At 66.3% G+C, this 56,228-nt stretch carries 53 protein-coding genes and 1 tRNA gene (2 of these 54 only partly in view); 26 read left to right on the top strand and 28 right to left on the bottom strand.

What is annotated here, in order from left to right:
* The 5 genes from dnaQ to HWY37_RS26965 all read right to left on the bottom strand — a co-directional run.
* Window positions 1-375, bottom strand: partial view of a DNA polymerase III subunit epsilon gene (gene dnaQ, locus HWY37_RS26985; RefSeq protein ID WP_175210680.1) — the 5' portion only. Its footprint begins 348 nt before the window's first position; only the first 375 of its 723 coding nucleotides appear in the window; its start codon is at window positions 373-375; its stop codon lies beyond the left edge, outside the window.
* Window positions 376-378: 3 nt separating this feature from the next.
* Window positions 379-3,495, bottom strand: coding sequence for an efflux RND transporter permease subunit (locus HWY37_RS26980; RefSeq protein ID WP_176090253.1), 3,117 nt, complete (start codon window positions 3,493-3,495; stop codon window positions 379-381).
* A gap of 33 nt (window positions 3,496-3,528) precedes the next feature.
* On the bottom strand, window positions 3,529-4,617 hold the full coding sequence (locus HWY37_RS26975) for an efflux RND transporter periplasmic adaptor subunit (RefSeq protein ID WP_176090252.1): 1,089 nt from the start codon (window positions 4,615-4,617) through the stop codon (window positions 3,529-3,531).
* Window positions 4,618-4,797: 180 nt separating this feature from the next.
* Window positions 4,798-5,259 (bottom strand): ribonuclease HI, encoded by a 462-nt coding sequence (rnhA, locus tag HWY37_RS26970; protein WP_175210685.1) that lies wholly within the window; start codon window positions 5,257-5,259, stop codon window positions 4,798-4,800.
* A 59-nt stretch (window positions 5,260-5,318) separates the two neighbouring features.
* On the bottom strand, window positions 5,319-6,092 hold the full coding sequence (locus HWY37_RS26965) for a class I SAM-dependent methyltransferase (protein ID WP_175210686.1): 774 nt from the start codon (window positions 6,090-6,092) through the stop codon (window positions 5,319-5,321).
* A 20-nt stretch (window positions 6,093-6,112) separates the two neighbouring features.
* Here HWY37_RS26965 and gloB point away from each other — a divergent pair, with 20 nt between their 5' ends.
* Together gloB and HWY37_RS26955 are read left to right on the top strand one after the other, a co-directional pair.
* Window positions 6,113-6,934 carry a hydroxyacylglutathione hydrolase gene (gene gloB, locus HWY37_RS26960; RefSeq protein WP_175210687.1) on the top strand — a complete coding sequence of 274 codons (822 nt, stop codon included), beginning with the start codon at window positions 6,113-6,115 and terminating at the stop codon, window positions 6,932-6,934.
* Window positions 6,935-6,941: 7 nt separating this feature from the next.
* Window positions 6,942-8,360 carry a transglycosylase SLT domain-containing protein gene (locus HWY37_RS26955; protein ID WP_176090251.1) on the top strand — a complete coding sequence of 473 codons (1,419 nt, stop codon included), beginning with the start codon at window positions 6,942-6,944 and terminating at the stop codon, window positions 8,358-8,360.
* A gap of 64 nt (window positions 8,361-8,424) precedes the next feature.
* Here HWY37_RS26955 and HWY37_RS26950 read toward each other — a convergent pair whose 3' ends face one another.
* Complete coding sequence (locus HWY37_RS26950; protein WP_175207809.1) at window positions 8,425-9,357, bottom strand: pyridoxal-phosphate dependent enzyme; 933 nt, start codon at window positions 9,355-9,357, stop codon at window positions 8,425-8,427.
* A 23-nt stretch (window positions 9,358-9,380) separates the two neighbouring features.
* The gene (locus HWY37_RS26945; protein ID WP_175207808.1) at window positions 9,381-10,454 is read right to left on the bottom strand and encodes a succinylglutamate desuccinylase/aspartoacylase family protein; all 1,074 of its coding nucleotides are present in this window, start codon (window positions 10,452-10,454) and stop codon (window positions 9,381-9,383) included.
* 106 nt (window positions 10,455-10,560) lie between these two features.
* On the opposite strand from HWY37_RS26945, the gene HWY37_RS26940 reads away from it, so the two are divergent.
* Window positions 10,561-11,481: a LysR family transcriptional regulator gene (locus HWY37_RS26940; protein ID WP_175207807.1), complete on the top strand. Its 921-nt coding sequence runs from the start codon at window positions 10,561-10,563 to the stop codon at window positions 11,479-11,481.
* 36 nt (window positions 11,482-11,517) lie between these two features.
* Entirely contained in the window at window positions 11,518-12,303 is a 786-nt protein-coding gene (gene fabI / locus HWY37_RS26935) for an enoyl-ACP reductase FabI (RefSeq protein ID WP_175207806.1), read from the top strand.
* Between the two features lie 47 nt (window positions 12,304-12,350).
* Here fabI and HWY37_RS26930 read toward each other — a convergent pair whose 3' ends face one another.
* Window positions 12,351-12,749, bottom strand: a complete 399-nt coding sequence (locus HWY37_RS26930) for an OsmC family protein (RefSeq protein ID WP_175207805.1) — start codon at window positions 12,747-12,749, stop codon at window positions 12,351-12,353.
* 189 nt (window positions 12,750-12,938) lie between these two features.
* On the opposite strand from HWY37_RS26930, the gene HWY37_RS26925 reads away from it, so the two are divergent.
* The gene (locus tag HWY37_RS26925) at window positions 12,939-13,619 is read left to right on the top strand and encodes a tellurite resistance TerB family protein (RefSeq protein ID WP_175207804.1); all 681 of its coding nucleotides are present in this window, start codon (window positions 12,939-12,941) and stop codon (window positions 13,617-13,619) included.
* Window positions 13,620-13,646: 27 nt separating this feature from the next.
* Here the strand turns inward: HWY37_RS26925 and HWY37_RS26920 are convergent, their stop codons facing one another.
* The 3 genes from HWY37_RS26920 to HWY37_RS26910 all read right to left on the bottom strand — a co-directional run bounded on the left by HWY37_RS26920 (window position 13,647) and on the right by HWY37_RS26910 (window position 16,610).
* Window positions 13,647-14,633: a tripartite tricarboxylate transporter substrate binding protein gene (locus HWY37_RS26920; protein ID WP_175207803.1), complete on the bottom strand. Its 987-nt coding sequence runs from the start codon at window positions 14,631-14,633 to the stop codon at window positions 13,647-13,649.
* An 80-nt stretch (window positions 14,634-14,713) separates the two neighbouring features.
* The gene (gene nadC, locus HWY37_RS26915; RefSeq protein ID WP_175207802.1) at window positions 14,714-15,598 is read right to left on the bottom strand and encodes a carboxylating nicotinate-nucleotide diphosphorylase; all 885 of its coding nucleotides are present in this window, start codon (window positions 15,596-15,598) and stop codon (window positions 14,714-14,716) included.
* An 82-nt stretch (window positions 15,599-15,680) separates the two neighbouring features.
* Window positions 15,681-16,610: an NUDIX hydrolase gene (locus tag HWY37_RS26910; RefSeq protein WP_175207801.1), complete on the bottom strand. Its 930-nt coding sequence runs from the start codon at window positions 16,608-16,610 to the stop codon at window positions 15,681-15,683.
* Window positions 16,611-16,795: 185 nt separating this feature from the next.
* On the opposite strand from HWY37_RS26910, the gene HWY37_RS26905 reads away from it, so the two are divergent.
* Complete coding sequence (locus tag HWY37_RS26905; RefSeq protein WP_175207800.1) at window positions 16,796-17,023, top strand: hypothetical protein; 228 nt, start codon at window positions 16,796-16,798, stop codon at window positions 17,021-17,023.
* 59 nt (window positions 17,024-17,082) lie between these two features.
* Here the strand turns inward: HWY37_RS26905 and HWY37_RS26900 are convergent, their stop codons facing one another.
* Window positions 17,083-17,988 carry a LysR substrate-binding domain-containing protein gene (locus HWY37_RS26900; RefSeq protein ID WP_175207799.1) on the bottom strand — a complete coding sequence of 302 codons (906 nt, stop codon included), beginning with the start codon at window positions 17,986-17,988 and terminating at the stop codon, window positions 17,083-17,085.
* A gap of 141 nt (window positions 17,989-18,129) precedes the next feature.
* Between HWY37_RS26900 and HWY37_RS26895 the strand changes: the two genes are divergently transcribed.
* From HWY37_RS26895 to HWY37_RS26880, 4 genes are all read left to right on the top strand, one after another.
* Window positions 18,130-19,119 carry a Bug family tripartite tricarboxylate transporter substrate binding protein gene (locus HWY37_RS26895; protein WP_175207798.1) on the top strand — a complete coding sequence of 330 codons (990 nt, stop codon included), beginning with the start codon at window positions 18,130-18,132 and terminating at the stop codon, window positions 19,117-19,119.
* Between the two features lie 62 nt (window positions 19,120-19,181).
* On the top strand, window positions 19,182-20,462 hold the full coding sequence (locus HWY37_RS26890) for a TolB-like translocation protein (protein ID WP_176090250.1): 1,281 nt from the start codon (window positions 19,182-19,184) through the stop codon (window positions 20,460-20,462).
* 184 nt (window positions 20,463-20,646) lie between these two features.
* Window positions 20,647-22,533 carry a PhoX family protein gene (locus HWY37_RS26885; protein WP_176090249.1) on the top strand — a complete coding sequence of 629 codons (1,887 nt, stop codon included), beginning with the start codon at window positions 20,647-20,649 and terminating at the stop codon, window positions 22,531-22,533.
* Window positions 22,534-22,641: 108 nt separating this feature from the next.
* Entirely contained in the window at window positions 22,642-23,169 is a 528-nt protein-coding gene (locus HWY37_RS26880) for a DoxX family protein (RefSeq protein ID WP_246302410.1), read from the top strand.
* A gap of 204 nt (window positions 23,170-23,373) precedes the next feature.
* Here the strand turns inward: HWY37_RS26880 and HWY37_RS26875 are convergent, their stop codons facing one another.
* Window positions 23,374-24,516 carry a porin gene (locus HWY37_RS26875; protein WP_425485038.1) on the bottom strand — a complete coding sequence of 381 codons (1,143 nt, stop codon included), beginning with the start codon at window positions 24,514-24,516 and terminating at the stop codon, window positions 23,374-23,376.
* A gap of 272 nt (window positions 24,517-24,788) precedes the next feature.
* Here HWY37_RS26875 and HWY37_RS26870 point away from each other — a divergent pair, with 272 nt between their 5' ends.
* Together HWY37_RS26870 and HWY37_RS26865 are read left to right on the top strand one after the other, a co-directional pair.
* Window positions 24,789-25,736 (top strand): LysR family transcriptional regulator, encoded by a 948-nt coding sequence (locus HWY37_RS26870; protein WP_175207795.1) that lies wholly within the window; start codon window positions 24,789-24,791, stop codon window positions 25,734-25,736.
* A gap of 101 nt (window positions 25,737-25,837) precedes the next feature.
* Window positions 25,838-26,125: a DUF4148 domain-containing protein gene (locus HWY37_RS26865; protein WP_175207794.1), complete on the top strand. Its 288-nt coding sequence runs from the start codon at window positions 25,838-25,840 to the stop codon at window positions 26,123-26,125.
* A 38-nt stretch (window positions 26,126-26,163) separates the two neighbouring features.
* Here the strand turns inward: HWY37_RS26865 and HWY37_RS26860 are convergent, their stop codons facing one another.
* The 3 genes from HWY37_RS26860 to HWY37_RS26850 all read right to left on the bottom strand — a co-directional run bounded on the left by HWY37_RS26860 (window position 26,164) and on the right by HWY37_RS26850 (window position 29,285).
* A complete protein-coding gene (locus HWY37_RS26860; protein WP_175207793.1) occupies window positions 26,164-27,369 on the bottom strand; it encodes a porin in 1,206 nt (401 codons plus the stop codon).
* A gap of 132 nt (window positions 27,370-27,501) precedes the next feature.
* Window positions 27,502-29,007, bottom strand: a complete 1,506-nt coding sequence (locus tag HWY37_RS26855) for a sodium:solute symporter family protein (RefSeq protein ID WP_175207792.1) — start codon at window positions 29,005-29,007, stop codon at window positions 27,502-27,504.
* Window positions 29,004-29,285, bottom strand: coding sequence for a DUF3311 domain-containing protein (locus HWY37_RS26850; protein ID WP_175207791.1), 282 nt, complete (start codon window positions 29,283-29,285; stop codon window positions 29,004-29,006). Before HWY37_RS26850 ends, HWY37_RS26855 begins: the two co-directional genes overlap by 4 nt.
* Before the next feature lie 235 nt (window positions 29,286-29,520).
* Here HWY37_RS26850 and HWY37_RS26845 point away from each other — a divergent pair, with 235 nt between their 5' ends.
* The 7 genes from HWY37_RS26845 (at window position 29,521) to HWY37_RS26815 (ending at window position 34,998) form a co-directional block, all read left to right on the top strand.
* Entirely contained in the window at window positions 29,521-30,057 is a 537-nt protein-coding gene (locus HWY37_RS26845; protein ID WP_175207790.1) for a helix-turn-helix domain-containing protein, read from the top strand.
* 81 nt (window positions 30,058-30,138) lie between these two features.
* A complete protein-coding gene (locus HWY37_RS26840) occupies window positions 30,139-30,636 on the top strand; it encodes a VOC family protein (RefSeq protein ID WP_175207789.1) in 498 nt (165 codons plus the stop codon).
* 45 nt (window positions 30,637-30,681) lie between these two features.
* Window positions 30,682-31,101 carry a RidA family protein gene (locus tag HWY37_RS26835; RefSeq protein ID WP_175207788.1) on the top strand — a complete coding sequence of 140 codons (420 nt, stop codon included), beginning with the start codon at window positions 30,682-30,684 and terminating at the stop codon, window positions 31,099-31,101.
* Window positions 31,098-32,036, top strand: a complete 939-nt coding sequence (locus tag HWY37_RS26830; RefSeq protein ID WP_175207787.1) for a dihydrodipicolinate synthase family protein — start codon at window positions 31,098-31,100, stop codon at window positions 32,034-32,036. The genes HWY37_RS26835 and HWY37_RS26830 overlap by 4 nt, the downstream gene beginning before the upstream one ends.
* The gene (locus HWY37_RS26825) at window positions 32,033-33,238 is read left to right on the top strand and encodes an NAD(P)/FAD-dependent oxidoreductase (RefSeq protein ID WP_176090248.1); all 1,206 of its coding nucleotides are present in this window, start codon (window positions 32,033-32,035) and stop codon (window positions 33,236-33,238) included. Before HWY37_RS26830 ends, HWY37_RS26825 begins: the two co-directional genes overlap by 4 nt.
* Complete coding sequence (locus HWY37_RS26820; protein WP_175207785.1) at window positions 33,231-33,524, top strand: (2Fe-2S)-binding protein; 294 nt, start codon at window positions 33,231-33,233, stop codon at window positions 33,522-33,524. The genes HWY37_RS26825 and HWY37_RS26820 overlap by 8 nt, the downstream gene beginning before the upstream one ends.
* Entirely contained in the window at window positions 33,514-34,998 is a 1,485-nt protein-coding gene (locus HWY37_RS26815; protein WP_176090247.1) for an FAD-dependent oxidoreductase, read from the top strand. Before HWY37_RS26820 ends, HWY37_RS26815 begins: the two co-directional genes overlap by 11 nt.
* A gap of 113 nt (window positions 34,999-35,111) precedes the next feature.
* On the opposite strand, the gene HWY37_RS26810 is transcribed toward HWY37_RS26815, so the two are convergent.
* The 5 genes from HWY37_RS26810 to HWY37_RS26790 form a co-directional block, all read right to left on the bottom strand.
* A tRNA-Ser gene (locus HWY37_RS26810) sits at window positions 35,112-35,202 on the bottom strand.
* Between the two features lie 131 nt (window positions 35,203-35,333).
* The gene (locus HWY37_RS26805; protein WP_175207783.1) at window positions 35,334-36,887 is read right to left on the bottom strand and encodes a SpoVR family protein; all 1,554 of its coding nucleotides are present in this window, start codon (window positions 36,885-36,887) and stop codon (window positions 35,334-35,336) included.
* Window positions 36,884-38,143 (bottom strand): YeaH/YhbH family protein, encoded by a 1,260-nt coding sequence (locus HWY37_RS26800; protein ID WP_175207782.1) that lies wholly within the window; start codon window positions 38,141-38,143, stop codon window positions 36,884-36,886. The genes HWY37_RS26805 and HWY37_RS26800 overlap by 4 nt, the downstream gene beginning before the upstream one ends.
* Window positions 38,144-38,155: 12 nt before the next feature.
* Window positions 38,156-40,072: a PrkA family serine protein kinase gene (locus HWY37_RS26795; protein ID WP_373418256.1), complete on the bottom strand. Its 1,917-nt coding sequence runs from the start codon at window positions 40,070-40,072 to the stop codon at window positions 38,156-38,158.
* A 531-nt stretch (window positions 40,073-40,603) separates the two neighbouring features.
* Entirely contained in the window at window positions 40,604-40,756 is a 153-nt protein-coding gene (locus tag HWY37_RS26790; protein WP_176090246.1) for a hypothetical protein, read from the bottom strand.
* 242 nt (window positions 40,757-40,998) lie between these two features.
* On the opposite strand from HWY37_RS26790, the gene HWY37_RS26785 reads away from it, so the two are divergent.
* Together HWY37_RS26785 and HWY37_RS26780 are read left to right on the top strand one after the other, a co-directional pair.
* Complete coding sequence (locus HWY37_RS26785) at window positions 40,999-42,162, top strand: DUF3142 domain-containing protein (RefSeq protein WP_246302409.1); 1,164 nt, start codon at window positions 40,999-41,001, stop codon at window positions 42,160-42,162.
* Window positions 42,149-44,626, top strand: a complete 2,478-nt coding sequence (locus tag HWY37_RS26780) for a hypothetical protein (protein WP_176090245.1) — start codon at window positions 42,149-42,151, stop codon at window positions 44,624-44,626. Before HWY37_RS26785 ends, HWY37_RS26780 begins: the two co-directional genes overlap by 14 nt.
* Window positions 44,627-44,742: 116 nt before the next feature.
* Here HWY37_RS26780 and ribD read toward each other — a convergent pair whose 3' ends face one another.
* Complete coding sequence (ribD, locus tag HWY37_RS26775; RefSeq protein WP_281372293.1) at window positions 44,743-45,894, bottom strand: bifunctional diaminohydroxyphosphoribosylaminopyrimidine deaminase/5-amino-6-(5-phosphoribosylamino)uracil reductase RibD; 1,152 nt, start codon at window positions 45,892-45,894, stop codon at window positions 44,743-44,745.
* Window positions 45,895-46,069: 175 nt separating this feature from the next.
* Here ribD and HWY37_RS26770 point away from each other — a divergent pair, with 175 nt between their 5' ends.
* Together HWY37_RS26770 and HWY37_RS26765 are read left to right on the top strand one after the other, a co-directional pair.
* The gene (locus HWY37_RS26770; protein WP_175207777.1) at window positions 46,070-46,633 is read left to right on the top strand and encodes a cysteine hydrolase family protein; all 564 of its coding nucleotides are present in this window, start codon (window positions 46,070-46,072) and stop codon (window positions 46,631-46,633) included.
* A 17-nt stretch (window positions 46,634-46,650) separates the two neighbouring features.
* On the top strand, window positions 46,651-47,616 hold the full coding sequence (locus tag HWY37_RS26765) for a GlxA family transcriptional regulator (RefSeq protein ID WP_176090244.1): 966 nt from the start codon (window positions 46,651-46,653) through the stop codon (window positions 47,614-47,616).
* Between the two features lie 72 nt (window positions 47,617-47,688).
* Here HWY37_RS26765 and nrdR read toward each other — a convergent pair whose 3' ends face one another.
* Together nrdR and glyA are read right to left on the bottom strand one after the other, a co-directional pair.
* Window positions 47,689-48,168 (bottom strand): transcriptional regulator NrdR, encoded by a 480-nt coding sequence (gene nrdR / locus HWY37_RS26760; RefSeq protein ID WP_013391422.1) that lies wholly within the window; start codon window positions 48,166-48,168, stop codon window positions 47,689-47,691.
* A gap of 200 nt (window positions 48,169-48,368) precedes the next feature.
* Window positions 48,369-49,619, bottom strand: coding sequence for a serine hydroxymethyltransferase (gene glyA / locus HWY37_RS26755; protein WP_176090243.1), 1,251 nt, complete (start codon window positions 49,617-49,619; stop codon window positions 48,369-48,371).
* A gap of 205 nt (window positions 49,620-49,824) precedes the next feature.
* On the opposite strand from glyA, the gene HWY37_RS26750 reads away from it, so the two are divergent.
* Window positions 49,825-50,463, top strand: a complete 639-nt coding sequence (locus HWY37_RS26750; protein WP_175207774.1) for a LysE family translocator — start codon at window positions 49,825-49,827, stop codon at window positions 50,461-50,463.
* Between the two features lie 59 nt (window positions 50,464-50,522).
* Here the strand turns inward: HWY37_RS26750 and HWY37_RS26745 are convergent, their stop codons facing one another.
* Together HWY37_RS26745 and tyrS are read right to left on the bottom strand one after the other, a co-directional pair.
* Window positions 50,523-51,176 carry a YbhB/YbcL family Raf kinase inhibitor-like protein gene (locus HWY37_RS26745; protein WP_175207773.1) on the bottom strand — a complete coding sequence of 218 codons (654 nt, stop codon included), beginning with the start codon at window positions 51,174-51,176 and terminating at the stop codon, window positions 50,523-50,525.
* 72 nt (window positions 51,177-51,248) lie between these two features.
* Window positions 51,249-52,478 (bottom strand): tyrosine--tRNA ligase, encoded by a 1,230-nt coding sequence (gene tyrS, locus HWY37_RS26740; protein WP_175207772.1) that lies wholly within the window; start codon window positions 52,476-52,478, stop codon window positions 51,249-51,251.
* Window positions 52,479-52,733: 255 nt separating this feature from the next.
* Here tyrS and HWY37_RS26735 point away from each other — a divergent pair, with 255 nt between their 5' ends.
* Together HWY37_RS26735 and HWY37_RS26730 are read left to right on the top strand one after the other, a co-directional pair.
* Window positions 52,734-54,143, top strand: coding sequence for a M23 family metallopeptidase (locus HWY37_RS26735; protein WP_175207771.1), 1,410 nt, complete (start codon window positions 52,734-52,736; stop codon window positions 54,141-54,143).
* 76 nt (window positions 54,144-54,219) lie between these two features.
* Window positions 54,220-55,353 carry an anhydro-N-acetylmuramic acid kinase gene (locus HWY37_RS26730; RefSeq protein WP_176090242.1) on the top strand — a complete coding sequence of 378 codons (1,134 nt, stop codon included), beginning with the start codon at window positions 54,220-54,222 and terminating at the stop codon, window positions 55,351-55,353.
* Window positions 55,354-55,421: 68 nt separating this feature from the next.
* Here the strand turns inward: HWY37_RS26730 and erpA are convergent, their stop codons facing one another.
* Complete coding sequence (gene erpA / locus HWY37_RS26725; protein WP_013391415.1) at window positions 55,422-55,793, bottom strand: iron-sulfur cluster insertion protein ErpA; 372 nt, start codon at window positions 55,791-55,793, stop codon at window positions 55,422-55,424.
* 86 nt (window positions 55,794-55,879) lie between these two features.
* On the bottom strand, window positions 55,880-56,228 hold the final stretch of the coding sequence (locus tag HWY37_RS26720) for a DUF6776 family protein (RefSeq protein WP_176090241.1). The gene runs 398 nt beyond the window's last position; 349 of the gene's 747 nt are visible here — the last part of the coding sequence; its start codon lies beyond the right edge, outside the window; the stop codon is at window positions 55,880-55,882.

Below are 56,228 nucleotides of genomic sequence, written 5' to 3'. Positions count from 1 at the left end.
ACGCGCATGCAGCAGCGAATCGGTGACCGTCTCGCAGTATTCGGTCACGGGACCGCGGCCGGTCTTGGCCAGTTCGGCGTTGAAGAACTTGACGTCGAACGCCGCGTTGTGGGCGATGAGCTCGGCGCCCTGGATGAACTTGACGAACTCGTCCGCGACATCGGCGAAGCGGGGCTTGTCGGACAGGAACTCCGTGGTCAGGCCGTGCACCGCCAGCGCCTCTGGGTCGCTGTCGCGGTCCGGGTTCAGGTAGATGTGCAGGTTGTTGCCGGTGGTCATCCGGTTGACCATTTCCACGCAGCCGATTTCGACGATGCGATGGCCCTGGGCAGGGTCCAGTCCGGTGGTTTCCGTGTCAAAGATGATCTGGCGCATAACTTATTCCGACGCTTGGGCGGGCGCGGCCGGCTGCGCGTGCGGCGCCGGAGCGGGGTCCGGATGATGCGTTGCGCTGCCGGCCAGGCCGGGTTTCTTGCGTACCGTGGCGATCAAGGTATAGGCCACCGGCACGACGAACAAGGTCAGTAGTGTACCCAGCATCAGCCCGCCCACCAGGACCCAGCCGATCTGCTGGCGCGATTCCGCCCCCGCGCCCGTGGACAGCGCCAGCGGCACGGTGCCCAGCACCATGGCGCCCGTCGTCATCAGGATGGGGCGCAGGCGCAGCACGCTGGCCTCGACCACGGCCTCGAACAGTTCCTTGCCTTCGTCGCGCAGCTGATTGGTGAATTCCACGATCAGGATGCCGTGCTTGGTGATCAGCCCCACCAGCGTGATCAGGCCGATCTGGCTGTAGATGGACAGCGTGCCTCCGCTGAGCCACAGCGCCAGCAGCGCGCCGGTCATCGACAGCGGCACCGACAGCATGATGATGAAGGGGTTGCGCCAGCTTTCGAACTGCGCGGCCAGCACCAGGTAGATGAAGGCCAGCGCCATGGCGAAGACCAGGTAGATGCTGCCCGAGGAATCGCGGAACTCGCGCGATTGGCCGTCCAGGTCGGTCACGATGGTGTTGGGCAGGACCTCGCGCGCCACCTGGTGCATGTGCGCCAGGACCTCGCCCAGCGCGTAGCCCGGCGCCACGGCGCCGTCGATCTTCACGGCGCGCAGGCGGTTGAAGTGGTTCAGCGATTGCGGCGACACCCCTTCGTGCACGCCCAGCAGGTTGTCCAGCTGCACCATGCTGCCGTCGCGCGCGCGGACGTAGATGCCGGAGATATCGGTGGGATTGGCGCGGTCGCGCGGCGTCACCTGCACGATCACGTCGTATTGTTCGCCTTCGTCCTTGTAGCGCGTGACCTGGCGGCCGCCCAGCATGGACTCCAGGGTGCGGCCCACGGTATCCACGTTGGCGCCCACGTCGGCCATCTTGTCGCGGTCCACGCGCACGCGCAGCTCGGGCGTGTTCAGGCGCAGGTCGGTGTCCAGGTTCATCAGGCCCGGATACTTGCGCAGTTCGGCCAGGAACACGTCCGTCAGGCGCGACAGTTCGGCATACGACGCCTGGCTCATGATGATGAATTCCACCGGCTTGGAACGCGCGGACTGGCCCAGCGACGGCGGATTGGTCGGGAACGCCCGCACCCCGGGCAGCGAGGCGAACTGCGGCTGCAGCTGCTGCGTGATGGCCTGCTGCTTGCGGCTGCGCTCTTCCCAGGGTTTCAAGCGCAGGATGGCGGTGCCGTCCGTCACGGTGGGGAAGCCCACGGTCACCTGGCTGCCGCTGGCCTCCGCGATGTCCGCGTAGAACTTTTCGATGCCCAGCATGCTGTCCAGCGTGTAGTTCAGCGTGGCGCCTTCCGGCGAGCTGACGATGCCGAACACCACGCCGCGGTCCTCGATGGGCGCCAGCTCGCTCTTGACCACCTTGAACAGCACGCCGCTGCCGGCCGCGACCGCCAGGCCGATCACCACCACCAGCCAGCGGTGGCGCAAGGCCAGCGCCAGCGCGCGGCGGTAGCCGTTGCTCATGGCGTTGAGCCAGCCTTCGATCAGGTTGTACCAGCGGCTGTGGCTGCTCTGGTGGCGCAGCAGCACCGAGCACATCATGGGCGTGAGCGTCAGCGCCACGAAGCCCGACACCAGCACCGCGCCGGCCAGCGCCAGCGCGAATTCGATGAACAGCCGTCCGGTGCGGCCGGTGGCGAAGGCCAGCGGCGCGTACACGGTGACCAGGGTCATTGTCATGGCGACCACCGCGAAGCCGATCTCGCGCGACCCGCGCAGCGCGGCCTCCTTGCGCGGCATGCCCTCTTCGATGTGGCGGAAGATGTTCTCCAGCACCACGATCGCGTCGTCCACCACCAGGCCGATGGCCAGCACCATGGCCAGCAGGGTCAGCGTGTTGATGGAAAAGCCGAACAGGTACATCAGCGCGCAGGCGCCCACCAGCGACACCGGGATGGTGACGATGGGGATGATGCTGGCGCGCAGGTTGCGCAGGAAGAAGAAGATCACCAGCACCACCAGCACGATGGCTTCGCCGATGGTGTGGAACACGGAGTCGATGGAGCGCTCGATGAACACCGACGAGTCGTAAGCGATGTTCAGCTTCATGCCGGCCGGCAGGTTCTCGTTCAGGCGCGCCACTTCCTCGCGCGCGGCCTTGGACAGTTCCAGCGGGTTGGCGGTGGACTGCCGCGTGACGCCGATGTTGATCGCGGGCTTGCCGTTGAAGCGCGACAGGATACGGTCGCTGGCGGCGGCGATCTCCACCTTGGACACGTCGCGCAGCCGCACCGGGTAGCCCTTGACGTTGGCCACCACCACGTTCTCGAACTGCGCCGGGGTCTGCAGGTCGGTCGAGGACACCACCGAGAACTCGCGCGCGCGCGATTCGATGCGGCCGGCCGGGATCTCCACGTTCTGGCTGCGCAGCGCGGCCTCCACGTCCTGCACCGTCAGGCCGTAGGCGGCCAGCTTGTCGCGGTCCACATAGATGCGCATGGACGGCAGGCGTTCGCCGAAGACGCGCACCTCGGCCGCGCCGGGCAGCACCGACAGCCGGGTCTTGATATAGCGGTTGATGTAGTCGGAGGTCTGGATGGCGGAGTACGTACCGGACTCCACCGCGATGTAGATGATGGGCTGGGAGTCCGCCTCGACCTTGCCGATGATGGGCTCGTCGATCTCGTCCGGCAGGAAGCGGCGGGCGCGCGACACCTTGTCGCGGACTTCCGCGGCCGCGGCGTCGGGGTTGCGCGTCAGGTTGAACTTGATGTTGATGAGGCTGCGCTCCGAGCGGCTGCGCGAGGTCATCACGTCCACGCCCTCGATGCCGGCCAGCTGGTCTTCCAGCGGCTTGGTCACCTGCGACTCGATCACCTCGGGCGAGGCGCCCTTGTAGGTGGTGTCCACCGAGACGATGGGCTCGTCGATCTTGGGATATTCGCGCACGGTCAGGCGCGAATACGAAATCAGGCCGATCAGCACGATGATCAGCGACAGGACCGATGCGAACACCGGCCGCTTGATGCAGGTTTCCGAGATACGCATTGCGCTACCGCCAGATAAAGAAAAAGACCGGCGTCACGCGCCGTTGGCCAGGACGTTCACGGCCGCGCCGTCCGTCACGCGCTGCAAGCCCGACACCACCAGCTGGTCGCCCGCCGCCACCCCGGTCAGGATCTCGACGCGGCCCTCGCGGCGCTCTCCGATGGTGACTTCGCGCCGCTCGGCCACGCCGTTGTTGACCCGGTAGACGTACTGCGTCGCGCCCGAGGGCGAGAGCGCGGCTTCCGGCGCGACCAGCGCCTTGTCCTGGCTGAACTGCAACTGCACGCGGGCGAACATGCCCGGACGCAGCACCGCGTCCTTGTTGGCGACCGTGGCGCGCAGCAGGATCGAGCGGCCGCCGGCGTCTACCAGCGGGCTGACTGCATAGACCACGCCCGGACGTTCCTGGCCCGGCAGCGCATCCATGCGCAGCGTCAGCTGCTGGCCCACGCCCACCTTGCTCAGATACATCTCGGGCACGCGGAAGTCGACCTTCAGCGGATCGATCGCTTCCAGCGGGGCCAGGTCCTGCCCCTGGTTGACGTAGTCGCCCACGGACACGCTGCGCAGGCCGGCGATGCCGCCGAACGGCGCCGTGATCGTCATCTTGTCCAGGCGCGCCTGCGCCAGGGCCACGGCGGCCTCCTGCACCTTCAGCGTGCTGGCGGACTCGTCGCGGGCCTGCTGGCTGACGAAGCCCTTGCCCTGCAGCTCCACCGAGCGCCGGTAGTGGCTTTGCGCCAGGGTCAGGTTGGCGCGCGCCTGGGCCAGCTCGGCCCGCGGCACGGAATCGTCCAGGCGGATCAGCACGTCGCCGCGCTTGACCGGCTGGCCTTCCTTGAAGTCGATGGACTGGATCCGCCCCGCCACTTCCGGCCGCAGCACGACCGATTCATCGGAACGCAGGCTGCCCACGGCCGAGATGCCGCGCGCGAAGGGAATTTCCTGGACGGCGGCCACTTCGACCCGGACAGGCGCGACGCGCGTGACCAGGGGCGCCTCGACGGCGCCGGGTTGTGGACTGACGGTTCCGAACGCGAGCCAGCGCGGCACCAAGACACCGAGCGCGGCCCCCGCGGCCAACCCTGCCGCGACGGCGGCCAGCAGTACTGCTTTTTTCATGCGCGAATGTGGCGGTATTGCGGCGCGGGCCAGGCATGCCCCCACGCGGACTGCGCCGCAGGAACTGGAATGAGGGTTGGCACTTTAGCACCCGAATTTACATACTGGAACAATCCAGAAGCCGGATGAAAGAACTAAATCCGCCCCGGAGAGCGGATTTGAGGGTATTTCCCGATGCCGTCAGCCCCGCCGGGCCGATTCCACGCCCAGATTGGCCAGCTGGTCGGCCCGCTCGTTGCCCGGATCGCCGGCATGTCCGCGGACCCAGCGCCAGGACACCGTATGGCGCTGGACCTGTTCGTCCAGCAGCTGCCACAGCTCGGCGTTCTTGACCGGCTTCTTGTCGGCCGTCATCCAGCCGCGCCGCTTCCAGTTGGCCAGCCACTCGGTCATGCCCTTCATCACGTACTGGGAGTCCGTATGGATGATGACCGTGCAAGGGCGCTTGAGCGCCCGCAGGCCCTGGATCACGGCCAGCAGCTCCATCCGGTTGTTGGTGGTCTGGAGCTCGCCGCCATGCAGCGTTTTTTCATGGCTGCCCGCGCGCATGAGCACGCCCCAGCCGCCCGGACCGGGATTGCCCTTGCAGGCGCCGTCGGTCCACATTTCCACTTTCTGCTCGTTCGTTTTGTCGTCCTGCATGGTGCTGCCTGGTATTCCTTTCTAAAACAAATGGCCCCGCGGCGCGGGGCTGGGGCCTTCTAGTAGCGGTCGTCCGCCTGGCGGTTGACCGCCACCGACGCGGCGCGCGCGCGCTTGGGCTTGGCCTTCTTCCAGGCCGGGCCGATGATACGCATGCCGGCCACGCGCTTGACCGCCGACACCAGATAGACCGCCCCGCCCACGCTCCACCAGCGGGCGCCGGCCGACTCCATGAAGGACCAGCGCTGCAGCCACTTTTCGCTGCGGCATGCCGGCGCGTAGCAGCCGAAATGGCTGGCCTCGACTTCCAGCGACAGCAGCTTGAACCAGTCCTTCAGGCGCGGCAAAGACACCTGGGACGAGGGTGGCTGGGGCAGCCAGGGCTCCATGCCGGGCATGCGGGTGCGCGCGCCCCACATGCTCCAGGGGTTGAAGCCCGAAATCACGACCCGCCCTTCCGGCACCAGCACGCGTTCGACCTCGCGCAACACGTTGTGGGGATCCTCCGCGCACTCGAAGGCGTGCGGCAGGATCAGCAGGTCCACGCTCTGGGACTCGAACGGCAGGGCCTCGGGCTCGGCCAGCACCACCCGCGACTGCCAGCCGGCCGCGCTTTCGGCGGACGGGGCCTCGGTGCCCACGTAGCCCTTGAAGGGCATGCGGTTGGCGCGCAGCAGATTCATGTCCGCCAGGCCGACCTGCCAGGCGTAATATCCGAACACGTCCGCGACAGCCGCGTCGAACTGCGCCCGTTCCCATGCCAGGACGTACTGCCCCGGCGGCGTCTGGAACCATTCGGCCAGTTCTACAATCGGCGGAGTATCTTCTGCCACGTTCTATTCCTTCGAATCCCATGCAAGCCATGACCGCCCCCACAGGCGGCCGCGATCGCAACGCCGCGGTCTTGCCTATACCCGCCTTCAACGACAACTACATCTGGGCCATCGTCCGCGGCGGCGATGCCGCCGTGGTGGATCCCGGCGACGCCGGTCCGGTTCTGCAGATGCTCGACCGGCAAGGCCTGAGACTGCGCGCCATTCTACTCACGCACCATCATGGCGACCACGTGGGCGGCGTACTGGAATTGTCCCGCATCGAGGGCATTACCGTATACGGCCCCGCGCGCGAACGGCTGCCGCGCTGCGACGTGCCCCTGGCGGAAGGCGACCGCGTGGCCATACCGGAACTGGACCTGGACCTGGGCGTGCTGGACGTGCCCGGACACACCGCCGGCCACATCGCCTACTTCGGCCGCGCGGCCGGCCAAGAGCCCGTTCTGTTCTGTGGCGACACCCTGTTTGCGGGGGGCTGCGGCCGTCTTTTCGAAGGAACGCCGGCGCAAATGCATGATTCTTTAGGGAAATTTGCTGTTTTACCGCCGGATACACAGGTTTTTTGCGCACACGAGTACACTCTAGCGAACTTGCGCTGGGCCTTGGCAGTCGATCCGGCCAACCGCAGCCTGCAACAGTGGCACCAGCAGGCCCAGCAATTACGAGCAGAAGGTCTTCCCACGCTTCCGTCCACCATAGGGCAGGAACGCGCGGCCAATCCGTTTTTGCGCACGCAACAAGTTGAGGTCGTCCGCGCCGCCGAGCGCTGGGCAGGCCACAGCCACGCTACGCCGGTAGAGGTTTTTGCCTCCCTTCGTGAATGGAAGAACGATTTCAAGTGACAGCCCGATGAATCTATCCCGACTCCTTCTGCCGCTCATGCTGGCAGTCCTCGCCGGTTGCGCAGGAACCAAAGCTCCCGATAGCAAAAATCTCACCACCAATTCCCAAGGGCGATACATCGCCCGCGACACGTCCCGGACGGTGGACCTGACCAACCCGCCCGCCGACGCCTGGGACCGCATCCGCCGCGGTTTCGCCATCCCCAACCTGAACACCGACCTCTCGCAGCAGTGGACCGACTACTACGCGTCCCACCCCGAGGCGGTGCAGCGCATGGCGGAACGCGCCGGCAAGTACCTGTACTTCATCGTCGACGAAATCAACCGTCGCGGCCTGCCGACCGAGCTGGCCCTGCTACCCTTCGTCGAAAGCGCCTACAACCCGACCGCGCTGTCGCGCGCCCAGGCCTCCGGCCTGTGGCAGTTCGTGCCGGCCACGGGCCAGCACTTCAACCTGAAGCAGGACTGGTGGCGCGACGAGCGCCGCGACCCCATCGCCTCGACCAACGCGGCGCTGGACTACCTGGAAAAGCTGTTTGAAATGCAGGGCGACTGGTACCTGGCCCTGGCCTCGTACAACTGGGGCGAAGGCTCGGTGCAGCGCGCCATGGCCAAGAACGAAGCGGCTGGCCAGGCGACGGACTACCTGTCGCTGAACATGCCCGACGAGACCCGCAACTACGTGCCCAAGCTGCAGGCCATCAAGAACATCATCGCCGACCCGCAGCGCTACGCGGTGGCCCTGCCGCCGGTGGGCAACACGCCCTACTTCGTCACGGTCCGCAAGAACAGCGACATCGACCTGGAAATCGCCGCCAAGCTGGCCGAAATGCCGCTGGACGAATTCAAGGCGCTGAATCCCTCGTTCAACCGCCCCGTCATCCGCGGCGATCACGGCCCCACCCTGCTGCTGCCGGCCGACCGCGTCGAAATCTTCAACGCCAACCTGACCAACTACAAGGGCGACCTGAGCGCCTGGAAGATCTACCACTCGCGCCGCGGCGAATCCTATGCCTCGATCGCCAAGCGTTTCGGCGTGAGCGAAGCCACCCTGCGCCAGACCAACGACATCGGCTCGCGCCAGAAGTCCGCTTCGGGCCAATCGCTGCTGGTGCCGGGCGAACCCGGCTCGGGCGGCGTGCAGCTGGCCTCGCTGGCGCCGCCGGTGGGCGCGCTGGATTCGGCCCCGTCGGACAACAAGGCCGCCGCGCCGCGCGGCCGCGTCACGCAGGCGCCGGCCGCCCGCGTCGCCAGCGCCCGCCCCAACGTCCGCACCCACAAGGTGCGCCAGGGCGATACGTTGTTCTCGCTGGCCAAGCAGTACGGCACCTCGGTGGACGCGCTGCGCTCGCTCAACAACATCAAGGGCAACGGCCTGAAGGTGGGTTCGCAGCTGCGCGTGCCGGGCACCAACGCCCGCGGCTGATCGCGGCTGGAAAGAAAAAGGCGCGTCCCGCGGGACGCGCCTTTTTTATGCCTGCACGGTTCTTCTATCGTGCAGCGGCCGCGAACTGCGCGCTCCATTGCGCCAGCTGGCCCGCGGTGACGCCCACGCCACCGCACAGTATGACCATCACCGAGCGCGCCTCCCGCAACAGGGCCGAGTCGCTGCGCAGCGCCGCCACCGAGGCGCCGCAGGCGGGTTCGACCAGGATGCGGTGCTCCAGCAGCACGTCCTCGCAGGCGGCTAGCGCGGCGGCGTCCGACACCACGACGCTCTCAATAGGATGTTCCTGCGCCAGCTCGAACGCGCGGCCGCAGACCTGCCGCGCGCCCAGCGAGGTGGCGATGGACGATATCTGCGGCAGCAGGACCGGCGCGCCCTCGCGCAGGGCCTGGGCGTATGAATCCGCCCCCGCCGTTTCGGCCGCGATCACCGGCACGCCGCCCCAGCCATTGCGCCGCAAGCCTTCGACCACGCCGCACAGCAGCCCGCCGCCACCGACCGAGCAAATCACCAGATCGGGGCGTCCGCCCTGCCCGGCCAGCTCGTCGATCATGGTTGCATGCCCGTCCCACAGCAGCGGATCGTCGAAGGGATGCAGGAAAGCGTCCTCCGGCGTCATGAGTTCCAAGGCCTTGGCGTTGGCCTCCATCCAGGATTCGCCGTGCACGATGACGTCGGCGCCTTCGGAGCGGATCAGGTTCTTGGCGCGTTCCGAGGTCGTGGCGGGCACCACCACCGTCACCGGCGTGGCCAGCATGCGGCCGGCGTAGGCCACCGCATAGCCGGCATTGCCGCCGGACGAGGAAACGAAGCGCCGGGCGCCGCGGGATTTGTAGATCTGGCAGGCATGGCCGATGCCGCGCGCCTTGAACGAGCCGCTGGGCTGCAGCGCCTCCAGCTTCAGGCGCACGTCCTTGCCGCTGCTCAGGGAAAAAGCGCGGGAGGCCAGCGCCGGGGTTTCGATATGGATTGCCATGTTGGGTTTTCTTGAATGGAGAATCAGGCCGGCTCGGCCAACACGCAGCAGACATTGCCGGGTACGACGATGCCGGGATGGCGCTTGGCGTACACCACGCCGCCCGCGGCGTAGACCAGTTCCACCGGTTCGCGCCGCGGATCGAAGGTCTGGTGGATGCGGCCCGCCGGCTGGCCCGCCTCGACGGACTCGCCATGCCGATGGTACGCCTCGAAGACGCCGCGTTCCGAAGCGATGACATAGGACTTCGCGCCGGCCACCCTGAACAGAGGCGCGGCTTCGCCCGCGAGGGGCTGGGCATGCGCGGCGTCCAGCACGCCCCAATGCGCCAGCACGCGCCGGGCGCCCTCGCGGCACAGATCGAGCGCGCTGTCCGTCACGGTGCCGCGCCCCGCCATCTCGGTGCTCACGCAAGTAAGCCCCGCCGCCACGGCCGTGGCGACGCTGGTGCGCGTGTCGCCCAGCGTGTTCAACAGCACGTTGAACGGCGCGCCGAAGGCCATCACGGCGTCGATGTTGCGCTGGGTCTGCTCCGCGTCCTGAGAGGGCTGGACCAGCGCGCTGGGCATGATGTCCAGGGACGAACCGCCGGAATGCAGGCTCAGGAAGGCATCGCCGCGCGAGAACAATTCATCGCTGACGTAGGCCGCAATCTGTTCCGTGATGCTGCCGGCATGGTCGCCGGGAAACGTGCGGTTCAGGTTCTTGCCGTCCAGCGGCGACGTGCGCCGGCCGGCCTCGGCGGCCGGCGCGTTCAGCGACGGCATGATGATCAGCCGCCCGCGGATGCGGTCCAGCGGCAGGCTGCGGATGATCTCGCCCAGCACGATCTGCCCTTCGTACTCGTCCCCATGGTTCCCGCCTTCCAGGATGACGGTGGGCCCGTCGCCGTTCGCCAGCACCGCCATGGGGATGCGCACGGTGCCCCAGGCGTCGTCGTGAGGCGACTGCGGAATGTGCAGAAAGCCTGCCTGGCGACCTTGCGCGTCGAGGTCGATGTCGGTGAACACCGTCGCGCATTGCGGGTTGCGCGCAGGCAGATGCGCGACCCGCCGGTCACGCAGGAAAGGCGGCTCGCGGAATGTCGCTTTCGTCATAGACCTTTTGGGTATACGTTATTGAAATCTGCTTGGAAATATAGGTACTTGCCTTGCCTGGAACAAATACTTTTGATGCACGCAATCTATGCCTTGAGGGCATGGCATGGAGCTGAGACAGTTGCGCTATTTCGTCGCCGTCTGCGAGGCCGGCAGCGTGGCGGGCGCGGCCAAGGCCCTGCACATCGCCCAGCCCGCGCTGTCGCGCCAGATGATGGCCCTGGAAGAGGAATTCGGCGCGCAGTTGCTGGTGCGCCTGCCACGCGGCGTGGCGCTGACGCGGGCGGGAGAGGCCTTGCAGGCGCAGGCGCGGCTGATGCTGGCGGGCAGCGAATCGCTGCGGGCGCAGGTAGCGCTGGCAGCCAACGGCAAGGCGGGTTCGCTGCGGATCGGCGTCATGCCCGGCTACAGCTGGCTTCCCGGCCTGGGGCAGGCGATCGCGGCGCTGTCGCGCGCATCGCCCGACACGGACGTGCTGGTGGAGCCCGGCCTGTCGGCCTGGCAGCTGGACGCGATCCGGCGCCACGAACTGGACGCCGGCGTCGTCGCGTGGCGCTCGCCGCTCGACATCGAGATCGAAGGCATGAAGATTTACGAAGACCCCATGGTCTTGGCCATGCCCGCCGCCGTAGCGCACAGCGTGGGCCGGATCCGCGCGCTCAAGGACCTGGCGGGCCAGAAGTTCATCCTGTTCCCCCGCGCCGGCTCGCCCTCGCACTATGACGCGCTGGTCCGCATCTTCCGAGCCGCCGGCATTGCGCCCGGCCGGCCGGCCGCCTCGGCGGCCGATCTGCCCACCATCGTCGGCCTGGTGTCGGCGGGACTGGGCTGCGCCATCGTGCCCGCTTCGTACACGCAGCACAGTCCGGCCGGCATCGTCTTCAAGCAGATCGACGGCATCGACCTGAAGGTCGATCTGGAGCTGGTCTGGCGCAAGGACCAGCGCGATCCCTTGCTGAGCCGCTTTTTGCAGATGTTTCCACCGGGCATTTTCATATCGCGGAAACGCGCAAACTCCTTAAAATAGGCGGTCTCCAGAGGGAAAAAATCAAAGGATAGAAATATGGGCTTTCTCGCCGGCAAGCGCATCCTGGTCACCGGGGTGCTTTCCAACCGCTCCATCGCCTACGGCATCGCGCGCGCCTGTCACCAGCAAGGCGCCGAACTGGCGTTCACCTACGTGGGCGACCGCTTCAAGGACCGCGTGGGCGAATTCGCCGCCGAATTCGGCAGCAAGATCGTGCTGCCCTGCGACGTGGCCGAAGACAGCCAGATCGAAGGCGCCTTCGCCGAACTCGGCAAGCACTGGGACGGCCTGGACGGCCTGGTGCATTCCATCGGCTTCGCGCCGCGCGAAGCCATCGCCGGCAACTTCCTGGACGGCCTGTCGCGCGAAGGCTTCCGCATCGCGCACGACATCTCGGCCTACAGCTTCGCCGCCATGGCCAAGGCCGCGCTGCCGCTGATGGAAGGCCGCAACGGTTCCGTGCTGACGTTGACCTACCTGGGCGCCGAGCGCGTGGTTCCCAACTACAACACCATGGGCCTGGCCAAGGCCTCGCTGGAAGCCAGCGTGCGCTACCTGGCCACGGCGCTGGGCCCGCGCGGCATCCGCGCCAATGGCATTTCCGCCGGCCCCATCAAGACGCTGGCGGCCAGCGGCATCAAGGACTTCTCGGCCATCCTGAAGTTCGTGGAAGCCCAGGCGCCCCTGCGCCGCAACGTCACCATCGAAGACGTGGGCAACGTCGCGGCCTTCATGCTGTCGGACCTGGCCGCCGGCGTGACGGGCGAGATCACCCACGTGGACGCCGGTTTCTCCACCGTCGTCCCGGGCATGGAAGACTAAAAGCCCGCAAGGCCGGGGCAGCGCCCCGGCCACGGCAGGCGGCAAGTTCAGGCCGCCTGCACCACCACCGTGGACACCTGCACGTCCACCGCCGTCATCAGCTTGTGCACCGGGCACTTCTCGGCCACCGCCAGCAGCTCATCGATCTGCGCGTCGGACAGCTGGCCATGCAGGCTCAGCTTGGCGGTCAGCCGGTAGACGCCCTTGCGCTCCTCGCTGGCATCGCGCACCACCTCCACTCCCACCGACTCCAGCGGCAGGCCCTTGCGCTGCGCATAGACCATCAAGGTCATGGCCTTGCAGCCGCCCAGCGCGGTATCGAAGTAGTCATGCGGATCGGGGCCCTGGCCCTGCGGCTGGGGCATGTCCAGCGGCAGCTCGTGGCCTTCGGCCGTGGCGGTGAATTGCAGCGTGTTGGGCGCATTCTGGCGCACGCGGATGCTCATGGATCCTATCTCCTGGATAACGGGTGCTGACTGGCGGCCAGCGCGGCCGCCCCAGCCCACGTTGTAGCACCTGAAAGCAGCCAGAAGACCTTGCCAACCCGTCAAGCTGACCAAAAGCTGAACTTCTGGCCCGAACGCCGGTCGGATATGTCTATCCGCAATACCTGAGCACATCTTTTAGGGGGCCGCATGAGCGCCAGACAACTCCTCGACCAACTGCTGCAGTCCGGGCAAGGGCTGCTTTCGGACACCACCAGCCGCGTGCAGAACGCCACGGGCGGCAAGGGCTCGTCCTTCCTGACCGGTCTGGGCGGCGGCGCGCTCGGCGCGGGCGCGCTGGGCCTGCTGCTGGGCAGCAAGAAAGCCCGCAAGATCGGCGGCAAGGTCGCCATGTACGGCGGCATGGCGGCGCTGGGCGCCCTGGCCTACCGCGCCTATGGCGACTGGCAGCGCAGCCAGTCCGGCGCGCCGGCCGCCCCGCCCCAAACGCTGGACCGCCTGCCCGCGCCCCAGGCCGAGCAGCACAGCACGGCGGTGCTGACCGCCATGATCGGCGCGGCCAAGGCCGACGGCCACATCGGCCCGGAAGAACGCGCCCTGCTCGAAACCGAACTGTCCAAGCTGTCGTCCGACGCCCAGGACCGCCGCTGGCTCGAGGCCGAGCTATCGCGGCCGTTGGATCCGTCCGTGATCGCGCAAGCCGCGCAGACGCCTGAAATGGCAGCCGAGATGTACCTGGCCAGCCTGCTGGTGGTGGACGAGGAAAGCTATATGGAACGCGCCTATCTGGACGAGCTGGCGCGCCAGCTCAAGCTCCAGCCGGGCCTGAAGGAACAGCTGGAGCAGCACGCCCGGGCCGCCGCGGCCTGAACCCCGGCGGCCGGCCGCGCCGCGCGCTCAATCCGCGCGCAGGCCGATCGCTTCCGTCAGCGCCGTGTAGCGGTCGATGTCCGCGGCGATCATGGCCTGGAATTCGCGCGGCGTGCTGCTGGCGGGGGTGAAACCCTGCTCGCGCAGCGCGACCTGCACCTCCGGGCGCTGGACGATCTTCGCCACGGCCGCGTTCAGCCTGGCCACCACCGCGGGCGGCGTGGCCGCCGGCGCCAGCAGGCCGTGCCATTGGTCCAGCGCATAGCCGGGCACTCCCTGCTCGGCCACCGTCGGCACCGCCGGCATCAGCGGTGAACGCGCCGGCGAAGTCACCGCCAGGGCGCGCAGCTTACCGGCCGCGATCAGCGGCGCGGCGCTGGACGCCGTCACTACGCCCATGCCCACCTGGCCCGACGTCACGTCCGTCAAGGCCGGCCCGCAACCCTTGTAGGGCACGTGCTGCAGCGGCGCGCCGGTGGCGCGCGACAGCATCTCGCCCGCCAGGTGCTGCGGCGTGCCGTTGCCGCAGGACGCGAAGGCCAGCGGCTTGTCCGGTTTGGCCGCCGCCAGCGCGTCATCCAGCTTGCGCAGCGGCGACGCCGCCGGCACCACGAATACCGAAGGCACGAAGGCCACGTTGATGACCGCCGCGAAGTCCTTCTTGGGCGCAAAGCCCAGGTTGCGGTAAACGCCGGGATTGATGGCGAAGGAGCTGTTGACCATCAGCAGCGTATAGCCGTCGGCCGGCGCCTCGGCCACGGCGCGCGCGCCGATGTTGCCGCTGGCGCCGGGGCGGTTTTCCACCACCACCGCCATGCCGAACTGCTCTTGCAGGCTGGCGCCGATGCGGCGCGCCAGCAGGTCGGTGCCGCCGCCGGGCGGAAACGTCACCACGATGGTGATGGGATGGGACGGATACGCGGCGTCCTTGGGCGCTTCGCCCGAGGGCGAATTGCCGCAGGCGGCCAGCGGCAGGACCAGAAGCGTAAGAATGGAGCTAAGCAGGCGATTCATGATGCGGGCTTGCAAGCGTCCCCGCGCGGCGCATACGCGCGGAAACAGGGGCAATGCCGGCCAGAGGCCGGCGGAAAGGCTCAGGCGTCCAGGCCGATGTCGAGCACCTTGGCGCTGTGGGTGATCCAGCCCACGGCAATCTGGTCCACGCCGGTGGCGGCCACCGCCGCGGCGGTTTCGGGCGTGATGCGGCCCGAGGCTTCGGTGATGGCGCGGCCGCGCGCCATGGCGACGGCGCGACGCAGGTCGTCCAGGCTCATGTTGTCCAGCAGCACCACGTCCACGCCCAGGGACAGCGCCGTTTCCAGCTGTTCCAGCGTGTCCACTTCCAGTTCGATCTTGACCATATGGCCGACGCCGGCGCGCGCGCGCTCCACCGCCGTGGCGACTCCGCCCGCCAGCGCGATGTGGTTGTCCTTGATCAGCACCGCGTCATCCAGGCCGTGGCGGTGATTGCTGCCGCCGCCCACGCGCACCGCATACTTCTGCACCGCGCGCAGGCCCGGCATGGTCTTGCGGGTGCAGGTCACGCGGGCGCCATAGCCGGCGATGGCACGGGCGATGGACGCGGTGGCGCTTGCCACGCCGCTCAGATGGCACAGGAAGTTCAGCGCCACGCGCTCGGCGGTCAGCATGGCGCGGGCGTTGCCGCTGATGCGGGCGATTTCCATCCCCGGCTGCAATTCGCTGCCGTCGCGCTGGACGACTTCGAACTTGATGCCCGGGTCCATGGCGCGGAACGCCAGGCGCGCCAGGTCCAGCCCGGCCAGCACGCCCTCCTGGCGCGCGACCAGGCGGGTCTGCGCGGTGGCGTCGGCGGGCACGATGGCATCGGTGGTCAGGTCGCCGGCGCGTCCCAGGTCTTCGAGCAAGGCCGCGCGCACCAGCGGCTCCAGCATGACTTCCGGCAAGGAGGGAACGGCCAGTCGGGCTACGGTCGCGGTGGTTTCGGCTTTAATGCTCATTTTGAGTATTTATCGCTTAAAAAAAGGCGCGCGGGGATTGCGCACCACTTATGCTAGAGACGAGCATAAGGCTTGTCAAGCGTCACATCGCCCGAGACAAGGGCAATTTGCTGCCGGCGATGGCCCGCTCCAGCAGCACGTCGCGCCGGAAGCGGAACAGTTTGGCCGGCCTGCCGGCCGTGCCCGTGGCCATTTCACCGGTCTCTTCGACCAGCGCCTGCTGCTCGATAAGGCGGCGGAAATTCTGCTTGTGCAGGCCGCGCCCGGCCAGCGCTTCCACGGCCAGCTGCAATTGCAGCAAGGTGAATTGCGCGGGCATCAGCTCGAACACCACGGGCCGGTACTTGATCTTCGCCCGCAACCGCGCGATGCCGGTGGCCAGGATGCGGCGATGGTCATGGCGCATGGGCTCGCCGGGCACGGCGGTGCCGCCGCCCCCGCGCCTTGCGGCCTCGGGCACCAGCCCGGCCTCGAACAGCAGTTCGTAGCGCTGCAACACCATGTCTTCGTTCCAGGGCGAGCCGTCCAGGCCGAAGGTGATGGCGGCGCGCTGATGGCGGCGCTTGCGCACGGCCGGGTCGGCGCTGTCCTCGCACCAGGCCGCCAGGCGCGGCACGATCAGCTCTTCCACCAGCGCCGGCGTGCCGGCGCGGTGGTCTTCCCAGGGGAAGTAGCGGTACCAGTCCTGCCAGCCGACCTGCGCCACGCCGGTTTCGCCGGCCTCGCGCGTCAGCCCCAGATAGCTCACCGACATGACGCGCACGCCCGACTCGTCGGAACGGTCGCCGTCGGCGAAGGTGTAGAGCTGCTCTACATAGCCCAGCGGATGGTGGGTCTGCTCCTCCACCCAGGCGCGCAAGCCCGCCTGCAGCGAACGATGCGACAGTTTGAAGGGCCCGGCCGGCAAGGCGCGCGCATCGTCGGTCGTCAGCACCCGCGGTTCGCCATTGGTGACGGCAACCAGCACGGCGACGAGTTCAGCATGGACGGAGCGTTCGACGGATTCAGTCAAGGTAGACGTATGAAAGAGTAGAAACCGCGCCACGAGGCGCCTGGAATTATAAGGTTCGGGCCCTTGCAACAGCCCCTTGCAAACGTGACAGGCATTCCTGCTCCCGCGCCCCCGCACCGTCCTAAGATGGAAGTGGCAACCAGGCGCGTCGCCATCCCGGGACGCCCGCAAGCGGAGCAGACATCATGTTGAAAACCGCACCCGATCCGCAGGCGGCCAAGCCCGCCGAAGCGGAAAAACCCGTCGCCGTCGACCCGCGCAAAGGCACGGAAGTGCTGCCCATGGCGGACCAGGCCAAAGAGGTAGCCGGCATGCCGCGGCGCGGACGCGCCATCGCGGAACCCGGCGAGCCAGGCATCATCACCCCTGAAGACGATGTGCTGGACACGTCCTACGAAAACCGCAAGGGCTGAGCCCCTGCGCGGCGCGATGGCGAGATGATACGCGAGCCCGGACGCCGCCCGCGCGACGCTCAGGCGGGGCCGGGCTGCGTGTCGAATCCGCGCGCCAGGATCTCCACGAAAGCCTCGGTCACCGACGAAGGCGCGGTCTGCGCGGGATAGGCCATGCTGACCCGGACCGGCAGGCGCGGCGTGAACGGCCGTATCGCCAGACGGTCCGCGAACACCGCCGCGATGTAGGGGTTGACCACGCCCAGACCGCTGCCCGCCGCCGCCAGCGCGCAGATGGTGGATGAATAGGTGGTTTCGATTTCGGACGCGGGCTGCGCCTGATGTTCCTGCATGGCGCCGCGCAGCTGCAGGTAGACGTCGTCGTCCGCGTTCAGCACCAGCAGACGGCGCCCGTCCAGGTCCATGATGCCGACCGACGGCTGCGCCGCCAGCGGATGGTCCGGTCGCATCACGCAGACCGCCGCGCTGTCGTGCAGCCCCTGCATTTCCAGCTGCGCGCCGTCCAGCGGCGCGGTGGTCACCACCAGGTCATAGGTGCCGTGCAACAGCCCTTCGCGCAGGTACTGGCTGCCCACGGTCTGCATATTGATGTGCACGTCGGGATAGCGCTGCGCAAAGGCCTCCACCGCGCCGGGCAGCACGCCCAGGCCCAGCGCCGGCGTGCAGGCCAGCCGCAGCACGCCGCTGCCGCTGCGGCGCATCGCCGCGACGCGGTCCTCGATGCGTTCCAGGCCCACGAAATGGCGCTTGACGGTGTCGAACAGGTCCTTGGCTTCGCGCGTGGGCCGCAAGCGCCCGCGTTCCATGTCGAACAGCTTCAGGCCGCTGGCCTGCTGCACCTGCGCCAGCAGGCGGCTGATGGACGGCTGCGTGGTGCGCAGCATCTGCGCCGCGCCGGTGGTGGTGCCGGCCAGCATGACCGCGTGGAAGGCTTCGATCTGGCGAAAATTCAGGGGTCGGGTCATGGCCGGGCTATGTATGGCAAATCTGCATAGCCTATGTTTAAAAAAGAATTTTTTCAAATACATTGCGGCTCCTACACTGGTTTTCCCAAGGGCGCCGGCAGATGCGCCCGACGCGCTACTCAACTTCCCAGGGGAAACCACATGAACCTTCGCCGCTCCTGGCGCCAACTCCTGCAGACGCTGTGCCTGACCATGGCCGCCGCCGCGCTGCCCGCGGCCGCTCACGCGCAAGCCAACTACCCCGACCGGCCGCTGCGCATCATCGTGCCGTTCACCGCGGGCGGCAGCTCCGACATCCAGGGCCGTCTGCTGGCCGAACACCTGGGCAAGCTCTACGGGCAGTCCGTCGTGGTGGAAAACCGGCCGGGCGCCGGCGGCCACATCGGCGGGAAGTTCGTCGCCGACTCCGGCCCGGACGGCTACACCCTGCTGCTCGGCTCCATCGGCCTGCACGCCACCTACGGCGTCTACAAGAACCTCAACTACCGTCCCGCCGAAGACCTGAAGCTGATCACCATCGTGGCCGAAATGCCGCACGTGGTGGTGGCCAATCCGGAGCTGGAGGCCAACACCCTGGCAGAACTCACCGCCCTGGCCCGCGCCAAGCCCGATACGCTGCACTTCGGTTCGGCCGGCGTGGGCTCGTCGGTGCACATGGTGGGCGAGCTCTACAAGATGGCCGCGCAGGCGCCCATCGTGCACATTCCCTACCGCGGCAGTTCCGCCGCCACCAACGACCTGCTGGGCGGCCAGATCCAGCTGCTGTTCGAGAACGTGCCCACCACCATCGGCTATATCCAGACCAAGAAGCTGAAGGCGCTGGCCATCACCGGCGCCACCCGTTCCCCCGCGCTGCCCGACGTGCCCACCGCCGCCGAGGCTGGCCTGCCCGGCCTCACCGTCACCTCCTGGACCACGCTGGCCGCCAGCAAGGACGTGCCCGATGCGCTCATCGAAAAGATCAGCGCCGACCTGCGCCGCGTCTATGCCGACCCGGCATTCCGAGCCGGCCTGGAGCGCCTGGGCATGACGCCGGTGGGCAACAGCCCCGCCGAAGCGCGCGCCTTCGTCGAACGCGAACGCGCCCGCTGGAACAAGGTCATCGAGACCGAACACATCAGCGCGGGCTGAACGCTCGCCAGGGCGGCGCGCGCCGCCCTTTTTCTTTCGACTTCCCCTACGCAACGCCATCCATGAACCGCATGCTCGCCACGTCCATCGCCTGCCGCCGCCTGGGCGCCACGCCGCACCACCATTTCTTCGGCTACTACAACAAGACCGTCTGGCATCGCGACGGCCGCTATCTGCTGGCCAACCGCACGCCATTCAAGGACGCGCTGCTCACGCCCGCGCTGAGCGCCGAGGTGGGCTACTTCGATCTGCAGGACGGCGACCGCTATCACGCCGTGGGCAGCACCACGGCCTGGAACTGGCAAATGGGCTGCCAGCTGCAATGGCTGGACGGCGCAGCCGAGCCGCAGATGATCTACAACTGCCGCGGCGATGAGGACAACGGCGTCTATCCCGGATTCCGTTCCGCCATCCACAACGTGGCCACCGGCCAGACGCGCTACCTGCCGCTGCCCATCTATGTGGCCGCGCCCGACAGCCGCTACGCGCTCTGCGTGGACTACCGCCGGCTCTACATCACGCACGAGACCATCGGCTACAGCGAACACGCGCCTGGCCCCGTTGCCGACGCGCCGGCCGATGACGGCATCCGCAGCATGGACCTGCAAAGCGGCGCGCACCGCCTGCTGGTCAGCTATGCGGACCTGCGCAACTTCCATCCGCGCGCCTCGATGGAACGCGCCATCCACTGGGTCAGCCACATCGAGATCAATCCCTCGTCCAGCCGCATCCTGTTCCTGCACCGCTGGACAGAACGGGTGAAGGATGAGACCTGCTTCCTGCACCGCCTGATCACCATGAACGCCGACGGCAGCGACATGCGCCTGCTCGAATGCTCCGACCATCCGCTGCCGCAGCTGGCCGACGACTTCGACCCCAGCGCGGTCGGCACCTTCGACTACGAGAAATCCGAGTATCAGATCTCGCATCCGCTGTGGCGCGACGATCGCACGATCATCGTGTGGGGGCCGCACGACGGCAGCATCCACTACCACCTCTATGAAGACGCGCCCGGCGGCGCGGTCCAGGTCGTGGGCGACGGTGTGCTGACGGAGAACGGCCACATGACCTATTCGCCGGTGAACACGCGCTGGCTGCTGAGCGACACGTATCCGGATTCCACCACGCACGAGCGCATCCTGTTCCTCTACGACATGCAGACGGGGCGACAACACGCGCTGGGCAGCTTCCATGCCGATCCCCGCCTGTCCAAGGAGAACCGCTGCGACCTGCATCCGCGCTGGAGCCGCGACGGCACGCAGGTCTGCATCGACTCCGTGCACGAAGGCGAGCGGCAGATGTACGTGCTGGACGTCGCGCCCATCGTCGGACAGCGAGGCTGAGTCGTGCAAAGCTGAAACCGGCCAGGCCGTCTCCTGCGCCGCGCATCAGCCACGCGGTGGACTATTCGCACCGGACAGAGGACTTCACACTACCGTCACCCCCGTGTAACGACCAACCTTTAATCTCGCTTTCGTTTTGCTTACAAAAAACTGAGCGACTCGTTCGCGACTACATGAGGTTGGAATGTCCCACTTGACCGATAAATTGCGCGCCCCCCACCGCGAGGCTCAGGGCGAAGTCACCGTTCCCGGGCAGATGTTCGACGAAATCGTCGCCGCGAATCCCCAGCGCCGCACTTTGCTGAAGAACAGCTTCGGCCTGTCCATGCTGTCCGTGTTCGGCGCCTCGACGCTGCTGACCGCCTGTGGCGGCGACAACGATGACGACGACGCGCCCGGCGGCGATACGGGCGGCGGCAAGCCCGGGGAAGGCGGCGGCACCACGCCGCCGGCAGGCCCCGACTACTCGGTCACCTTCACCCCACTGGCCGACAAGATCGTCGCCGACACCGTCACCGTGCCCGCCGGCTACGTGGCCGAAGTGCTGTACTCGGCCGGCGACAAATGCGTGATCGGCTCGGTCGGCTACGCCGGCGTGCCGCAGTCCTATCCCGCCACCGAGACCCAGTCCGGCGGCCAGCACGATGGCATGCACTTCTACGCGCTGCCCGGCGTCGATCCCAACCAGGGCGGCCTGCTGGTCGTGAACCACGAAGCGCTGGATGACGAGACCCTCGACCAGAGCGTCGAAGGCGTGAAGACCCGCCTGTCCAACGTCGGCGTGTCCGTGGTCGAGATCGCGCGCGGCGCCAACGGCGCCTGGTCGGTCAAGACCGACTCGCGCTACAACAAGCGCTACACCGGCAACACCGTCTACAACGTCAGCGGCCCCGCCAAGTCCGTGGTGGGCGACACCGTCGTCGGCACCCTGAACAACTGCGCCAGCGGCGACACGCCCTGGGGCACCTACCTCACCTGCGAAGAAACGCTCAACAACTACCACTACAAGACGGGAGACACCGGCAAGCCGGCCGACCAGGGCTACGGCTGGGTGGTGGAAATCGATCCGCAGAATCCGGACTCGACCGCCGTCAAGCGCACCGCGATGGGCCGCTTCAGCCACGAGAACACGGCCTACATGCTGGACGAGAACAACCGCGTCGCCTTCTACATGGGCGACGACACCACGCCCGGCTGCATCTACAAGTTCGTGCCCAGCAAGGCCTACGATCCGGCCAACCGCGCCAACAACATGGGCCTGCTGGACGAAGGCACGCTGTACGCCGCGCGCTTCAACGACGACGGCAGCGGCAACTGGGTCGAACTGACCGTGGGCAAGAACAACCTGACGGCCGGCGCCACCGACCCGGGCAACTTCACGCAGGTCGCCAGCGGCACCGTAATCACCGGCAAGCTCGTCAACTTCAACACGCAGGCCGACGTCCTGGTCAACACCCAGGCCGCCGCCCGCGTCGCCGGCGCGACGCTGATGGACCGCCCCGAATGGATCACGGTCGGCGTGGACAAGACCGTGTACTGCACGCTGACCAACAACGGCAGCCGCAAGCGCACCAGCGCCGCCAACCCGCGCGTCAGCAACTCGCACGGCCACATCATCCGCTGGCACGAACGCGGCAACTCGCCGCTGGCCACCACCTTCGAGTGGGACCTGCTGCTGCTGGCCGGTCGCCCCGCCGCCGATGGCGTGGCCCCCAACCTGACCGGCAACGTCAAGGGCCACACCTTCTCCAGCCCCGACGGCATCCGCGTCGACCCCAAGGGCCGCCTGTGGGTCCAGACCGACGCGGGCACCAGCGCCTCGACCACCGACTTCTTCGGCAACAACTCGATGTACTACGTCGACCAGAAGACCGGTGAATCCAAGCGCTTCCTGGTCGGGCCGCTGGGCTGCGAAATCACCGGCATCGCCTACACGCCGGACCTGACCACGTTCTTCATCAACATCCAGCACCCGGAAAAGACCTGGAACACCCTGCGCGCGGGCGGCGGCGACGCCCGCTCCGCGACGGTGGTGGTGCGGCGTACTGACGGGAAGCCGGTAGGCGCGTAAGCGTTCCGGCGACTGCCGCCGCCTGCCCGCTCGGGACAGGCGGCGGCAAGCACAGCGATGGCGCGGGACCGGTTCCGGCCCGCGGCGGATTCCTGTCAGGCTGAGGTCATGCCGCTGACAGCAACGGATATCCACAATGGCTCACTCGAACAACCGCCCCGCTGCCGGATGGTTCGGCATGCCGACTCCACAGGAAATCCCGTGCACAACTTCACCTCCCCCTACTCCATTGCCGCCCGCTGGCTGATCGCCGCGCTATTCCTCGTCGCGGGCGTACGCAAGGCCATGAACTTGCAAGGCACGATCGGCCACTTCGATACACTGGGCCTGCCCTTGCCCGCGGTCGTGGCGGTCCTCGTCATCGCTCTGGAAATCGGCGGCGCGCTCGCGCTGATATTCGCGTGGCGCGTCAAACATGCAGCGCTGGCCCTGGCCGCCTTCTCGGTGCTCAGCGCCTTCATCGGCCACCGCTTCTGGGCCGTGGACCCGGCGCAATTCAACGCCCAACTCAGCACCTTCCTGAAGAACCTGTCGATCGCAGGCGGGCTGATGTTCTACGCGCAGCTGGATATGTTGCGCAGCCGGGAGGCGGGCGGATCCACGGCTTCAACTGCCGGCCTGCTTGCGGGCAAGTAGGGCTTCCAGACGTCTGGCCGTCGAGAATCCGAAAGTACTGACACCGCCGTCAGGCTCGATCCCGAAACGAGTGGACCGCCCGAAGGCGGTCCTACCCTTTCAAGACGCGCCACCCAGGCGCCGCATAACTTTCGCGGAGTCAGCTGTCACTCCTGCCTCGGGGACTTCTGCAAGAGTTGCAGCGCGGGCGCCTGCGCGGAGCGCTTAAAACCGGTGGCGCAAGCCGACCGCCGCGGCCCGGTTGCTGGCGTCGCGGTTGAAGGCATAGTTGTCGCCGTAAGAGACATACGCGTAGAGATTGGTCCGCTTGGAGAAGTCGTAGGTGTAGCCAACGCTATAGACGTTCATGCTCTTGTCGTCGCCGGTCAGGCTGGCATTGTTCGGATCGGCGCGCTGCCAGGAACCGAAGACTTTGCTGGCTCCCAACGGCAGCGTGGCGCCCAGCAGATAGGAGTTGGCGCGGAATCCGTCGCGCAATTTGTAGGTTCCCAGATTCTCGAATCCGCCGGCGTCCGGCGTGACGCCCATCGTCTGCCCCTGCAGCCAGCCGTCGAAAGTCTGGCCGAAGATCGCGTGCAAGCGCACCACTTCGAAGTCGTAGCTGCCCGCGATGATGTACTGCTGGATGCGCGCGGGAGACTGCCCGCCCGGCGCACCGTTGGTGGGGTTGAAGCGGTCGTAGGACAAGGCCGCATACACCGGTCCGTTGCTGTAGCGCAGGCCAGCGGTCAACAGGCGATTGTTGTCGCCCGTCGCGTAACCCGGATTCAGGCCGGCATTGTCGGTGCGCGTGCTGTCCACATTGAACGAATAGCCCACGCCGGCCTGCCAGCCGCCCATCGACGGCGTCTGATACAGGACCAGGTTGTCGACGCGCATCGTGTTCGCCGCGCTGAACGTGGAACCCAGATTGGCGGTGCGGAACGACGTGCCGAAAGGGTCGACGACGTTGCCGATCCAGTCCGATGCCAGATTGATACGCCGGCCGAATTCCAGCGTGCCGAGCTGATCGCTCTCCAGGCCGAGGGTGGAGCGCCGCCCGAACAGACGATTGCTCTGGCCGGACACGCCGGTATTGGAATTGAAGCCGCTTTCCACATTGAAGATGGCGCGCAGGCCATCGCCCAGGTCTTCCTTGCCGCGCAGGCCCCAGCGCGACCCGCTGTTGACGCCGTCCACCGAGCCGACCTTGCTTTGCGAAAAGCCGTTGGCCCCCTTGACCTCTTCATAGCCGATACCCGCATCGACCACGCCATAGAGCGTGACCTCTGTTTGCGCCATGCCCAGGCACGGAACCGTCAAGGCGCAGCCGGCAAGGGCGAAATAAGCGAACCGCATGTTCTTCATCAATGGAACTCCCCGATAGATTGCACTGAATGGCCTGTCTGTTTTCTTTGCCGGAAACAGCAAGGACTGGTGCGAGTATGGGCGAGGCAGCGCCATTGATTAATAGCGAAAATGGTTTCGCCAGAACCATCCGTGGCATAGTCCCGGCGTCTCGTTCGAGTTGTCATCGGGACGACATCCTGGCGTCAGGAACGGGTCATACCGGGGTCAGCGCGGACCTTCTACATTGGTCAGGCTTCAGTAATGTTCCCGTACGGATTCCCCGGCCGCGCATGCCCAATCTCAATGACATCGCCATCTTCGTGGAGGTCGCCAAACAACGGCACCTGGGCCGCACAGCGGAAAGACTCGGCGTGCCAGCCTCCACCATCTCGCGGCGCCTGCGCCGCCTGGAGCGCGACCTGGGCATCGCGCTGCTGGTGCGCACCACGCGTTCCATTCTGCTGACTGAAGCGGGGGCCCTATACGCCGAACGATGCCGCGGACTTGTCGAACAGACCATGGACGCGCACTGCGCGCTGCGCGACCTGGGCCTGGTGCCCTCCGGAACCTTGCGCCTGTGCCTGCCCGATACGCTGACGCCGCTGTCCTTCGTCGACATCGTCAGGACCTTCTCGGAAACCTGGCCCGGCGTCGACGTACAGCTGGACTACTCGCCCGGCAGCGACCTCAGCGCGGCGCCAGTGAGTTTCGACATCGCACTGCGCTGGGGCTCGCAGCCCGATTCCGACCTGATCGCGCGGCACGTCGCCACCGTTCCCTACCGCCTCTATGCGTCGGCCGGATACTTGCGCAATCAACGGCCTCCGGCCTCGCCCTCCGATCTGCGCGGGCACGCCTGCCTGGGCGCCGACTTCTGTCCCGAGCTCGCACAATGGACGCTGCATGGACACGGCGGCGCAGTGCGCATCGCCACGCAGCGCCGGATCAGCGCCAACAACCTCGACGGCCTGGCGGGACTCGCGCGCGCAGGCGCGGGGATTGCACCGCTGCCCGAGCCCGCCGCCGCATCGCAGCCTTATGCCGGCGATCTGATTCAGGTACTGCCCGCATGGCGCTTCGAGTCCGTGCCGCTGTTCGCGCTGTTGAACACCCGGCATCCGCCCGCGCGCGCGCAATCCTTCCTGAGTTTGCTGGAAACGCGCCTGCGCGACGATTTCGCGGCAGCACGCGCCGGCATGGCCGCGAGCCCGCTGGCGAAACTGACAACGATGTTATGAACGGGTCACGGTGCGGTCAGGCGCCGCTGTTCAGAATGGAGTCACGGTTCGGCCCCGCGCTTTCTGCAGGGCGACCCCATACTGAACAGGAGCACCCCATCATGCGCATCAAACTTTCATCCGCAGCCGCCGCCATCGCCATCGTCCTCGCTTGGGGCAACGCCGCCGCCGCCGAGGAAACGTACGTGCCGCCGCCCAAGCCCAGCAGCCTCACCCGCGCCGACGTCGAACGCGACCTGAAGGCCTGGCACGATTCCGGCCTGGCCGAACTCTCCCGGCTCGAAGAGACGCCCGACATCTACAGCAGCGAGTATCGCCAGCGGCAAGCGGTGTATTTGAACCTGATCGGCCAAAGCGCCGAGCGCGCGCCGACGGCGCGGACCCGCTAAGGCGGCCGAGCGCTGGCCTGCCTGGGGCGACGCCGCACTCAGAACTTGTGGCTGAACCCCATTGTCACCAGTGCCTGCCGGCTGGATCCGGAATCGGCGCCAGCCCCCGGAATCTCCGCGATCGCGGACCGCCCGACGACGACGCCTCCCGCGCCCAGCACGGGCGCGATTCCGTCTCCACCGGCCTTCTGCAGGATGACCGCGCTATAGAGCTCCGTCCTTTTGGAAAGGGCATAGCTGGCGCCGAAGTTGACCTGATGGAACTTCGGCTTCAGTTTCTGGTAGTCCGCGCGGCCGACGTTGTAGATGTACGCTACACCAAAGGACAGCGCCGGCGTGAGCCGATAGGTCGTCATCACCTCATAGCTGTCCATCGTGAAATCACCGCCATTGCCTGCGCCGGGGAACCCGTTTACGACGAAGTATTGGCTGTTCCTGAGCAACGTACGCGCGTAGGTAAGGCCGACGGTCGCCGCGCCGAGTTGGTAGGACGCCCCGACGCCGAGCACCTTCATCGCATCGGCATCCTGCAGCCCCACGTACTGGCCCAGCGCACCGACGTAGTTGCCGTTGGATTCGTACACGCCCCCGGTGCCATTGGGGCGGGTAGCGGGCGGATGAATATCCAAATAGCCCACCGCCATCGCGAGAGGTCCGCTCGCATACGAGCCCGCCAATGCCCACGAACGGTTCGCGGCAAAATCGCCGGTTTTCCCTCCAAAGCTGTACATGCTGTGCAGCCGCAGGCCATTCGCGTCCGGACTCACATACTTCACGGCGTTGTTGATCCGGATTGACTGGTTCAGGTTGTTCAGGTCGCCGAAATGCGACCCGTAGCCCGTTGCGAAGTTGTTGCTGGACGGAAACATGCCGACGGTATCCGACAGAGAATCGTATTGGCGCCCGAGCGTCAAGACGCCGTAGCGCTCGCTGGCGAAGCCGACATAGGCCTGGCGGCCGAATAGCAAGCCCCCCTGGCCGAGCTTCCCGTTCTGCAGATTGAAGCCATTCTCCAGGACGAACACGGTGGATACGCCATCGCCCAGATCCTCGCGGCCGCGCAAACCGAAACGGTTGCAACCCTGCGGACCACAGATGTCGGCATGGATGGAACTGCCGTTGCCGCCACCGCTGACATAGGTAAGGCCAGAGTCGAGCATGCCGTACAACTCGACGCTGCTCTGGGCCGCAAAGGCCTGTGGGATCGCAATCAACAAAGACAGATACAAGCCGATCTTCTTCATGGGTATCTCTCAAAAAATGGGGATGGACAGGGGTGCAGGAAGCCGCACCCGCGCTGCGTAGCAGCCGGGTGGACGGACTTCGGATTGAGTGAGGGGAGACCGCCTCCATGCGCATGGAGGCCGAATACGCCGCTAGCTTGCCTGGTCGCGTATGGAGGCCGAGGGCGGCAGCACGCCGGGATACACGCCGACCGCAATCGCGGCGGGCCTGGGAGCCGGGGTCAGAAGACTGACCGCGACAACAGCCCCGGCATTGATCGCCATCGCAATGAGACCGGGCTCCCATTCAGGTGCGACGACTGCCCAATACTGCGAAGCGAAAGGCGCCAGCAGCGCCGTGAACCCCGCAACCAGTCCCGCCAGCACGCCCGCTGCCGTGGTGCGCCTCCAGAGGAAACCAAGAAACACCGGCGGCGCAAGCATGCCTATCGCGGCGTAGGCGTTCAACAGGATTCGCACCAGTGAACTTCCCTGATGGACGGACAGGAATGCCGCAAGCGAGGCAAAGCCGATCAGCGACACGCGCGACAAGCGCAATGCGGCGGTCTCCGACATTCCTTTCCAGAAAGGCTGCACAATGTTGCGCGTGAAAATAGTTCCGGCCGACAACAGCAACAGCGAACCGGGTACCAGCGCCAGCAGGAAGCCCGTGCCGGCCACCAGCCCCACCACCCACGACGGGTAGGACGTCGCAACGAAGTGCAGCAGCGCGGCATTCAGATTGTTCCCCGGCGGCTGCGTCCCGGCGAGCAAAGCCGCGAACCCCAGCAGGATGATGAAGAAGTAGGCCAGCGAATACAGCGGCTGCCAGATGGCATTGCGCCGGATCACGGTTGCGCTGTGCGCCGAATAGCACATCTGGAAAAGATGCGGAAAGACCCAATTGCCCAGCGCGATGTTCAGCGCGGAAGTCATAAGCCAAACCGAAGTCGTCGGTGAAGCCGGATCGATGCCCGGAAACTTGCCGATTCCGGGATAGGCGGCTTCAGCCATGTCGAAGATGTCGAGCAGCGAAGCCGCGCCGATCGTGCCCGCCACCGTGGCGCTCAGCATCACCACGACCACGATCATCAACACGTCCTTGATGCCCGCGGCAAACGCCGCCGAACGCATGCCGGCCGCAAACACGAAGGCGATCATCAAGGCGGCGGCGACCAGCGTTGCCGTCACGGTCGAGACTCTGCCATCCAGCGTCAGCTGCACCACCAGCCCGAGGCTGATCAGCTGGATCTGCACATAAATGACCAGCGAGGCGATGCCTATCGCGCCTGTCAACACCCCCAGCCAAGGCGCGCCATAGCGCGCGGCAAAGTAGTCGGCTTGCGTCACGAAGCCGCCGGCCCGGCCGGCGCGCCATATCTTGGGCATCAGCCAGTACCCCAGCGCGTAGCTCAACGACACTGAGCAGAACGCCAGATAGGCGGGCGCTCCCAGCGCCCATGCATACCCCGAAATGCCCAGCACCGCGAAGGTGGTGTAGACCTCTCCCGCGTTCATGAACCAGAAGATCAACGTCCCCAGACTGCGGCCGCCGACCGCCCACTCGGCGAGGGTCTTGCCGCGCTTGGCCCGGCGGCCATAGCCCAGCGCGCCGGCGAGCGTCGCCAGCAAAATGACGAACACAATGCCCAGCGTCATGGGTGGCTCCCGTTCTGCGCGACGGTCGCCGCCAGAAAAGCCGCTTCCTCGTCCTCGACGCCGGCGAACCGGTCGAGCCGGAACACCATGCCGATCACGATGCTGGCCAACACGATTCCAGCCATTTGCCAGACCATCGGGAACGGCAGGTTGAGCGGCCGATACGTCACATCGTTCACAAGGGGAGCGAGCGCCGCCTGCCAGATGAAGGGAAGAATGAGCAGCCATCGATGCTGCTGCCGCCCAGACCGGCGAGCCGGTTGAACCAGATTTTCCATTGGAGACTCACGTAAAGTTTTACTGCACTATTGAATGAAAAAACGTGCATCCATACTGCACATAAATTCTACGCACATAGACTCCAGAAGGCGCACTAGTGTTTACCACTACTCTACAAATTTTTATTTCCCAGAGATAAACCGCCCTCTTTGCTGTACACTTGTTTCATACATCAGCACAAAAAATGTGCACTACTAGTGCACATCAAGATCCAGCAGATACGGAATAGGCAACATGATTGGTGAACGCTTGAAAGAGCTGAGGACGGCGCGCAACCTGTCGCTGCGGGACCTGGCGGCGCAGGCAGGGGTATCCGCCACCCTGCTGAGCCAGGTGGAACGCTCGATTACCGACCCCAGCCTCGAAACCGTCCGCCGCCTGGCGGCAGTGTTTGGCGAATCCATCACTTCGCTTTTTGCGGAGCCCGGCGCGCCTTCGGTCTGGATAAGCCGTCCCGGCAATCGCACCAGATTGACCGCCCCGGCGGGACAGGTCAGCTACGAACGGCTGACCGCCGGTCAGGGCGACCTGGAAGTGCTGCGGGCGGTGCTCGAGCCTGGACAGGTTTCAGCGGACGAACCTCGCGGCCACCCGTCGAGCGAATCCGTCTACGTCATCCGCGGCGAACTGATCGCACAGATCGCCGGCGTGGACTATGTGGTCGCCAGCGGCGAGAGCATCTCGTTCGACGCCCGGCTTGCGCACCGCTACCGCAACGACTCCGCAGCGGCAACTGAAATCCTGCTGTCCATCACTCCCCCCAGCCCCTGACCGAACTCTGACTACGCAGGATCCTTACGCCGCGTCGCCCCGGCGCGACGGTGCTCGTCCCGACTTTCATGGAGCTACGCCGTGCAGAACAATCCCCTGGGAATTTCTCGTATCGACCACGTGTCCTGGACCGTCGAAAGACTCGATCCGGCGGTCGCATTCTATGAGCGCGTTTTCGGTGCGCAGGTGCTGTATCGGCTCGGCCCGGTCCATGCCACGCAACTGCCAGACGCCACGGATGGCCGCGACTGGACGGAAGCGCACTTGGGCGTCAAAGACGCTGGGCTCGAACTCGCCATGCTCGTGCTGCCCGGCGGCGCCAGGATCGAGATCTTCGAGTACGAGCAAGCGCCCGGCGAAACTCGCAGCCCCGCCACCTGTGACCAGGTGGGCAGCTACCACCTCAGCATCGAAGTCCAGGATCTGGACGCCGCGGCGCAACTGCTGCGCGACAACGGCTGCACGGTCTTCGAACGCATCGCCTTCTCCGACGGCCCCACGTCGGGCTCGCAATTCCAACGCTTTCTGGACCCCTGGAAGAACATCTTCGAACTTGCGGCTCATGCCCCATCAGCCTGAACAGGCTGGCAGCCCATACCTTGCACACTCCTGGAGCATCGCATCGTGACACGCATCGCCATCAACCCGGACGCCATGTACGCGAGCCTGCCGTTCGGCTTCTCGCACGCCACTGAACAACGCGGCACGCGCAGCCTGCACCTGGCCGGTCAGGTCGCGTGGGACAAGGATCGCAACCTGATCGGCGCGGGCGACGTGGTCGCGCAAGCCCGGCAGGCGCTGAGCAACCTCAAGCAGGTGCTGACCGCCGCCGGCGCCACGCCCGCCGACGTGCTGCGCCTGCGCACTTACGTGGTCAACCACAAGCCGGAAAACCTGGGACCGATTTGCGCGGAAATCAGCGCCTTCTATGGCGACGCAACGCCTGGCGCCAACACGTTCATCGGTGTTCAGACGCTGGCCCTGCCTGAATTTCTCATCGAAATAGAAGCCGACGCGACACTGGATCAAGGAACACCCGCATGAACCGCAATGACATCAACTGGACCGGGTACATCCCCGCCATCACCACCCCCTTCAAGCGCAACGGCGACCTGGACTGGGCAGCGCTGCCCCGGCAACTCGAGTGGTATGTGCAGGAGCGCATGCACGGCGTGATTCTTGCCGGGACCTCGGGCGAATGGTTCAGCATGAACGAGGCAGAGCGCGCGCTGCTTTTCCAGGAGTCCAGCCGCGCGATCAACGGCCGCATCACCGTCCTGGGCGGCTGCAACGCCTACACCGCGGCGGAAGCCATCCTGCATGCGCGCGCCGCGCAACGCGCGGGGCTGGACGGCATCATCCTGACTCCACCCCCCTACATCGTGCCCAGCCGCAGGGAACTCGTGCAGTTCTACCAGGACGTCTCCGACGCAACCGACATTCCCATCTGCATCTACAACTGGCCGCGTGGCTGCGTCGTCGACATGGATGTGGACCTCCTGGACGAACTGGCGGATATCGACCATGTGGTCGCGGTCAAGAACTCCACGCCAGACTTCGGCATGTTCCTGAAGGGCGCGTATCAGCTGGGCCATAAGGTCCGCTACTTCAACATGCCCACTTCGGCGCTCGGCGCCGACCTGTCCGCGCTGGGGGTGGCCGACGGCCTCATGGGCGCCGGAGGAGTGCTCGGTTCGGATCACCCCGACTTCTGGCGCTGCATTGCGGCCGGCGACAAGACTCGGGCGGTCCAACTGGGCGAGCGCGACCGGGTCATCATGGGAGCCTGGTTCAACAAGGATTTTGCCGGCAATTTCGGCAGTGCGCAGGCCATCCTCAAAACAGCGCTGCGGCTGCGCGGCGTGCCCGCAGGATATGTCCGCCGCCCCCTGCTGGAACTGACCGAGGCCGAAGCCGGCCAGGTCCGCGCCACGCTGGAAGAGCTGGGCATCGCAACGGTCCCGCTGGAACAATCGTGACGCCTGCCGTTCAGCAAGATGCGGACACTGACACCCGCGTCGCCACGCTTGTCATTGGCGGAGGCCTGCTCGGCTGCGCAATTGCCTATTACCTGGCCAAGTCTGGCGTCGACGTGCTGCTGGCCGAAAAATGCCAGATCAATAGCCAGGCATCGGGCCGCAACGCCGGCAGTCTTCATTTCCAGCTCGAGTACCGCATGATCGAACACGGCCTGGAAAGTGCGCGCAAGGCCGCAGAGGCCATCCCTCTGCACCTGCACGCCCAACACGCATGGCGCGGCCTTGCCGCCGAACTGCAGGACGACCTCGGCGTGGTGCAGCATGGCGGGCTGATGGTGGCCGAAACCAGCGAGCAGGTGGAACGACTGGAGCAGAAGGTTGCGCTCGAGCAGGCCGCCGGCCTGCAGATCGAGCTGCTCGATCGCGTAGCGGTGCGAACCCAGGCGCCCTACCTCAGCCCGTCCATCGTGGCGGCGGCCTTCTGCCCCGGCGAAGGCAAGGCGGACCCGCGGCGCAGCGCGTTGGCTTACGCCAGGGCGGCCGCCCGTCTCGGCGCGCGCATCCGCAGCGCAACTGGCGTGCGCTCGCTGCGGCGCGACGGACGGACATGGCGCGTCGCGCTGGACGGCGGCGCATCCTGTCAGGCCGACAACGTCGTGCTCGCCGCGGGCGTGTGGTCGGGCCGGATCGCGCAAATGGCAGGAGTAACGCTGCCAGTCAGCGCCGTCGGCCTGACCATGGCCGCCACCGCGCGCACCCGGCCCTTTATAAAGCACCTGATCCAGCACGCGGGAAGGCGCCTCTCCATGAAGCAGACGCCCGAAGGCAACGTGCTCATCGGCGGCGGCTGGCCCGCCACCCTGCCTCAGACCAACGGCATTCTCGACCTCGACCGCCAGCCGGAACTTTTGCTGCCCTCGCTGGCGGGCAACCTGAGCGCCGCCACCGCCGTAATACCCGCGGCCGGGGAGCTTCCGGTGCTGCGCGTCTGGACCGGGGCCACCGCACTGGTCTCTGACCAGCTGCCGCTCATTGGCGCAATTCCCAAGGCCGCCGGCCTGTTCATCGCCACGGGCGGGTCGGCTTTCACCCTGGGCCCCACCTACGCGCAAATCCTCGCCGACGACATACTCGGCCGCGCCAGGACTTTCGACACCTCCCCCTACGACCCCAAACGCTTCGGGAGCCTGACCTTTGCCTGACGCCACACGATTGCAGACCCGGGTTGCCAGACCCGCCCTGATCCGCATCTACATCAATAACCGCGAAGCCCTGGCCTACCCCGGAGAGACCGTCGTCACCGCCCTGCTGGCCGCCGGCGTGTCGGTGTTCCGCCGCAGCCATGGCCACGCGGCGCACGCGCCCGTCTGCAACATGGGAGTCTGCTTCGAGTGCCTGGTCACCATCGACGGTTGCCAGTCGGTGCGCAGCTGCATGACCTTGGCAACGGAAGGCATGCGCATCGAGGTTCCCCCGAATGTTGAATAGTGCCAACCACAACACCGCCGAGCAGGCGGATACGTGCTTTGACCTCGTCGTCGTAGGCGCCGGGCCCGCGGGTCTGTCGGCGGCATTGACCGCGGCTGACCACGGACTGCGCGTCGTCGTGATCGACGAACAACACGATGTCGGCGGCCAGATTTTCCGGCAGGCGCCCAGCACCTTCCAGAGCGAACCGAGCAGCGCCTTCAAAAGCTATCCCTTCGGCCGGCAACTGCTTGAACGAGCGCGGCAATCGACGCAGATCCAATGGCGCTTCGGCTGCACCGCCTGGGGCATCTTCCGCACGCCGGATCAGTCCGGAGTAAGAGTCGCCATCAACCGCGGCAACCATGCCGCGCTGATCGACGGCGCCGCACTCTTGATCGCCACCGGCGCCTACGACCTGCCGGTGGCCTTCCCGGGCTGGACCCTGCCGGGCGTCATGTCCGCGGGCGGCGTGCAGACCTTGATGAAGAGCCAGTTTCTTCGCCCGGGAATGCGGTTCGTTCTGGCCGGATCCCACCCCTTGCTGCTACTGGTCGCGGATCTCCTGATCGAGTCCGGCGCGCAGGTCGCCGAAGTCGCCATCGCGCGCCCGAAGCCGTCGCTGGCCGAACTGCTGTCGGCCTGGCGCGCCCTGCCAGGGCATCTCAACCTCTTTCAGCAAATGGCCGGCGCCCTGGGCAACCTGCGGCGGCATCGGGTTCCGATACGCTTCGGCACGCTGCTGACGCGGGCCATCGGCAACCAGGCCGTGGAGCAGGTGGTGCTGAGCGACGTCACGCCGGCATGGGAACCCATCGCCGGAACCGAGCGGACGCTGCAAGCCGACACGCTGGTTACGGGCTATGGGCTGCTGGCGTCCACTGAACTGGCCCGCCAGGCCGGCTGCGCCAGCATCTGGCGGCCGGCTGAAGGCGGCTGGATCGTATCGCACGACGAACGCATGCGAACCAGCCAGCCCCGGATTTTCGTGGCGGGAGAACCCGCCGGCATCGGCGGCGCCGAAATGGCAGCCATCGAAGGCCGCATCGCCGCCTTGCAGGCCGTGCTGGACGTGCGCGGCGACACGGCCGACCAGACCATTCTGGAATCATTGCGCCGGGAGGACAACGCGCGGCGCAAGGCAAGCCGGTTCAGCAGCGCGGTGCTTCAGTTCTTCGAGCCCAGGCTGGACGCACTGGCGGGACTCGCCACGCCGGAAACCACCATCTGCCGATGCGAGGAAGTCACGGCCGGCGCGGTGCAGTCATTCCTCGCAGAAAACCCACACGCCAGCGACGTGAACAGCGTCAAGCTCGCCTGCCGCACCGGGATGGGATTCTGCCAGGGACGGTACTGCCAACATACCGTCACCCACATGCTGGCCGCGGCGCGCGGCCAGGATGCTGGCGTGCTGGGCGCATTCACCGCCCGCGCGCCAGTCAAACCAGTGCCAGTCGCGGCGCTGGCAGACCTGCGGGAGCATGGTCTGCCCTGACCGGGGAACCAAGGCTCCGGCCGAAATAAAAAAAGCCCCACCGTGTATCACGTGTGGGGCTTTGCCTTTGCGATTCGCCGCTTGGTTCAAAGCAAACGATGCATGGGTATTCTTGGCGGACAGAGGGGGATTCGAACCCCCGATACGCTTTTGACGTATACACGCTTTCCAGGCGTGCGCCTTCAACCACTCGGCCACCTGTCCTATCTGCGATTTTCACTGCGGGCTAAGCCGCTGCAGAAAATGCGAATCCGCGATTCTAGCAGATTGCGGACAAGGCCGGCAAGCGGGCAAGGAAAAGGGGACGCCAAGGCGTCCCCTCTGCTACTCCGCCGTCAAGCCGATGCCGGCGGGTCCTGCTCGCGGTAGGAGCTGATGGTGCCGTCCGGTTCCGTCTCTTCCAGGCGGACCTTGAAGCCCCACAGGCGGGCCAGGTGCTTCATCACCTGCTCGGCGTCGTCGCCGGCCAGCGGGCGGCCGCGGCTCTTCAGGTGGCGCAGCACCAGCGAACGGTCGGAGTCGCGGTTGAAGCGGACCACCTGGATGTCGGGCACCAGGTTGTCGCGGTTGTGCTGCGCGGCCAGCAGGCGGCGGATGTCGCGATAGCCTTCGTCGTCGTGGATGGCGGCGACTTCCAGCTTGGGGTTGGCCTGGTGGTCCGAGATGGCGAAGAAGCGGAACTCGCGGATCAGGCGCGGCGACAGGTATTGCGAGATGAAGGACTCGTCCTTGAAGTTGCGCATGGCGAAGTCCAGCGTCTTCAGCCAATCGCCGCCGGCGATGTCGGGGAACCAACGCTTATCCTCGGGCGTGGGCGCTTCGCAGATGCGGCGGATGTCGGACATCATGGCGAAGCCCAGCGCATACGGGTTGATGCCGCCGTAGCCGCGCTCGTCAAAGCCGCGCTGGCTGACCACGTTGGTGTGGCTTTGCAGGAACTCCATCATGAAGCCGTCGTTGACCAGACCCTTTTCATGCAGCCGGTTCAGGATGGTGTAGTGCCAGAAGGTGGCCCAGCCTTCGTTCATGACCTTGGTCTGGGTCTGCGGATAGAAGTACTGCGCGATCTTGCGCACGATGCGCACCAGCTCCTTCTGCCACGGCGCCAGCTTGGGCGAGTACTTCTCGATGAAGTACAGCAGGTTCTCTTCGGGCTCCGGCGGGAACACCGAGGCCTCGACGTGCGTGTCCTTGTCGGCTTCCAGGCGCGGCAGGGTCCGCCACAGGTCGTTGTACTGCAGGCGGGCGTGCTCCTGGCGTTCGGCCTGGCGCGCGGCCTCTTCCTTGTAGGAGATCGGCGTCGGGCGCTTGTAGCGGTCCACGCCATGGTGCGAGAGCGCATGGCAGGAGTCGAGCAGGGCTTCCACCGCATCGATGCCGTAGCGGTCCTCGCAGGACATCACGTACTTGCGGGCGAACACCAGGTAGTCCAGCACGCCGTCGGCGTCGGTCCATTGGCGGAACAGGTAGTTGCCCTTGAAGAACGAGTTGTGGCCGTAGCAGGCGTGGGCGATCACCAGCGCCTGCATCGTCATGGAGTTCTCTTCCATGAGATAGGAGATGCAAGGGTTGGAGTTGATGACGATCTCGTACGCCAGCCCCTGCATGCCGCGGCGGTAGAACTGCTCGTTGCGGATGAATTCCTTGCCGTACGACCAGTGCGGATAGCCGATAGGCAGCCCGGCCGACGCGTAGGCGTCCAGCATCTGTTCCGAGGTGATTACCTCGATCTGGTTCGGGTACGTGTCCAGCCCGTATTCGGCGGCGATCTTGGAGATGGCCTCGTCATAGGACTGGATCAGTTCAAAGGTCCATTCGGAACCCTGGGAGATGGGCCGGGCGCTGCCGGCGGCCTCCGGTTCCACGAGAGCTCCCACGATGGCGTTCATGCGGTTTCCTTTTTGAACAGGTCATGGAACACGGGAAAGATCTCGCCGCGTTCGCAGATGCGCCGCATGACGAAATGCGGCTCCAGTTTCTGTTCATATTCCGCCCACAGGCTGCTCTTGCGCGCCTCCTGCGAGTCGGGCACTTCGATGTAGGCAAAGTAGCGCGTGGCCGGCAGCAGATGTTCGGCCAGGAAGCGCGCGCTCTTGCCCGCGTCGGCGCCGAACGAATCGCCGTCGCTGGCCTGCGCCGCGTACACGTTCCACGCGGTCGGCGAATAGCGCTTCTCCAGGATCTCGCGCATCAGCTCCAGCGCCGACAGCACGATAGTGCCGCCGCTCTTGGGATCGTAGAAGAAGGTGTGCTCGTCGACTTCCTCGGCGTTGTCGGTGTGGCGGATGAAGACCAGATCCACGTGCTCGTACTTGCGCGACAGGAACAGGTAAAGCAGCGAGAAGAAGCGCTTGGCCAGGTCCTTCTTGTTCTCATCCATGGAGCCCGACACGTCCATCAGGCAGAACATGACCGCGCGCGCCATGGGGATGGCCACCGACACCCGGTTGCGGTAGCGCAGGTCCAGGTCGTCCAGGAACGGCACGCGGGCGAGGCGCTCGCGGCAGTCTTCGACCTCCTGTTCCAGCGCCTTGATGTCGTCGGCGGACGCGCCCGCCTCCAGCGCCTTGGCCAGGCGTTCCTCGGCGTCTTCGAGGTCGGCGCGCGCCTTCACGCTGAGCGACACGCGGCGCGCCAGCGACGACTTGAGCGTGCGGCTGATGCTCAGCATGCTGGGCGAGCCCGTGGTCGTGTAGCCGGCGCGCTGCCATTTCTTCTGGCTGACCTCGCCCAGCTGGGTGCGCGCCATGTGCGGCAGTTCCAGGTCCTCGAAGAACAGGTTCAGGAACTCGGCCCGCGACAGGCTGAAGGTGAACTGGTCCACCGATTCGCCTTCGCCCGGCTCGGACCCGCCTTCCCCCTGCCCGCCTTGCGGCCGGTCGAAGGTGTCGCCCTTGGCAAACTCGCGATTGCCAGGGTGCACCATCTCGCGGTCGCCGCCCGGGCCGTGATGAAAGGTCGGCTCGGAGATGTCGCGGGCGGGCAGGTTGATCTCGCCGCCCTGATCCATGTCCTGAATCGAGCGGTCACGGATCATCCCGTGGACCGCCTTGCGGATCTGGTCCTTGTAGCGCCGGAGAAAACGCTCCCGGTTGACGGCGCTTTTATTGCGCCCGTTAAGACGGCGATCGATAAGTGAATTCATGATTCACCTCGCTCAGGAAGACTTCCTCACACGGAGATACCACTCGCACAGCAGCCTGACCTGCTTTTCCGTGTAGCCCTTTTCAACCATGCGATCGACGAAGCTCTGATGCTTGGACTTGTCCTCGGCCGAGGCCTTGGCGTTGAACGAGATCACCGGCAGCAGGTCTTCCGTGTTCGAGAACATCTTCTTCTCGATCACTTCGCGCAGCTTTTCATAGCTGGTCCAGGTCGGGTTGCGGCCATTGTTGTTGGCGCGCGCCCGCAACACGAAGTTGACGATCTCGTTGCGGAAGTCCTTCGGGTTGGCAATGCCAGCCGGCTTCTCGATCTTTTCCAGTTCATCGTTCAGCGCGCTGCGGTCGAAGCTTTCGCCGGTTTCCGGGTCGCGGAATTCCTCGTCCTGGATCCAGCAGTCGGCGAAGGTCACGTAGCGGTCGAAGATGTTCTGGCCGTACTCGGAGTACGACTCCAGATAAGCGGTCTGGATCTCCTTGCCGATGAACTCCGCATAGCGCGGCGCCAGGTAGCCCTTGATGAATTCAAGATAGCGGCGGCGGATTTCCTCGGGGTAGTCCTCGCGGCCGATCCGCTGCTCAAGCACGTACATCAGGTGCACCGGATTGGCGGCCACTTCGGTCTGGTCGTAGTTGAAGACGCTGGACAGGATCTTGTACGCGAAGCGCGTCGACACCCCGGTCATGCCTTCGTCGGTGCCGGCGTAGTCCTTGTATTCCTGCAAGGCCTTGGCCTTGGGATCCACGTCCTTCAGGCTTTCGCCGTCGTAGACGCGCAGCTTGGAATAGATGCTGGAGTTTTCCGGTTCCTTCAGGCGCGTCAGGACCGAGAACTGCGCCATCATGTCCAGCGTTCCCGGCGCGCACGGCGCCGACGACAGCGAACTGTGGTGCAGCAGCTTTTCGTAGATGCGGACTTCTTCCGACACCTGCAGGCAGTAAGGCACCTTGACGATGTAGATCCGGTCGAGGAACGCCTCGTTGTGCTTGTTGTTGCGGAAGGTCTGCCATTCCGATTCGTTCGAGTGGGCCAGGATGGCGCCGTTGAACGGGATCGCGGAAAAGCCCTCGGTGCCCTTGAAGTTGCCTTCCTGGGTGGCCGTCAGCAAGGGGTGCAGCATCTTGATCGGGGCCTTGAACATCTCCACGAATTCAAGCAAGCCTTGGTTGGCCAGGCACAGACCGCCGGAATAGCTGTAGGCGTCCGGGTCGTCCTGCGAGTGGCGGTCGAGCTTGCGGATGTCGACCTTGCCCACCAGCGACGAAATGTCCTGGTTGTTCTCGTCGCCCGGTTCGGTCTTGGCGATGGCGATCTGGCGCAACACCGACGGGTTCAGGCGCACGACACGGAACTTCGAGATGTCGCCGTCGAACTCCTTCAAGCGCTTCACGGCCCAGGGCGACATGATGCCGCTCAGGTAGCGCCGCGGAATGCCGTATTCCTTTTCAAGCGTGTCGCCGAAGCGTTCCGGATGGAACAGGCCAAGCGGCGATTCGTTCACCGGCGAACCCTTCAAGGCATAGATGGGATAGGCCTCCATCAGGGACTTGAGGCGTTCCGCGATGGACGACTTGCCGCCGCCCACCGGCCCCAGCAGGTAAAGGATTTGCTTGCGCTCTTCCAATCCCTGCGCGGCGTGCTTGAAGAACGCGACGATCTGCCCGATCACGTCCTCCATGCCGTAGAACTCCTGGAACGCCGGATAGCGCCGGATGGTCCGGTTGGAAAACAAACGGGAAAGACGTGGGTCGTTGCGCGTATCCACGATTTCAGGTTCGCCTATCGCCGCCAGCATGCGCTCAGCGGGACTGGCGTATGCCATGGGATCGCTTTTGGCGAGGTTCAGATACTCCTCGAGGGAGAGTTCCGACTCCTGCTCTCTTGCATACTGCGACTTGAAGCCTTCGACGATGTTTTGCACGGAAACCTCCTACAACACGCGAAAAATCCAATACGTCCCTACGTGTCCCCATTGTGCCTCAGCCCTCGCGCTTTACTAGACAATCTCGCGATAAGCACTGTCGGCCGGATGGTATGTTGCTTTCGCCACACATCAACCAAGAGCACGATCGGGCCCTTTCCAATTAGGCTGCACTCTTCGGATACAAGTTCCGTCAGGGAATGCAACTTAGGTGAAGAAGTTCACTCGTTCGGTTTCAGCATATCGCTGTATGCGCGCATGCGACGGGTCCGTGCATGAAATGCTCAGCAATGATTTGAAGGGAAGAGCGATATCCCGGGATTCTTATGATGCGGGTGCAAACCCGATGCGCCCGCTATGCGATGGCAGCGGACGGTCTGAACGGCGCATGGCGTCTTCGTTCAGCAGCGTGCCGGTTCGGTCATGAAAAAGCGCCGATATCGCGGCACGGGAATCCGTGGTGACGTGGGCGCGTGGCATTGCACGGTGTAGTCCATCAGTGCGTAGCGCCAAGTCATGTGCCTATGCTAAAGCCAATTGACGTTTTTGTGGCAATTCATTTTGCGCGCTGCCGAAAATAGTCGCGCTGCGCACGCGCGCCATGCGCGATCGATGGCGTTCGGCAAACGCGCAAACATGCGCAAACTTGATGGCATCGCGAAGACGCTTGCGCATCGAAGTTGCGCCGCAAGCCGCGGATTGCGGACGCATACGCGATTGGCAGCCGCAAGCGCAGAGTGCTAGTACCCCTTCCGGCAGCGATAGAATCACGCATCTCGCAACGCGCGCTTGCGCGACTGCCGCGTTCATAGCCATCCGCCCATCGTCTTCTCCAAGTCATGCCGCCCCGTTCCAGGCCATCTGCCAGCGCCATGAGATGCCTCGCCAAACGCTGTTCTGCGGCGTTGGGCGGCGCCTTGCTGTTGCTCGCGGCCGCTTGCGGCAAGCCTGAAGCCGACCTGCCCGGTGATGCCTATGTCTGGCAACGCAGCTGGACGCCGCCGGTCAGCCAGGCGCTGGCCGACGGCGCCGACGTGGTGCGGGCATGGCGGGTGCTGATGGCGGAAATGAACCCGGATGGCCGCTGGTTCGGCGCCGCGCCCGATCTGGCCGCGCTGGCCGCCGCCAAACGCCCCGTCATCATGGTGCTGCGCCTGGACGGCCGCGCCGACGCGCTGCCGGCCGTGGACGTGCTTGCGCGCATCGAAACGGCAAGCAGCGCATGGCGCGCCGCGGGCATCGCATTGGCCGGCGTCGAGGTCGACTACGACTGTCCCACCTCGAAATTGCCCGCCTACGCGGCATTCCTGGAAAGCTTGAAGCGCGGGCTAGGGCCGGATCTACCCTTGTCGATAACCGCGCTGCCGACATGGCTGAACGGCTCGGGACTCGATGCGCTGCTCCGGATCCCGGATGAATCAGTGTTGCAGGTCCACGCGGTGTTGAGCCCTGATCAGGGCCTGTTCAACGCCAGGCGCGCCAGCGCCTGGCTGACAGCGTACGCGGACCATACCCGGCGGCCATGGCGCGTGGCCTTGCCGACCTACGGCAGCCGCGTCAGCTGGAACGACGACGGCAGCATCGCCGCGGTCGAAAGCGAGCGCTCCGCCCTGCTGGCGGGCGGACGCGCGAGCGAGCTGGTGGCCACGCCTGCAACCATCGCAGCGTTCGTCGACGAGATCCACCGCGACCTTCCGCACGGACTCGCCGGCATCGTGTGGTTCCGCTTGCCCACCGCGCGCGACGAACGCGCCTGGAGCCTGGCGACCTGGCGCGCCGTGGTGACGCGCCAGCCCCTGCGCCCGGCGCTGTCCGTCACGGCGCGAGCGGGGAACGTCCAGGGCGCGCAGGACCTCATCCTGGCCAATGGCGGCAATGCCGACGCGGCCCTGCCTTTCGCGATCCGCTGGGACGGCGCCTGCCGCGCGGCGGACGGCATCAATGGCTATACCCTCGAACAAGATTCCGGCGGCGCGTACCTGCGCCGCTCCCAAGATGGCCTGCTGCGCGCCGGCGGCCAACGCAACATAGGCTGGATACGCTGTGAAAACGGGCCTCAAAGCTTCCATGTACAACCGTAAATCGCTGGCCGCGCTGCTGCTATTGACGGGCGCCGGCATCGTCATCGCCTGCGGGCCGGAGTTCCCCGCCCAGCTGCTCGACGACCGCGCCGGCACGCTGCGCGCCACGCCGGCCAACTCCTTCGACTACGAAGCCGCGCGCCTGGTGGACGCTGGCGGCGACGCGCTGCCCGCGCGCCCGGCCCGTGAAATGCCTGAAACCGACTACCGGCAAAGCATCCTGCCCGAGGACCGCGATCCCGCGCTCACGCCAGCTCAGCGCGCCACGACACGCGCGATGCGCGCGCAACCCGACGGCGACCGCGCCTATGCGCTGGGCGCCGGCCTGCCGGAAGCCGTGCGTCTCTACACCGCGGCTGCCGTCGACACCCAGGCCGCCCGCGGACCGGAAGCCGAACGGGCGCTGGAGCAGGCCCGCGCGCGCTACCGCGCCATTCTCCAGTTGCCGCCGCAAGAGGCCGCGGCGCGCAGCGTCTGGGCCGCCTACATGCTGGCGGAAATCGGGGACGAGGCACAACTGGCAGCGGGCGACGACGCGGCGCAACGCCTCGCGACGGCACAGGCCTACGCCCGCGTGCGGCAACTGGCGCGCGATGGAGCGCCGGATCCGCTGCAACTGGCCGTGGCCAGCTACGGCCAGGAAGCTCGGCTGTCCCTCGCCGGGTCGCAAGGGCAATGCAACTACGACGAGCTGGTCAACGCCGAGCCCTGCATGGACGCCATCCCCTCCGATTCGCTGAAACATGCGGTGCGCCTGTATGCCGAACAGGCCGCGCGCGATTCCGCCAGCGGCACCGCATCCTTACGCATGCTGGCGCAATGGGCCCTGGACGATCCGGCGCGCACGCGCCGGCTGATCGACGACCCGGTCGCGCAACGCCTGCTGGTGGCCTACGCGCTGGCGCGGGTCGGCGACATCGTGGACGGCAGGCCCGACAGCGCGACCGATCCGTACGCCACCTACGACGCGACCGGGCAGATCGGATATGCGGATGCCGCGCAAGGACGCGACGTCACGCCGAATCCGACGCTGCAATCGCTGGTCACCGCGCTGGAAACCCTGGACCTGAGCCAGGTGCCGGAGGCCGACCGCGTGGCGGCGCTGGCTTACCGCATCGGCCGCTACGACCTGGCGCAGCAGCTGGCGGGGCGGCTGGACACGGCCCTGGCCTGGTGGGTGCGCGCCAAGCTGGCGCTGCGGCAAGGCGACACGCAAGCGGCAGCCCACGCCTACGCCCAGGCGGCCAGCGCCTTCCCGCGCGCCGACGGCAGCGTGGAAGCGTCCGGCGCGGCGCGCCTGCTGGGCGAGCAAGGCGTGCTGACGCTGTCGCGCGGCCAGTACGTCGAGGCGCTGGACCAGTTGCTCCACGCCACCGTGCCAGACGAGTCAGACGGAGGCTTCTGGCAGTCCACCCCATATTGGAATGACGCGGCCTACGTGGCCGAGCGCGTGCTGACCGCCGCCGAACTCAAGGCCTATGTGGACCGGCACGCTCGCGCCGCATCCGCGCCCGCCGGATCCCCGCCCCCCGATCTCCAGCATTTCTACGAATGGCAGAGGAAGCACCCAGTCACCGCGTCCGACCGCCTGCGCGCCCTGCTGGCGCGGCGCCTGGTGCGCGAAGGCTCGATCGCGCAGGCCTTGGCCTATTTCCCCGCCGATTCGGACGCCCGCTACGTCACGCTGGACTATGTCGACGGCAAGGTGACGCTGCAGCCGCAGCGGACCCGCCAGCTCGCCGCCGAGTACGGCGCGGCGCTGCGCAAGGCCGGCAGCGCCTGGGGCCGCACGTCGCGGGCCGAAGCCTGGTTCGAGGCCTCCCGGCTGGCGCGGCGCGACGGGATGGAGATCATGGGCTACGAGCAGGAGCCGGATTTCACGATCTATGGCGGCAACACGGCCTATGGCGTGGGACGCAGCGCGGTCCCCGGCTGGAAGGCGTATGACGACGACGCCGATACGCCAGACACCCCGGCCGCGCGCGCCGCGGCCGCGCTGCCGGGGCCGTTCGTCACGGAAGAGGAACGCCGGCGCTATGCCGCCAGCGAAGCGCAGCCCTATGCCCGCTTCCATTACCGCCAGATCGCGGCCGATCACGCCATGCGCGCCGCCGACGAGCTGCCGCGCCGCTCGCAGGCCTTCGCCGCCGTGCTGTGCCAGGGCGCGCGTTACATCATCGACGATTCGCCCGAACGGACCGCCGCGATCTACCAACGCTATATAGAACAAGGCGCGCTGGTGCCGTTCAGCGGCACTTTCGGCCGCGAATGCGCCGCGCCCGACTTCCAGGCGGCCGCCTGGTTCCATTACACGCAGGCTGGGAAATCCTGGGAACGCCTGCGCCGCAACCACCCCGGCCTGTTGCTGGCGGCGGCGCTGCTGGCGCTGATCGGCGGCGGCGCCGCGGTCCTGGCCTGGCGGCACACCAGGGCGCGTCCTACTCAGACTGGAAGCGGCCGCTAGCGGTTCTTCCAGCACTGCCGCTGGACGCAGGCGGCCCGTCGGCCGCGCGGGACGCGGGCATTCCGCCCAGTGGGAGCGCGGGACACCGGCGTCCTGTCCCGCGGCGGCGCAGGACGCTAGGACAGCTGAGGCAGCGCCACCCGCTGCGTCAGCTGCCGCCAGGTGTCCGCGACCCTGGCGCGCACGCGCAGATCCGCGCCCACCGGCGCGGTCTCGATGAATTCATAGCGCCGGGCGCCGTCCAGATGCTCCAGGACAGGCAGGCGGACCATGCCGGCCGCGTCGCCCAACAGCACCGGCGCCAGGTACAACAGCAGCTCGTCCACGCAGCCCGCCGCGACCAGCGCGCCGCTCAGGCCCGCGCCGGCCTCGACGTGGACCTCGTTGAACTGTTCCTGGGCCAGCCAGCGCATCATGGCCGGCAGGTCCACCCTGCCCGGCTCCGCGCCCGGCAGCGGCACCACGCGGGCATTCCTGGCCTGCAGGCGCGCGGCCTTGGCCGCGTCCTCGCGGGCGGTGAAGATGATGACCTCGGCGCCGTCGAACAGCCGCGCGTCCTCCGGGATCTCGAAGCGGCCATCGACCACGGCCTTGCGCGGCTGGCGCGGCGTATCCACGCCCCTGGCGTTGAGCTGCGGATCGTCCTTCAGCACGGTGCCCATGCCGGTCAGCACCACGCAGGCGCGGGCGCGCCAGTGGTGCCCGTCGGCGCGCGCCTCGGGGCCGGTGATCCATTGCGACACGCCGTTATGCAGCGCGCTGCGCCCGTCCAGCGAAGCCGCCATCTTCATCCACACCCAGGGCAGGCCGCGGCTCATGCGCGAGATGAAACCGGCGTTGATGGCCAGCGCCTCTTCGCGGCAGATGCCCGTCGTGACCTCGATGCCGGCGTCGCGCAGGCGTGCCAGCCCCTGGCCATTGACCAGTGGATTCGGATCGCCGATGGCCACCACCACCCGCGCCGGCCGCGCCGCGAGCACCGCGTCCACGCAAGGCGGCGTGCGGCCGAAATGGCTGCAGGGTTCCAGGGTGACATAGAGCGTGGCGCCCGCCACGGATTCGCCGCGCGCCTGGGCGTCGCGCAAGGCGCAGATTTCCGCGTGCGGACCGCCGGGCGGCTGAGTCGCGCCTTCGCCCAGCACCCGGCCGTCGCGCACGATGACGCAGCCGACCCGGGGGTTGGGCGCGGTGGTGTACATGACGGTCTGCGCCAGCGCCAGGGCGCGCCGCATCCAGGAAATGTCGTCGTTGTCGCTGGAAATCATCATGTCCCGGATTGTATGCCCGCGGCGGCCCGTTCCGGCAGGACGCCGGGCCTGGGCAGGGTTGGCCGCGGATGTCCGTTTTGGGCCGACAGTAGTCTTTCGCCGCGCTCGTCCCGCCACCTGTTTACAGCAAAAATGGCATTACACCCCTACAATTCCTACTCCAGGAGCCCGGTCCATGAAACAAGCACTGATCGTCATCGACGTACAAGATTCCTTCCGGCAACGTCCGTTTTGGGATGAAACGGAGTATCCCGCCTTCGTGGAGCAGATCCAGTCGCTGATCGATGCCGCGGCCGCCCGGGACATTCCGGTGCTCCAGGTGTTCCACACCAGCGTCTCCAACGACCCCGCCAACCCCTTCGCGCTGGCCTCGGGACACGTCAAAACGCTCAAGGAATTGCGCATCGCCCCCACGGCGGTGTTCCACAAGACCGTGCACTCCTCGCTCTACGCCAAGGACGCGGACGGCGCCACCCTGCAAGACTGGCTGGTCAAGCACGGCATCGAAGGCATCATCGTCAGCGGCATCCGCACGGAACAATGCTGCGAAACCACGACGCGCCACGCCAGCGACGCGGGGTTCAAGGTAGTGTTCCCCACCGATGCCACCCTGACCTTTGCGATGCAAAGCCCTTCCGGCCAGCACTACACGCCGGCCGAAATCCGCGACCGGACCGAGCTGGTGCTGCAAGGCCGCTTCGCCCGCATCGCGCGCGCCGCCGACGCGCTGGCGGCCTGACGCTGTCGGAGGCCCGCATGGTTCCGGTGTATTTCGTGCTGACGCGGGGAATCGTGCTGCTGGACGTGGCGGGCCCGGCGGAGGCTTTCCGCGTGGCCAACAAGCTGTGCCCCGGCGCCTTTGAACAGCATTTCTGCGGCCCTTCCCGTGAAATCGAAAGCGGCCTGCCCGGCCTGCATCTGGCGCATCTGCAGCCCTTGCCGGCCGCGCTGCCGCCCGAGGCCCTGGTCATCATCTCGGGCGTGGTGGGCAAGCCCACGCGCCTGGACGATCCCGACGCGCAAGCCATCATCGACTGGCTGGCCGTCCGCCACCCCGCCGACGGCTTCACGCTCATGACGGTCTGCGCCGGCGCGCTGTTCGCGGCGGCCGCCGGCCTGACCCGTCAGCGCGACTGCACCACCCATCACACATGCCTGGAACAGCTGGCCCGCATCGACCCGAGCGCGCGCCTGCACGACAACCGCATCTTCGTCGAGGACGGCAAGCTGGTCAGCAGCGCAGGCATCACGGCCGGCATCGACCTGGCGCTGCACATGGTGTCGCGCCATTGCGGGCCGCGCGTGGCCAGTGAAACGGCGCGCGACATGGTCGTCTATCAGCGGCGCGCGGGCACCGATTCCACGCTGTCGCCCTGGCTGGACCACCGCAGCCACATGCATCCGGGGGTGCACCGGGTGCAGGACGCGGTCATCCGCGATCCGGCCGCCCCCTGGTCGGCGCAATCGCTGGCGGACCAGGCGCATACCAGTGCCCGCCACCTGACCCGGCTGTTCCGCGAATACGCCGGCTGCACGCCGATGGACTATCTCTATCAGATACGCGTCGCGTTGGCGCGCGACCTGCTGCGCGACACCCGGCTGGACCTGGAACGCGTGGCCGAGAAATCGGGCTTCGGATCGGCGCAGCACATGCGCCGCGTATGGCGCAAGTTCCAGCCTCTGACGCCCAGCCTGGCACGTTCGACTCCCACCATGCAATGACGGCGCCGCGGCGCCGTCATTTGCTGCTTCGGTGCCGCTAGCGGCATCGGACCGGTTGAAGACCAGACCCGCTCAATCCTTGCGCAGCTTGCCCGGCAGCAACGGCCCCTGCATTTCGCGGATGGCCTCGACGAATTCGCCGATGTCCTCGAAGCTCTTGTAGACCGAGGCGAAACGCACGTACGCCACCTTGTCGAGCTTGCGCAGCTCGTTCATGACGAGTTCGCCGATGTGTTCGCTGGGCACTTCGCGCAGTCCGCTGGCCAGCAGCTGCTCTTCGATGCGAGCCACGGCGGCATCCACGTCTTCGGTGCTGACGGGGCGCTTGCGCAGCGCCAGGCTGAGGCTGGCGCGCAGTTTGCCGGGGTCATAGTCGCTGCGGCTGCCGTTGCGCTTCACGATGGAAGGCATGGCGAGCTCCACCCGCTCATAGGTGGTGAAGCGCTTGTCGCAGGACAGGCAGCGGCGGCGACGGCGTATGGCGTCGCCTTCCTCGGAGACCCGGCTGTCGACGACCTGTGTTTCGGCATTGCCGCAAAATGGACACCGCATGTGTGATCCCTAAAGGCGCTGAAGGCAATAGTTAAGCATATTGTAACGAGGCGTCCGGCCGCCAGCGTCGGGACGGGTTAATCCGCCCCCATATTTTCAGGGTGACACAGGCGCCGCCCCGAATGCAAAGGGACGGCGCCTTGCGGGGCCGTCCCTCTGGAGCGCTGCGGCGGACCGGGATCCGCCACAGGGATGCCGGATTACTTCTTGCCGTAGACCGGCAGGCGCGAGGTCAGTTCATTGACCTTGGCGCGCACGGCGGCGATGTTGGCTTCGTCGCGCGGGTTGTCCAGCACGTCGGCGATCAGGTTGGCGGTCAGCTCAGCCTCGGCTTCGGTGAAGCCGCGGGTGGTCATGGCCGGCGTGCCCAGGCGGATGCCGCTGGTCACGAAGGGCTTTTCCGGATCGTTCGGGATGGCGTTCTTGTTCACCGTGATGTGGGCCTGGCCCAGCACGGCTTCCGCTTCCTTGCCCGTGATGCCCTTGGAACGCAGGTCCACCAGCATGACGTGGCTTTCGGTGCGGCCCGAAACGATGCGCAGGCCACGCTTGACCAGCGTGTCCGCCAGCACCTTGGCGTTCTTGACCACTTGCTGCGCGTAATCCTTGAAGGAGGGATCCAGCGCTTCCTTGAAGGCCACGGCCTTGCCGGCGATGACGTGCATCAGCGGACCGCCCTGGATGCCGGGGAAGATCGCCGAGTTGATGATCTTCTCGTGCTCGGCCTTCATCATGATGACGCCGCCGCGCGGGCCGCGCAGCGACTTGTGCGTCGTCGAGGTGACGAAGTCGGCGTGCGGGACCGGGTTGGGGTAGGCGCCGCCAGCCACCAGGCCAGCGTAGTGGGCGATGTCGACCATGAACAGCGCGCCGTTTTCACGGGCGATGCGGGCCATGCGCTCGAAGTCGATGTGCAGGGCGTAGGCGGAAGCGCCGGCCACGATCAGCTTGGGCTTGTGTTCCTTCGCCAGCTTCTCGACTTGGTCGTAGTTCAGGACTTCGTTTTCGTCCAGGCCGTAGGAGATGAAGTTGTACAGCTTGCCCGAGGCGTTGACCGACGCGCCGTGCGTCAGGTGGCCGCCTTCGGCCAGGCTCATGCCCAGCACCGTGTCGCCCGGCTTCAGGACGGCCATGTACACGCCCTGGTTGGCCTGCGAACCCGAGTTGGGCTGCACGTTGGCGGCTTCGGCGCCGAAGATCTGCTTCAGGCGGTCGATGGCCAGCTGCTCGACCACGTCCACGTATTCGCAACCGCCGTAGTAGCGCTTGCCCGGATAACCTTCGGCGTACTTGTTGGTGAGCTGCGTGCCCTGGGCTTCCATGACGGCCGGGCTGGCGTAGTTCTCCGAGGCGATCAGCTCGATGTGCTGTTCCTGGCGGACGTCTTCCTTCTGGATGGCGGCCCAAACGTCCGGGTCAGCCTTGGACAAGGTGAGGTTGCGGTCAAACATGACGGGGGGTTCCTGAGGCGGTAAGAGAGGAGAAAACTGCGCCCGGGTGGGTAAACCCGGAGAATGACGGATAGTTTACCGCGTCGGGCAGGATCAAATGCGCCCAAAATGCCTGGAACCCGGGCAAAATTCCCCGGACGGGCGCGAAAACCACGCCATTTTGCGAACGCCGGAAATCCGCCTCAACCCGACTTGAGAAACTTTCATGCAAAGCGCCACACTCATAACCTACTCGCTAGTAGCAGCGGTCAGCGTCGTCAGCCCCGGTCCCGCCACCATGCTCGCCATTCGCAACGGCGCGGCGGGCGGGTGGCGGGCCGTGCTGCCATCCACCCTGGGCAACGTCACCGGCCTGTTCCTGTTGTCGGCCGCCGCCATGCTGGGGCTGGGCATGGTGCTGCAATCGTCCGCCCTGCTGTTCACGATCCTGAAGCTGGCCGGGGCCGCCTATCTGATGTACATCGGCCTGCGTCATCTGCTGGGGCGCTCGAACATCGCGCCGCCCGCGCCCGATGCCGCTAGCCAGGCGCCGCGCGGCGCCGGCCGGCTCTACCTGGAAGCCGCCCTGGTGGCGACGCTGAATCCCAAGCCCATCCTGTTCTTCACCGCGCTGTTTCCGCAATTCCTCAACGCCGCCGAACCGCTGCTGCCGCAATTCTTCATCCTGACCGGCATCTTCATGGCCATGTCGCTCGCGTCCTTGCTGGTCTACGGCACGCTGGCCCATCGCGCCCGGCGCCTGCTGCGCCAGCCCCGCATCGTGGCCTGGATCAACCGGCTGGTCGGGACCATCTTCATCAGCTTCGGCGTGGCGCTGCTGCGGCTCAAACGGGCCGTGGGCTGAACCATTCGGGGCGCAAAAAAAGGCCGCAGTATCTGCGGCCTTTTTCGTGGCGGGCGAGATCAGGCCGAGGTGGCGCCGATCTGCTTGGGAGCCAGCTTCGGATTGAGCGTATAGGTGCCCGTCAGCGAAGCCTGTCCCAGCACGTGCTTCTGGATGGCGCGCAACGCGTCCTCGCCGGTGAACGAGCCCTGCAGATTCAGCGTGGGCACATCCAGCGCGTACAGGGTGAACACGTAGCGGTGCACCAGCGCGTCGTTCCAGGGCGGGCACGGGCCGTCATAGCCGAAGTAGTCGCCGCTCATGTCGTGGTCGTTCGCGAACCACGACGAATACGAGTTGATGCCCTGGCGCGCATCCATCGGCGCCAGCGGACCGCCCTTGCCGCGCGGCGTGATGCCGCTGGAGAAGGTGCCTTCCTCGATGTCGCGCACGTCGGCGGCCAGGTCCACCAGCACCCAGTGGAAGAAGTCCACGCGAGGCAGGCTGGCCGGCACTTCGCGGCCTTCCTGGTTGACGTCGTCGGGTTCGGAGGGCACATCGGGGTCGTGGCAGATCAGCGCGAACGACTGCGTGCCTGCCGGAACTTCGTCCCAGGAAAACTGCGGGTTGAAGTTGTCTGCCAGCGCGACGTGCGATTGCGCATCGATCTTGCCGAAAGCGTAGCGTTCGGGAATCGACTCGTTATCGGAAAAAGACAAACTCGAAAGTTTCATGTCGTGCTCCTAGATGTGCCGCAAAGGCCCCACTGCCCCTGTCCGTACCCTCAGCGTATCAAAACTTCGCAATCATGGGTTCAAGTTAACACGCGCAAATTTGCGCTTGCCCACCTGAACGACGTAAGTCCCCGCCGGCAATTGCAACGATTTGTCTTCCACGCGGTCGCCGTTGACGCGCACGCCGCCCTGCTCCACATTGCGCTGCGCTTCGGAACCCGAAGCGACCAGACCGGCTTCGCGCAGCAGCTTGAGGATGCCTACGGGCGCCCCGCCAATGTTCACCTCGGGGATGTCATCGGGGATTGCGCCGTCGCGGAAGCGAGCCTCGAACGAAGCCAGCGCTTCTTCCGCGGCCTTGGCCGAATGGAAGCGCGTAATGATTTCCTGGGCCAGCATGACCTTGGCATCGCGCGGATTGCGGCCGCCGTCGATCTCCTGCTTGAGCGCGGCAATGTCTTCCAGCGTGCGGAACGAGAGCAGCTCGAAGTAGCGCCACATCAGCGTGTCGGAAATCGACATGAGCTTGCCGAACATCGAATCGGGCGACTCCGAAATGCCGATGTAGTTGCCCTTCGACTTGGACATTTTCTCTACGCCGTCCGTACCCACCAGCAAGGGCATCGTCAGAATGCACTGCGGCTCCTGGCCATACTCCTTTTGCAGCTCGCGGCCGACCAGCAGGTTGAACTTCTGATCGGTGCCCCCCAGCTCCAGATCGGACTTCAGCGCCACCGAGTCATAGCCCTGCATCAGCGGGTACAGGAATTCATGCACCGAGATCGGGATGCCGCCCTTGAAGCGCTTGGTGAAGTCCTCGCGCTCCATCATGCGCGCCACCGTGTAGCGCGACGCCAGCTGGATCATGCCGCGCGCACCCAGCGGATCGCACCACTCGGAGTTGTAGCGGATCTCGGTGCGTGCCGGATCCAGCACCAGGCTGGCCTGGGCGTAATAAGTCTTGGCGTTGGCCTCGATCTGTTCGCGCGTAAGCGGCGGGCGGGTGTTGTTGCGGCCGCTGGGATCGCCGATGGTCGAGGTGAAATCGCCGATCAGGAAGATGACGTTGTGCCCCATGTCCTGCAGCTGGCGCATCTTGTTCAGCACCACCGTGTGGCCCAGGTGGATGTCCGGCGCGGTCGGATCCAGCCCCAGCTTGATGCGCAGGGGCACGCCCGTGGCGCGGCTCCTGGCGAGCTTGCGAGCGAATTCGGACTCGACCAGCAACTCATCGCAGCCGCGCTTCGCTATACGCAGGTCTGCTTCGACTTCGGGGGTAATCGGGGCTTCTGTGGATGACATGGCAGGGGGACCAACTCGGCTTCAGCCGATAAAAAGGTGTAAAAAGTGACGAAAACTATCGAAAATTCTAGCCGAATCAGCTAGGATACCGCCCTAATCATACGCAATTGCCATATATACGCAGTTGCGCTCCGCTTTACACCCGTTGTTCACAAGATGCGCCCCGCGCCAGCCCTTGCCCCCAATGTGTGCGCGCGAGGGCCGTTCGTGTCACGCACCCTGCGAGCTCAAGCCACCTGAGAGGGTATCTTCACGATGAATCGTGGCCTCCACGAACTGGCGAGTAGCATCAAACGCAAAGTTGCTGCCCTGTTTGCGCCCGTCGAACCCAAGCCCCAGCGCTCGGGACTTTTCCGCCGCACTCTCCTCGTCACCGCCATTGGTCTGTTCGCAGGCGCCGCCGCTCTCGGCATGGTGCAGCAACCCGACCGCACTGAACTCCCCCCTTCGCGCATCATCAGCAGCGTCCTGCCGCTAAGCGCCGAACAAGTCGAAGTCAGCACCCCCAGTGCCGCCCCCTACATCAGCGAAACGCGGATCCGCGCCGGCGACACGCTGGCCGCGGTGCTGCAGCGCCTGGAGCTCGACGAGCCCAGCCTGCAAACGTTCCTGACCCATGACGCCAGCGCCCGCAGCATCTACAAGCTGTACCCGGGCCGCTCCGTGCAGGCCGCGACGGACGAGGACGGCGACCTGATCTGGCTGCGTTACATCCACACCCCCGGCAACGAGACCGACGGCCAGGTCGTGACGCGCATGCTGCACGTCGCACCCGCGGGCGACAGCTACAAGGCCGAGGAAATCACCGAAAGCACCGAGCGCCAGACCCGCGTCGCCGTGGGCACGATCCGCTCGTCGCTGTTCGGCGCCACCGATGCCGCCGGCATCCCGGATTCGGTCACCATGCAGATGGCCGACATCCTCAGCGCCAAGATCGACTTCCTGCGCGACCTGCGCCAAGGTGACCAGTTCCGCGTGGTCTACGAAGTGCGTTCGCACGACGGCCGCTACGCCGGCGCCGGCCGCGTGCTGGCACTGGAGTTCATCAACGGCGGCAAGACCTACAGCGCCGTCTGGTTCAGCCCCGACGACAAGACCGGTTCGTACTACGACTTCGACGGCACCAGCCTGCGCGGCGCGTTCCTGCGCACCGCGCTGAAGTTCAGCCGCATCAGCTCCACGTTCGGCATGCGCATGCACCCCATCCACAAGACCTGGACGGGACACAAGGGCGTGGACTATGCCGCGCCCTCGGGCACGCCGATCCATTCCACGGCCGACGGCACGGTGGAGTTCTCGGGCTGGCAGAACGGTTACGGCAACGTCGTCATCGTCAAGCACCACGGCAAGTACTCGACGCTGTATGCCCACCAGAGCCGCATCGCCGAAGGCATCACCAAGGGCTCCAAGATTTCGCAAGGCCAACTGCTGGGCTATGTCGGCGCCACCGGCTGGGCCACCGGCCCGCACCTGCACTACGAATTCCGCGTCGACAACCAGCCGATCGATCCGCTGTCGGTAGACCTGCCGGTCGCGCGCGCCCTGGAGCCTGCCGAAGTCCGCGCGTTCAACCAGGCCGTGGCGCCGTACAAGCAGCAGATCCAGCTGCTGACGGAATTCCAGCAGACCCTGCCCGACGCGCTGACCAACGTGGCCAGCCGCTAACGCCGGCCAAGCGTCCCGTCCAAGGCGGCCCCGCACGATCTGTTGCGCGGCCGCTTTTTTCTTTTCCGAGGCTCCCGTGAACTCCTCCTCCACTACGCAGCACCAGGATGCGCAGCTCTACATCGGGCTGATGTCGGGCACCAGCGTCGACGGCGTGGACGGCGTGCTGGTGCGCCTGGGCGATGGCCAGGCGCCGGCCGTGCTCGCCAGCGCCAGCCTGCCCATGCCGGCAGACCTGAGGCGCGAATTGCTGGCGCTGAACCAATCCGGCGACGATGAACTGGCGCGCGGCGCGCTGGCCGCCAACGGGCTCGCCCGCCTGTATGCCCAGGCTGTCGCCGCCCTGCTCCAACAGGCCGGCATCCCTGCCAGCGACGTCGCCGCCATCGGTGCGCATGGCCAGACCGTCCGTCACCGCCCGGAACTCGGCTACACGGTGCAGCTCAATGCCCCTGCGCTACTGGCGGAACTGACGGGCATCGACGTGGTGGCGGATTTCCGCAGCCGCGACGTGGCCGCGGGCGGCCAGGGCGCACCGCTGGTACCGCCCTTCCACGCCGCCATCTTCGGCGCGCCGCAAGGCCGCGCCGTCCTCAATCTGGGCGGCATCGCCAACGTGACGCTACTGGAGCCGGGGAAGCCGCCCCGCGGCTTCGACACCGGCCCCGCCAACGTCCTGCTGGACGGATGGTGCCAGCGCCACCTGGGCCTGCCCTACGACGCCGACGGCCGCTGGGCCGCCACCGGACAGGTCCTGGCCCCGCTGCTGGAACAACTGATCTCCAGCGAGCCCTGGTTCGCCCTGCCCCCGCCCAAGTCCACCGGGCGCGACCTGTTCAACCTGCAATGGCTGGACGACCGCCTGGCCGCCTTCGACGGCCCCAAGCCCGCGCCTCAAGACGTGCAGGCCACGCTGCAACGCCTGACGGCGCGCACGGTCGCCAATGCCATCGATGCCTCTGCTGCGGCCACGCAGGAAGTTCTCGTATGCGGCGGCGGCGCGCGCAACCCGGGCCTGATGCGCGAGTTGGCGTACTGCCTGCAACGACCCGTACACCCCACCGATGCGCTGGGCGTGCCGGCGCAGGAGGTCGAGGCCCTTGCCTTCGCCTGGCTGGCCCAGGCCTTCGTGCAGCGCCGCCCCGCCGGCGTGCCAGCCGTCACCGGTGCGCGCGGCCCGCGCATCCTGGGAGCGCTCTATCCCGCCTGAAACCGGCGCTCCAATGCAAAAAGCCCTTCGGCGAACCGAAGGGCTTTTTCATTTCCTGCCCGGATGAATTACACCGAGAACGAGGAACCGCAGCCGCAGGTGGTGCTGGCGTTGGGATTGCGGATGACGAACTGCGCACCTTCCAGGTCTTCCTTGTAGTCGATCTCGGCGCCGACCAGGTACTGGAAGCTCATCGGGTCGACGAGCAGCTGCACGCCGGCCTTGTCCAGCACGGTGTCGTCATCGTTCACGACTTCGTCGAAGGTGAAGCCGTACTGGAAACCCGAACAGCCCCCGCCCTGCACGAAGACGCGCAGCTTCAGCTCGGGATTGCCTTCTTCGGCCAACAGATCCTTCACCTTGGCCGCAGCCGAGTCGGTAAATACCAGGGGGGCAGGCGGCGCGGCCTGCAGGTCGACGGTTTCGGTCACAGCATTCATGGTTCACTCCAGGCCGGTTCGGCCATATTTCGTTGAGCGGCAACGGCGCTCGCATGGTGTCACTATAGCGCAGGGCTTGCGCAGACTCAAAGTTCGAGCTTGACGCTTCTTGACGCACGGACGGTATCGCCTTCCAGAACGCTGACCGTCACGCTTTCGGGGACAAATCCCTCGGGCAGCGCCAGGATGCCCTGGCTGCGCTGGTACTGATCGAATTGCAGGGCCAGAGGCGAGGTCGGCACGGCGTCGCCGGGAATGGCGACGGAGCCGGATTCGGCCTTGACCTGCATGGGTGCCAGGTCCACTTTCACGGTCTCGCCCTTCAGGACTCCCGTGGCCTGAAAACGCAAGGCGCCGTTGAACGGCGCGCCGCCATTGCGGCCGCTGCGCATCAGCAGGACCTTGTAGCGCAGGCCGCCGCCACTGCGGTCGATC

Origin of the sequence: Achromobacter anxifer (genome assembly GCF_903652925.1) — a bacterium.
Lineage (GTDB): Bacteria > Pseudomonadota > Gammaproteobacteria > Burkholderiales > Burkholderiaceae_B > Achromobacter > Achromobacter anxifer.
The sequence above is the reverse complement of the archived record's forward strand: the minus strand, read 5'-3'. Positions and strand labels throughout refer to the sequence as shown.

Bases quoted from the DNA above. Each gene is read 5' to 3' on its own strand.
- HWY37_RS26980 (WP_176090253.1), bottom strand. From the start codon at position 3,495: ATGCGTATCTCGGAAACCTGCATCAAGCGGCCGGTGTTCGCATCGGTC.
- HWY37_RS26975 (WP_176090252.1), bottom strand. From the start codon at position 4,617: ATGAAAAAAGCAGTACTGCTGGCCGCCGTCGCGGCAGGGTTGGCCGCG.
- rnhA (WP_175210685.1), bottom strand. From the start codon at position 5,259: ATGCAGGACGACAAAACGAACGAGCAGAAAGTGGAAATGTGGACCGAC.
- gloB (WP_175210687.1), top strand. From the start codon at position 6,113: ATGCAAGCCATGACCGCCCCCACAGGCGGCCGCGATCGCAACGCCGCG.
- HWY37_RS26955 (WP_176090251.1), top strand. From the start codon at position 6,942: ATGAATCTATCCCGACTCCTTCTGCCGCTCATGCTGGCAGTCCTCGCC.
- HWY37_RS26950 (WP_175207809.1), bottom strand. From the start codon at position 9,357: ATGGCAATCCATATCGAAACCCCGGCGCTGGCCTCCCGCGCTTTTTCC.
- HWY37_RS26945 (WP_175207808.1), bottom strand. From the start codon at position 10,454: ATGACGAAAGCGACATTCCGCGAGCCGCCTTTCCTGCGTGACCGGCGG.
- HWY37_RS26940 (WP_175207807.1), top strand. From the start codon at position 10,561: ATGGAGCTGAGACAGTTGCGCTATTTCGTCGCCGTCTGCGAGGCCGGC.
- fabI (WP_175207806.1), top strand. From the start codon at position 11,518: ATGGGCTTTCTCGCCGGCAAGCGCATCCTGGTCACCGGGGTGCTTTCC.
- HWY37_RS26930 (WP_175207805.1), bottom strand. From the start codon at position 12,749: ATGAGCATCCGCGTGCGCCAGAATGCGCCCAACACGCTGCAATTCACC.
- HWY37_RS26925 (WP_175207804.1), top strand. From the start codon at position 12,939: ATGAGCGCCAGACAACTCCTCGACCAACTGCTGCAGTCCGGGCAAGGG.
- HWY37_RS26920 (WP_175207803.1), bottom strand. From the start codon at position 14,633: ATGAATCGCCTGCTTAGCTCCATTCTTACGCTTCTGGTCCTGCCGCTG.
- nadC (WP_175207802.1), bottom strand. From the start codon at position 15,598: ATGAGCATTAAAGCCGAAACCACCGCGACCGTAGCCCGACTGGCCGTT.
- HWY37_RS26905 (WP_175207800.1), top strand. From the start codon at position 16,796: ATGTTGAAAACCGCACCCGATCCGCAGGCGGCCAAGCCCGCCGAAGCG.
- HWY37_RS26900 (WP_175207799.1), bottom strand. From the start codon at position 17,988: ATGACCCGACCCCTGAATTTTCGCCAGATCGAAGCCTTCCACGCGGTC.
- HWY37_RS26895 (WP_175207798.1), top strand. From the start codon at position 18,130: ATGAACCTTCGCCGCTCCTGGCGCCAACTCCTGCAGACGCTGTGCCTG.
- HWY37_RS26890 (WP_176090250.1), top strand. From the start codon at position 19,182: ATGAACCGCATGCTCGCCACGTCCATCGCCTGCCGCCGCCTGGGCGCC.
- HWY37_RS26885 (WP_176090249.1), top strand. From the start codon at position 20,647: ATGTCCCACTTGACCGATAAATTGCGCGCCCCCCACCGCGAGGCTCAG.
- HWY37_RS26880 (WP_246302410.1), top strand. From the start codon at position 22,642: ATGCCGCTGACAGCAACGGATATCCACAATGGCTCACTCGAACAACCG.
- HWY37_RS26875 (WP_425485038.1), bottom strand. From the start codon at position 24,516: ATGAAGAACATGCGGTTCGCTTATTTCGCCCTTGCCGGCTGCGCCTTG.
- HWY37_RS26870 (WP_175207795.1), top strand. From the start codon at position 24,789: ATGCCCAATCTCAATGACATCGCCATCTTCGTGGAGGTCGCCAAACAA.
- HWY37_RS26865 (WP_175207794.1), top strand. From the start codon at position 25,838: ATGCGCATCAAACTTTCATCCGCAGCCGCCGCCATCGCCATCGTCCTC.
- HWY37_RS26860 (WP_175207793.1), bottom strand. From the start codon at position 27,369: ATGAAGAAGATCGGCTTGTATCTGTCTTTGTTGATTGCGATCCCACAG.
- HWY37_RS26855 (WP_175207792.1), bottom strand. From the start codon at position 29,007: ATGACGCTGGGCATTGTGTTCGTCATTTTGCTGGCGACGCTCGCCGGC.
- HWY37_RS26850 (WP_175207791.1), bottom strand. From the start codon at position 29,285: ATGGAAAATCTGGTTCAACCGGCTCGCCGGTCTGGGCGGCAGCAGCAT.
- HWY37_RS26845 (WP_175207790.1), top strand. From the start codon at position 29,521: ATGATTGGTGAACGCTTGAAAGAGCTGAGGACGGCGCGCAACCTGTCG.
- HWY37_RS26830 (WP_175207787.1), top strand. From the start codon at position 31,098: ATGAACCGCAATGACATCAACTGGACCGGGTACATCCCCGCCATCACC.
- HWY37_RS26815 (WP_176090247.1), top strand. From the start codon at position 33,514: ATGTTGAATAGTGCCAACCACAACACCGCCGAGCAGGCGGATACGTGC.
- HWY37_RS26805 (WP_175207783.1), bottom strand. From the start codon at position 36,887: ATGAACGCCATCGTGGGAGCTCTCGTGGAACCGGAGGCCGCCGGCAGC.
- HWY37_RS26800 (WP_175207782.1), bottom strand. From the start codon at position 38,143: ATGAATTCACTTATCGATCGCCGTCTTAACGGGCGCAATAAAAGCGCC.
- HWY37_RS26790 (WP_176090246.1), bottom strand. From the start codon at position 40,756: ATGCGCAAGCGTCTTCGCGATGCCATCAAGTTTGCGCATGTTTGCGCG.
- HWY37_RS26780 (WP_176090245.1), top strand. From the start codon at position 42,149: ATGTACAACCGTAAATCGCTGGCCGCGCTGCTGCTATTGACGGGCGCC.
- ribD (WP_281372293.1), bottom strand. From the start codon at position 45,894: ATGATGATTTCCAGCGACAACGACGACATTTCCTGGATGCGGCGCGCC.
- HWY37_RS26770 (WP_175207777.1), top strand. From the start codon at position 46,070: ATGAAACAAGCACTGATCGTCATCGACGTACAAGATTCCTTCCGGCAA.
- HWY37_RS26765 (WP_176090244.1), top strand. From the start codon at position 46,651: ATGGTTCCGGTGTATTTCGTGCTGACGCGGGGAATCGTGCTGCTGGAC.
- nrdR (WP_013391422.1), bottom strand. From the start codon at position 48,168: ATGCGGTGTCCATTTTGCGGCAATGCCGAAACACAGGTCGTCGACAGC.
- glyA (WP_176090243.1), bottom strand. From the start codon at position 49,619: ATGTTTGACCGCAACCTCACCTTGTCCAAGGCTGACCCGGACGTTTGG.
- HWY37_RS26750 (WP_175207774.1), top strand. From the start codon at position 49,825: ATGCAAAGCGCCACACTCATAACCTACTCGCTAGTAGCAGCGGTCAGC.
- HWY37_RS26745 (WP_175207773.1), bottom strand. From the start codon at position 51,176: ATGAAACTTTCGAGTTTGTCTTTTTCCGATAACGAGTCGATTCCCGAA.
- tyrS (WP_175207772.1), bottom strand. From the start codon at position 52,478: ATGTCATCCACAGAAGCCCCGATTACCCCCGAAGTCGAAGCAGACCTG.
- HWY37_RS26735 (WP_175207771.1), top strand. From the start codon at position 52,734: ATGAATCGTGGCCTCCACGAACTGGCGAGTAGCATCAAACGCAAAGTT.
- erpA (WP_013391415.1), bottom strand. From the start codon at position 55,793: ATGAATGCTGTGACCGAAACCGTCGACCTGCAGGCCGCGCCGCCTGCC.